The organism is Streptomyces sp. NPDC005803 (assembly GCF_040630435.1).
Lineage (GTDB): Bacteria > Actinomycetota > Actinomycetes > Streptomycetales > Streptomycetaceae > Streptomyces.
Genome location: NZ_JBEXXO010000042.1, coordinates 1 through 44,037, shown reverse-complemented (window position 1 = coordinate 44,037; position 44,037 = coordinate 1). Strand labels below are relative to the sequence as shown.

The 44,037-nt window shown below is 67.1% G+C and carries 44 protein-coding genes and 5 pseudogenes; 33 read left to right on the top strand and 16 right to left on the bottom strand.

Translation table 11 applies throughout. The features are described from left to right. Nucleotides 1-9 precede the first annotated feature (9 nt). Both ABZ454_RS36425 and ABZ454_RS36420 read left to right on the top strand, forming a co-directional pair. A pseudogene (locus ABZ454_RS36425) lies at nt 10-477 on the top strand (IS5 family transposase); the annotation flags it as partial. Nucleotides 478-1,028: 551 nt separating this feature from the next. Then, nucleotides 1,029-2,486, top strand: a complete 1,458-nt coding sequence (locus ABZ454_RS36420) for a tetratricopeptide repeat protein (RefSeq protein WP_359543786.1) — start codon at nt 1,029-1,031, stop codon at nt 2,484-2,486. On the opposite strand, the gene ABZ454_RS36415 is transcribed toward ABZ454_RS36420, so the two are convergent. Continuing rightward, nucleotides 2,398-3,327 (bottom strand): ISAs1 family transposase, encoded by a 930-nt coding sequence (locus ABZ454_RS36415; protein ID WP_359543785.1) that lies wholly within the window; start codon nt 3,325-3,327, stop codon nt 2,398-2,400. The genes ABZ454_RS36420 and ABZ454_RS36415 overlap by 89 nt on opposite strands. Before the next feature lie 118 nt (nt 3,328-3,445). Continuing rightward, nucleotides 3,446-3,766: pseudogene (locus tag ABZ454_RS36410) on the bottom strand (transposase family protein); the annotation flags it as partial. Between the two features lie 472 nt (nt 3,767-4,238). Here ABZ454_RS36410 and ABZ454_RS36405 point away from each other — a divergent pair. Then, nucleotides 4,239-5,021 (top strand): IS5 family transposase, encoded by a 783-nt coding sequence (locus ABZ454_RS36405; RefSeq protein WP_359543784.1) that lies wholly within the window; start codon nt 4,239-4,241, stop codon nt 5,019-5,021. Here ABZ454_RS36405 and ABZ454_RS36400 read toward each other — a convergent pair. Then, complete coding sequence (locus tag ABZ454_RS36400; RefSeq protein WP_359543783.1) at nt 4,987-5,508, bottom strand: hypothetical protein; 522 nt, start codon at nt 5,506-5,508, stop codon at nt 4,987-4,989. The two genes, ABZ454_RS36405 and ABZ454_RS36400, sit on opposite strands and share 35 nt — an antisense overlap. 286 nt (nt 5,509-5,794) lie before the next feature. Next, nucleotides 5,795-6,403 (bottom strand): hypothetical protein, encoded by a 609-nt coding sequence (locus ABZ454_RS36395; RefSeq protein ID WP_359543782.1) that lies wholly within the window; start codon nt 6,401-6,403, stop codon nt 5,795-5,797. Between the two features lie 1,600 nt (nt 6,404-8,003). Here ABZ454_RS36395 and ABZ454_RS36390 point away from each other — a divergent pair. The 4 genes and pseudogenes from ABZ454_RS36390 to ABZ454_RS36375 all read left to right on the top strand — a co-directional run bounded on the left by ABZ454_RS36390 (nt 8,004) and on the right by ABZ454_RS36375 (nt 10,926). Then, on the top strand, nt 8,004-8,267 hold the full coding sequence (locus ABZ454_RS36390; protein WP_359543781.1) for a helix-turn-helix transcriptional regulator: 264 nt from the start codon (nt 8,004-8,006) through the stop codon (nt 8,265-8,267). A gap of 155 nt (nt 8,268-8,422) precedes the next feature. Then, nucleotides 8,423-8,824 (top strand): annotated as a pseudogene (locus tag ABZ454_RS36385) (DUF6083 domain-containing protein); the annotation flags it as partial. A gap of 231 nt (nt 8,825-9,055) precedes the next feature. Then, on the top strand, nt 9,056-9,307 hold the full coding sequence (locus tag ABZ454_RS36380) for a hypothetical protein (RefSeq protein ID WP_359543790.1): 252 nt from the start codon (nt 9,056-9,058) through the stop codon (nt 9,305-9,307). Nucleotides 9,308-9,465: 158 nt separating this feature from the next. Further along, on the top strand, nt 9,466-10,926 hold the full coding sequence (locus ABZ454_RS36375; RefSeq protein ID WP_359543789.1) for a UvrD-helicase domain-containing protein: 1,461 nt from the start codon (nt 9,466-9,468) through the stop codon (nt 10,924-10,926). A 185-nt stretch (nt 10,927-11,111) separates the two neighbouring features. On the opposite strand, the pseudogene ABZ454_RS36370 reads toward ABZ454_RS36375, so the two are convergent. Continuing rightward, a pseudogene (locus ABZ454_RS36370) lies at nt 11,112-11,201 on the bottom strand (IS5/IS1182 family transposase); the annotation flags it as partial. 19 nt (nt 11,202-11,220) lie between these two features. Here ABZ454_RS36370 and ABZ454_RS36365 point away from each other — a divergent pair. From ABZ454_RS36365 to ABZ454_RS36350, 4 genes and pseudogenes are all read left to right on the top strand, one after another. Further along, nucleotides 11,221-11,535, top strand: a pseudogene (locus tag ABZ454_RS36365) (hypothetical protein); the annotation flags it as partial. 364 nt (nt 11,536-11,899) lie between these two features. Next, on the top strand, nt 11,900-12,364 hold the full coding sequence (locus ABZ454_RS36360; RefSeq protein WP_359543788.1) for an aldo/keto reductase: 465 nt from the start codon (nt 11,900-11,902) through the stop codon (nt 12,362-12,364). A gap of 228 nt (nt 12,365-12,592) precedes the next feature. After that, on the top strand, nt 12,593-13,063 hold the full coding sequence (locus ABZ454_RS36355) for a helix-turn-helix domain-containing protein (RefSeq protein WP_359543780.1): 471 nt from the start codon (nt 12,593-12,595) through the stop codon (nt 13,061-13,063). Nucleotides 13,064-13,759: 696 nt separating this feature from the next. Beyond that, nucleotides 13,760-14,272 (top strand): hypothetical protein, encoded by a 513-nt coding sequence (locus ABZ454_RS36350; protein ID WP_359543779.1) that lies wholly within the window; start codon nt 13,760-13,762, stop codon nt 14,270-14,272. Between the two features lie 5 nt (nt 14,273-14,277). On the opposite strand, the gene ABZ454_RS36345 is transcribed toward ABZ454_RS36350, so the two are convergent. Next, nucleotides 14,278-14,901, bottom strand: coding sequence for a TetR/AcrR family transcriptional regulator (locus tag ABZ454_RS36345; protein ID WP_359543778.1), 624 nt, complete (start codon nt 14,899-14,901; stop codon nt 14,278-14,280). A gap of 530 nt (nt 14,902-15,431) precedes the next feature. On the opposite strand from ABZ454_RS36345, the gene ABZ454_RS36340 reads away from it, so the two are divergent. The 6 genes from ABZ454_RS36340 to ABZ454_RS36315 all read left to right on the top strand — a co-directional run bounded on the left by ABZ454_RS36340 (nt 15,432) and on the right by ABZ454_RS36315 (nt 19,933). After that, complete coding sequence (locus ABZ454_RS36340; protein ID WP_359543777.1) at nt 15,432-15,836, top strand: nuclear transport factor 2 family protein; 405 nt, start codon at nt 15,432-15,434, stop codon at nt 15,834-15,836. A gap of 208 nt (nt 15,837-16,044) precedes the next feature. Next, complete coding sequence (locus tag ABZ454_RS36335) at nt 16,045-16,764, top strand: hypothetical protein (RefSeq protein WP_359543776.1); 720 nt, start codon at nt 16,045-16,047, stop codon at nt 16,762-16,764. Between the two features lie 316 nt (nt 16,765-17,080). Beyond that, a complete protein-coding gene (locus ABZ454_RS36330) occupies nt 17,081-17,323 on the top strand; it encodes a hypothetical protein (protein ID WP_359543774.1) in 243 nt (80 codons plus the stop codon). Between the two features lie 444 nt (nt 17,324-17,767). After that, a complete protein-coding gene (locus ABZ454_RS36325) occupies nt 17,768-18,316 on the top strand; it encodes a hypothetical protein (protein WP_359543773.1) in 549 nt (182 codons plus the stop codon). Nucleotides 18,317-18,568: 252 nt separating this feature from the next. Beyond that, a complete protein-coding gene (locus ABZ454_RS36320) occupies nt 18,569-18,730 on the top strand; it encodes a hypothetical protein (protein ID WP_359543772.1) in 162 nt (53 codons plus the stop codon). 354 nt (nt 18,731-19,084) lie between these two features. Next, entirely contained in the window at nt 19,085-19,933 is an 849-nt protein-coding gene (locus ABZ454_RS36315; RefSeq protein ID WP_359543771.1) for an MBL fold metallo-hydrolase, read from the top strand. A 157-nt stretch (nt 19,934-20,090) separates the two neighbouring features. Here the strand turns inward: ABZ454_RS36315 and ABZ454_RS36310 are convergent, their stop codons facing one another. From ABZ454_RS36310 to ABZ454_RS36295, 4 genes are all read right to left on the bottom strand, one after another. Continuing rightward, on the bottom strand, nt 20,091-21,350 hold the full coding sequence (locus tag ABZ454_RS36310) for an MFS transporter (protein WP_359543770.1): 1,260 nt from the start codon (nt 21,348-21,350) through the stop codon (nt 20,091-20,093). A 99-nt stretch (nt 21,351-21,449) separates the two neighbouring features. Continuing rightward, nucleotides 21,450-22,019 (bottom strand): helix-turn-helix domain-containing protein, encoded by a 570-nt coding sequence (locus ABZ454_RS36305; protein WP_359543769.1) that lies wholly within the window; start codon nt 22,017-22,019, stop codon nt 21,450-21,452. Between the two features lie 334 nt (nt 22,020-22,353). Continuing rightward, nucleotides 22,354-23,355 (bottom strand): NAD(P)-dependent alcohol dehydrogenase, encoded by a 1,002-nt coding sequence (locus ABZ454_RS36300; protein WP_359543768.1) that lies wholly within the window; start codon nt 23,353-23,355, stop codon nt 22,354-22,356. A gap of 123 nt (nt 23,356-23,478) precedes the next feature. Continuing rightward, complete coding sequence (locus ABZ454_RS36295) at nt 23,479-24,102, bottom strand: TetR/AcrR family transcriptional regulator (protein ID WP_359543767.1); 624 nt, start codon at nt 24,100-24,102, stop codon at nt 23,479-23,481. A 556-nt stretch (nt 24,103-24,658) separates the two neighbouring features. Here ABZ454_RS36295 and ABZ454_RS36290 point away from each other — a divergent pair. From ABZ454_RS36290 to ABZ454_RS36255, 8 genes are all read left to right on the top strand, one after another. Beyond that, complete coding sequence (locus ABZ454_RS36290; protein WP_359543766.1) at nt 24,659-25,699, top strand: hypothetical protein; 1,041 nt, start codon at nt 24,659-24,661, stop codon at nt 25,697-25,699. A gap of 220 nt (nt 25,700-25,919) precedes the next feature. Then, nucleotides 25,920-26,291: a helix-turn-helix domain-containing protein gene (locus ABZ454_RS36285; RefSeq protein ID WP_359543787.1), complete on the top strand. Its 372-nt coding sequence runs from the start codon at nt 25,920-25,922 to the stop codon at nt 26,289-26,291. A 990-nt stretch (nt 26,292-27,281) separates the two neighbouring features. Next, on the top strand, nt 27,282-28,103 hold the full coding sequence (locus ABZ454_RS36280) for an alpha/beta fold hydrolase (protein WP_359543765.1): 822 nt from the start codon (nt 27,282-27,284) through the stop codon (nt 28,101-28,103). Between the two features lie 125 nt (nt 28,104-28,228). Next, complete coding sequence (locus tag ABZ454_RS36275; protein ID WP_359543764.1) at nt 28,229-29,080, top strand: alpha/beta hydrolase; 852 nt, start codon at nt 28,229-28,231, stop codon at nt 29,078-29,080. Between the two features lie 129 nt (nt 29,081-29,209). Next, nucleotides 29,210-29,794 carry a TetR/AcrR family transcriptional regulator gene (locus ABZ454_RS36270; RefSeq protein WP_359543763.1) on the top strand — a complete coding sequence of 195 codons (585 nt, stop codon included), beginning with the start codon at nt 29,210-29,212 and terminating at the stop codon, nt 29,792-29,794. A gap of 33 nt (nt 29,795-29,827) precedes the next feature. After that, a complete protein-coding gene (locus ABZ454_RS36265) occupies nt 29,828-30,589 on the top strand; it encodes a GNAT family N-acetyltransferase (protein WP_359543762.1) in 762 nt (253 codons plus the stop codon). A gap of 390 nt (nt 30,590-30,979) precedes the next feature. Further along, complete coding sequence (locus ABZ454_RS36260) at nt 30,980-31,210, top strand: hypothetical protein (protein WP_359543761.1); 231 nt, start codon at nt 30,980-30,982, stop codon at nt 31,208-31,210. Between the two features lie 291 nt (nt 31,211-31,501). Next, the gene (locus ABZ454_RS36255) at nt 31,502-31,930 is read left to right on the top strand and encodes an ATP-binding protein (protein WP_359543760.1); all 429 of its coding nucleotides are present in this window, start codon (nt 31,502-31,504) and stop codon (nt 31,928-31,930) included. 44 nt (nt 31,931-31,974) lie between these two features. Here the strand turns inward: ABZ454_RS36255 and ABZ454_RS36250 are convergent, their stop codons facing one another. The 3 genes from ABZ454_RS36250 to ABZ454_RS36240 are packed head-to-tail and all read right to left on the bottom strand — an operon-like array spanning nt 31,975 to nt 33,764. Next, complete coding sequence (locus ABZ454_RS36250; protein WP_359543759.1) at nt 31,975-32,622, bottom strand: transcriptional regulator; 648 nt, start codon at nt 32,620-32,622, stop codon at nt 31,975-31,977. Continuing rightward, nucleotides 32,613-32,840 (bottom strand): helix-turn-helix transcriptional regulator, encoded by a 228-nt coding sequence (locus ABZ454_RS36245; protein ID WP_359543758.1) that lies wholly within the window; start codon nt 32,838-32,840, stop codon nt 32,613-32,615. Before ABZ454_RS36245 ends, ABZ454_RS36250 begins: the two co-directional genes overlap by 10 nt. A gap of 3 nt (nt 32,841-32,843) precedes the next feature. Further along, the gene (locus ABZ454_RS36240) at nt 32,844-33,764 is read right to left on the bottom strand and encodes an NAD(P)H-binding protein (protein WP_359543757.1); all 921 of its coding nucleotides are present in this window, start codon (nt 33,762-33,764) and stop codon (nt 32,844-32,846) included. 811 nt (nt 33,765-34,575) lie between these two features. Between ABZ454_RS36240 and ABZ454_RS36235 the strand changes: the two genes are divergently transcribed. The 4 genes from ABZ454_RS36235 (at nt 34,576) to ABZ454_RS36220 (ending at nt 38,318) form a co-directional block, all read left to right on the top strand. After that, entirely contained in the window at nt 34,576-35,301 is a 726-nt protein-coding gene (locus ABZ454_RS36235; protein ID WP_359543756.1) for a flavin reductase family protein, read from the top strand. Then, entirely contained in the window at nt 35,301-36,536 is a 1,236-nt protein-coding gene (locus ABZ454_RS36230) for an alpha/beta hydrolase (RefSeq protein ID WP_359543755.1), read from the top strand. Before ABZ454_RS36235 ends, ABZ454_RS36230 begins: the two co-directional genes overlap by 1 nt. A gap of 27 nt (nt 36,537-36,563) precedes the next feature. Next, nucleotides 36,564-37,454 carry an alpha/beta hydrolase gene (locus ABZ454_RS36225; RefSeq protein ID WP_359543754.1) on the top strand — a complete coding sequence of 297 codons (891 nt, stop codon included), beginning with the start codon at nt 36,564-36,566 and terminating at the stop codon, nt 37,452-37,454. A 75-nt stretch (nt 37,455-37,529) separates the two neighbouring features. Beyond that, the gene (locus tag ABZ454_RS36220; RefSeq protein ID WP_359543753.1) at nt 37,530-38,318 is read left to right on the top strand and encodes an enoyl-CoA hydratase/isomerase family protein; all 789 of its coding nucleotides are present in this window, start codon (nt 37,530-37,532) and stop codon (nt 38,316-38,318) included. Between the two features lie 251 nt (nt 38,319-38,569). On the opposite strand, the gene ABZ454_RS36215 is transcribed toward ABZ454_RS36220, so the two are convergent. Continuing rightward, nucleotides 38,570-39,175 carry a CGNR zinc finger domain-containing protein gene (locus tag ABZ454_RS36215; protein WP_359543752.1) on the bottom strand — a complete coding sequence of 202 codons (606 nt, stop codon included), beginning with the start codon at nt 39,173-39,175 and terminating at the stop codon, nt 38,570-38,572. Between the two features lie 129 nt (nt 39,176-39,304). Further along, entirely contained in the window at nt 39,305-39,781 is a 477-nt protein-coding gene (locus tag ABZ454_RS36210) for a helix-turn-helix domain-containing protein (RefSeq protein ID WP_359543751.1), read from the bottom strand. Between the two features lie 128 nt (nt 39,782-39,909). Here ABZ454_RS36210 and ABZ454_RS36205 point away from each other — a divergent pair, with 128 nt between their 5' ends. The 4 genes from ABZ454_RS36205 to ABZ454_RS36190 all read left to right on the top strand — a co-directional run bounded on the left by ABZ454_RS36205 (nt 39,910) and on the right by ABZ454_RS36190 (nt 43,222). Further along, on the top strand, nt 39,910-40,755 hold the full coding sequence (locus ABZ454_RS36205) for an alpha/beta hydrolase (RefSeq protein WP_359543750.1): 846 nt from the start codon (nt 39,910-39,912) through the stop codon (nt 40,753-40,755). Between the two features lie 125 nt (nt 40,756-40,880). Then, on the top strand, nt 40,881-41,183 hold the full coding sequence (locus ABZ454_RS36200) for an antibiotic biosynthesis monooxygenase (RefSeq protein ID WP_359543749.1): 303 nt from the start codon (nt 40,881-40,883) through the stop codon (nt 41,181-41,183). A gap of 415 nt (nt 41,184-41,598) precedes the next feature. Next, nucleotides 41,599-42,246, top strand: a complete 648-nt coding sequence (locus tag ABZ454_RS36195) for an HD domain-containing protein (protein WP_359543748.1) — start codon at nt 41,599-41,601, stop codon at nt 42,244-42,246. Nucleotides 42,247-42,253: 7 nt separating this feature from the next. Continuing rightward, nucleotides 42,254-43,222 (top strand): GlxA family transcriptional regulator, encoded by a 969-nt coding sequence (locus tag ABZ454_RS36190; RefSeq protein WP_359543747.1) that lies wholly within the window; start codon nt 42,254-42,256, stop codon nt 43,220-43,222. 154 nt (nt 43,223-43,376) lie between these two features. Here ABZ454_RS36190 and ABZ454_RS36185 read toward each other — a convergent pair whose 3' ends face one another. Next, nucleotides 43,377-43,850 (bottom strand): helix-turn-helix domain-containing protein, encoded by a 474-nt coding sequence (locus ABZ454_RS36185; protein ID WP_359543746.1) that lies wholly within the window; start codon nt 43,848-43,850, stop codon nt 43,377-43,379. Between the last annotated feature and the right edge of the window lie 187 nt (nt 43,851-44,037).

Genomic DNA, 44,037 nt, shown 5'->3' with positions numbered 1-44,037 from the left:
TAAAAAAGGGGCGAACTCACAGGTCCGAGCCCCGTGGACCGGGGCAAGCCGGGTTCCAAGATGCACGTCCTGTCGGACGCGAACGGACTGCCCCTTCTCGTCGGTCTCTCAGCGGCCAACACCCATGACAGCCTCGGGCTGAAGCCCATGGTCATGGGTCACCAAACGAGACACGACCCCCACCGCGGCCGCTACTTCAAGCCCCAGCGCCTCCACGCAGACAAAGCCTACGACGTACCTCACCTGCGGAAATGGCTCTGGGGCAAGCACATCGGCGTGCGCATCGCCCGCAAGGGAGTCGAGTCCAGCGAACGCTTAGGGCGCCGACGATGGGTCATCGAGCGCACCATGTCCTGGCTGACCGGATACCGCAGACTCAACCACCGCTACGAACGCCAACCCCGCAACTACCTGGCCTTTCTCGGCCTCGCCGCCGCCCTCTGCTGCTACAAACGACTCCTCCGACTCACCACATAGGACACGGTCTTATTGCAGCTGCGCCCGGTCCGGACATTTCTACGGACGCGGCCGCTGTTCTTCTCAGCCAGCCCACCGCACAGACCCGCAGACTTCTGGCCGATCTGGCCCGCGCCCACCTTCTCCTGCCATCGCCAACAGATCATGAACGGTGGGCAATGCACGACCTAATCCGCCTATTTGCTGACGAACACGGCGCGAATCATGCCGAGGAAGACCAGCGCGATACGGCAGTGACATCCCTCATGAGTCACTACTGCACCACCGCTGAGGCCGCCGACACACATCTCCAGAGCGAACCCGACCTGCCTATCTCAGAGCTCTTCCCAGACAGGGAGAGCGCCCTGAGGTGGCTGGATAGAGAACGAACAAGCCTCACTGCAACAGTTGCCGCGACGCACACGTACGATTTCCCCGCAGCAGCCAGCCTCGCCCCAACCCTGTACAGGTTCCTAGACCTCCGGCGCCACTACGCTGACATGCATACGGTCAACAGCGTCGCGTTGAGTGCCTGCCGGGAAAGCGGCGACCGACGAGGGGAAGCTAGGGCTTTGAACGCCATCGGCGTAGCCCATCGGATGTCGGGACGGCACCAGGGGGCGATCGATGCCCACACCACGAGTGCCGATATCTGCGGAGAACTCAGTGACCGGCGTGGTGAGGCCGCAGCCATGAACAACCTGGGAAGCGCCCTGCACCTAGCTGGGCGCCTCGAGGAGGCTATCGATGCCCACACCACTGCATTCAACCTCTTCAAGGAAATCGGCAACCGCGTCGGCGAAGGAGAGGCCCTAAGTAATCGCGGGGGCACCTTGGCGGACATGGAACGGGTCGCGGAGGCGATCGACGACCATAGGAACGCTGTCGATGTGTTCCACGAGATCGGCGACCGTCACAGCGAAGGCCAAGCCCTTGCCGTTCTCGGAGATGACCTGCAGGAAGTCGGGCGCCACGAAGAGGCAATCGATGCCTACACAATTGCCGCCAGACTACTCCAGGAGACCAACGATAGTATCCTTCAATCGGAGGTACGGAGAGATCTCGGCATCTCCTTGCAGAGCCTTGGGCGCTTCGAGGAGGCGATCCTGAATCACACCACCGCAGCAAACCTCTTTGAGGAAATGGGGAAACGCACACCTAAGGGTATCGAACTCGTCAATCTCGGGATCGCCTTGGAGAACATTGGGCGCCTTGAGTCGGCAATCCAGACTTACGCGACTGCTGCCAGTATCTTCGCAGATATCAAAGACCCTACCCACGAGGCCGTGGCATTGAAAAGCCTCGGGAGTTGCCTGCAAAAAGTGGGACGCCACGAAGAAGCCTTAGCAGCACTCAGTCAGTCTATCGAACTCGCTCCCGCCAGCGCCGGGAAGGTCGCCGGACGCGGCCTGTACTACTACTCCATGGGTCAGTACGATAAGGCCCTGACTGACCTCAATCACGCAATCAACCTCGCTCCCGAAGCAGCTTGGATTCTTGAGGTTCGCGGCCATCTCCATCGCCTCACAGGCCAGCACGATCACGCCATTGCCGACCTCAACCGCGCAATCAGCCTCGATCCTCAGGACCCTGGTTCTATTTTCACCAATCGTGGTGTCGTCTTCCGCGTAACAGGCCGGCACCAGGAAGCCATAGCCGATTTCAATCGCGCCCTGGAAATTGACCAAAACGACGGCTGGACTCATTACGAGAAGGCGGTTGCGCTGCGTTCCCTGGGAAATGCAGACAGTGAAGAACATCTCGCACGCGCCATTGAACTCCTCACCGCTCATTGCAATAATTCACGACCTGCCATAGAGACAATCGGCAATCTATTTCTGACTCACTGCGTTATGTCGAATTGGGCAGAAGCGGGGCGGTACCTGATTGCCTTCATCAGCGGCAGCACAACGCCTGGTGAAATTATCGAACTGCGTATCGTCATGGACACTCTGATTCAAGTTGTAGATTCCAGAGAGCGTCTGCAGAGGTTTCGCCACCAGCTCGAGACTGCACTCGAGCTCCGATAAAGAGGAGACTCTGCGGACCTGTCTGTTCAGGGCTTCGGCGTAGTCGGACCTCGTCCTTTTTGATCACGTGAGGCCGAGATAGGTGAGGGTGCGGGTTTGGTCCCGGGCTGCCCGGCGGAGGCCAGCGGCGATGTTGCGAACGCCGGTGAGACGGAGGGCTCCGATCGCGAGGTTTCTGTACGTCGCCATCGCCTGGGGTGCCCCCGGTCCGCAACTGGGAGGCGTCCTCGGCGAAGGTGACGTCTCTGACGTGGTGCAGGGCCTCGACCGTCCAGTGCCCGCGGATCAGTTGGGCCAGCCGGGCGGGCGGGGCCTGTTCCGCGACGAGGCTGGTAACCGCGTAGACGGTCTTGAGGCTGATCTTCCCCGTCGTGTGATTCACGCGGCGACGGACGATCTGGACGGCCTGACGGGCGCCGGGGAAGAGCAGGTTGTTCACTGTGCAGACCTTCAGCCTGCGGATCTCACAGCGTCCGTGCCCGGTCGTGCGGATGCGGTCCTGGAGCGGAATCTGCTTCCAGGGAAGGGATTTGAGCTGCGCGCGTAGCTTCTTCGAGTTGCGCTTCACGATCACGATGTAGTGGGCGTCCCGCCCGCGCAGGTAGGTGGCGTGGTCGGTTTGAGTGTGCAGGGCATCGCTGGTCACGACGGTGCCGGACAGGTCGGGCAGCGTATCCAGCAGAGGTCGGAACCGAGTGATCTCGTTGGTCTTCTCACCGACGTCCATCTGCGCGAGGACCAGCCCGCCGACGTGGTCGCAGGCGGCCAGGAGATGGACTCTCCGGCCCTTGGCGCGGGCGGCGCCCCGCAGCGACTTCCCGTCGACGGCCAGCGCTCGCAATCCGCCCGCGTCCTGCTGCCGGCCGGCAAGCCAGGCCCCGACCGCCCGGTCCAGGGGCGTTCGCGTCGATTCGGGCCAGGACTCTGCGGATCGTTGTTTCCGCAGGCCAGGAGCGTTTCGGAAAGAGTGGGTCGACGCGGATACCGAGCCGCTCGAGGAGTCCTTCGGGGGTATCGGCCACCCATTCACTCACCGCCAGCAGCGACCTCGCGCCGGCGAGGACCGCGCAGGCGGTCAGGGCCAGCACCGCGGCGAGCGGATGCCGTACTCCGCGGGGATCGCGCGGATCGGGGACCTGCGCGAGGCATTCCAGCAGGTCGGGGATCTCCCTGGGGGTGGCTCCCGGACGGGGGCCGAGTTGGTTCAGGGCAGGGGGTATCAGAGATGATGCGTCGGCAGGCACGGACTTCCCAGGATCACAGAGCGTAGAGAACTCCATGATCACGGGCGTCCGTGCCTGTTCTGCACCCGACCCCGCCCAATCTGGTCATCCGTCAGGAAGCGGGCGTCAGCCGACTACGCCGAAGCCCTGACCTGTCTGTACCACCACACCAAGCAGCCCTTGCTCCCTCACCCGGCTCCAAGGCAGCAGGGTGTGCCGGAGCTCTGCCTCAGCTTGATCGTTGACCTGTGCGTCCGTAAGAAGGCGTTGTCGTACCGAGAGGTTCGGTTGCGGGTCGAACTTGGGTGCCGGGTTGGGTGATCGGCTCGTGGCCGGGGAATGAAAGCAGGGCCTCCCGAACAGCTCATGGGTGTTGAAGTCCATTCGAGCGTCAGGAGGCCCTGTGCCTCAGTCTTGCGTGCCGGTGTTGGTGGAGTCCAACCCGGGTACTCCGTCGTGTGACTGTCTCGCCCATGTGTACGGCAGCGCCGCCGACCATGGTGAGCGAGCGCGTCATTACCCCTCGGACATGACGGACCGGGAGTGGGCCGAGGTCTGTGCCGCGATGCCGGTTCCTGGCTGGCTGGAGGGCCGTGGCGGGCAGCCGGAAAGCTACTGCCACCGGCAGATGGTCGACGCGATCCGCTTCCTCGTCGACAACGGCATCAAGTGGCGGGCGATGCCCGTGGACTTTCCTGCCTGGGACCGGGTTTACGCGTTCTTCCGCCGCTGGCGGGACAAGGGCCTGGTCAAAGAGTTCCACGAGCGACTGCGCAGTAAGGCCCGCGAGGCGGCCGGCCGGGATCCGGAGCCGACTGCGGGCATCATCGATGCCCAGTCGGTCAAGGCCGCCGCGTCCGTGCCCGCCTCCTCACGCGGTTTCGACGGCGGGAAGAAGATCAACGGCCGCAAGCGGCACATCGTGGTCGACACGACAGGGCTGCTGCTGACGGTCATGGTCACCGCGGCGAACGTGACCGACCGGGAAGCGGCCCAGATTCTGCTGGCCCGGCTGGCGACACGGTTCTTCCTGCTGAGACTGGTCTGGGCTGACGGCGGCTACACCGGGCCCCTGGTCGACTTCGCCGCGAAGGTGTTGCGTCTGACGCTCACGGTCGTCAAACGCAATACGGATGTTTCGGGCTTTGTGGTGCTGCCCCGCAGGTGGGTGGTGGAGCGGACGTTCGGGTGGCTGATGCGTTCGCGCCGTCTGGTCCGCGACTACGAGAGGCGGACCGAGACGGCCGAGGCGATGGTGCTGTGGTCGATGACCATGGTCATGAGCCGTCGGCTCGCGAAGCGGCGACGCTGAAGGAGCCCGGAGTGTTCTCGACGAGCCAGCCCCGCGCGGCCAGGCGCTTCGCCTTCGACCGGACCCCTTCGATCTTCGCCGGGACCAGTTCGAGGTCCAGCGCGTTGGCGAGTTGCCGGCAGATCGCCGGCCCTTCACCGGACCGCTCACGCTCGGCCAGGACGTGCATGATCCGCTGATAGTCCGGCGACAGCACCGTCATGCCAAGCCCCGCCCGCCGCACCGGAACCACCGAACGGGGCACCACCCCAGCCGCCGCCGGTTCCGGCTCGATCGGCCGGGCGTCTGCGGAACCTTCCACGTCCTTGGCCTCGGGGGACTCCGACAGCACCTGGCTCACCGTCTCCTTCGCGATCACCAGGCGATCGCGCGCGGCTTCCGCCTCCTCCAGCTCGGCAACGAGCCGGTCCAGCTCGCCCCGCAGCGACTCCACCCGCTGCCGGGCAGCGACCTCCCGATCCTCGAGCAACCCCAGCACAGACGGCATCCGGCACCTCCACCGAAGAGAAATCACGCCGCGTCATCTCTACTGCAGAAGAAGCCACTTCACACCTGACCAGCGGAAACCCGGCTATCACAGCCGGAAAGACAACAGCTTCTGAGGCCACGAAACAGCCCCGCCCATACCTGCCCGCTCCCGGCGCGGTCAACATTGCTGCCCAACCGCCCTGCCCCGCCGCAAAGCAGCACCCCATCAAGGCGACGCATTCCCTGGCAGATCACCCCTGAGAACACCGCAACCGGGCCCTCAACCTGGGACGCCCCTGTCTGACCTACTTTTCGGCAGCGGGCCCACCGGAGGCAGGCGCAGCGGTAGCCGGGGTGTAGTACACGGAGCGGCCCTGCTTGGAGCGCTCCAAGAGGCCGCGGGCAACGCCTTGTTCCAGGGCGTTGCGTACGACAGCGGCCTGTACGTTTCGCTCAGGATGCGCCTCGGTCAGTGCAGCGGATACCTCCGCGGCGGACTTCGGCTCGCTCTGGGCGGAGAGGTAACTGCCGGCCAGCGCAGCCCAGGTCTTGTCGCCCGCGCCCTTGGCCAGAGCGGACTTCTCCGCACGAGCCTTGGAGTCGGCCTTCTTCGCAGGCTTCGCCTTACGCGACACCTGCTGTCCCGTTGCGCTCTTCCCCCGGCGTGCCGCGGGCACTGACGCCTTCTTCTTCACTCCCTTGCCCTGCCCCGTGACGGGAGCACCAGCGTCAGCCAGCACGACTTGCACTTTCACCAGGACCTGCTCGCTCTCTTCGAGCTGGCGGAGCTCGGCCTGCAAGCGCGACAGCTCGGCGCGCACTCGCTCCTGCTCGCTCCGGGTGACCGCGAGGTCTTCCGTGACCTTCTGCGCGTAACCTGCGGTGACTGCAGAGGGTGCTGCAACTTCGGACATGAAGCCCTCATTTTTCCGACTATGAATGGGAGTGGGGCCCTGATGCTACTCACACACTGTTGCCACAACCTCCCCCGCGTTGTCTCCGGGAGCCATCAAACACACCTGCGTCGCTGACACCGAACGAAGGAATCGTTGCGCATCCGCGTACTTCTCAGCGAGGGAGTGCAGCAGCACCCGCCACGACGGGGTGCGGCCCTTGCCGCAAGCAGCCGACTGGAAAGCCCGGGTGCGATATCGCTGTGGCTGGGGTGCCAACGAGCGTTCAGTGAACCCAGAATTTGATCTCGGCGACATCCATCACGACGGCTCACGGTGGCGTTGGCGCGTTGGGCGAACAGGGCAGAGCCCGAAGCCGACTGGCGCAACGACTTCCCTCTGTCACGGCCCGTCACCAGCGAGTAGTTTTGGTGAGGAGAGAGACCACTGGACGTCGCCGGAGACGGCCTCGAAAGTCCATGACTGCAAGAGGTGTGTGTCGACCATCAGATCGAGTACCTGGGGCAGACGGGGCAGAGCTAGACCGCACAAGCGGCCGAGCGTGTCCCGATCGACGGCGCCGCGAGCAGAGCCGGCGGTGAGGTGCGCGCTGAGCACGAGTGCGAGCAGTCTGGGCGGCATGCCGAGCGAACGGAACTGACGCGCTCCGCAGACGCGCAGCGCCCAACCAGCTGCCCTGGCCCGGCTCTGTCGCCCCGGCGCCTGCGTGCGTACGGTGGGATCCAGTAGCCGCGCGGCAAATCCCTGCCTCCCGCTGTCCGGCCGTACGCCTTGCAGACGCAGCCAGCCTGCCCCCTCCAGCGCTAGATGCGGGGCCCCGTCCGCGTCCAGGTCCAATCGCATGCCGCGCACCAGGCCGGTGGGGATGCGTACGTCGCCACCACCGGTCGAGCGCAGAGCGCATTGCAACGCGACCAAGCGGGTACCCGCAGACGCCCCAGCGGGGAGGGCGACAGAGAGATAGCTGAGCATCTCGCGCACCCGAACCTCTTCAGCGAGCCCGCTCAACGTCCTACGGCGCGAGGTGGGGAAAACGGGCGGCGCAGTGTGCAATGCCGTGTCTGGAACGACCGCCGCGTGTTCGGTGGCCGCCGCGCACGCGGCACAGACATCGGCGAGGCGCCATAGACGACCGCCGCGCTCCCAGGCCAGGACAAGCAGGATGCGCCCCGCGCATCCGCGATGCCTCGGATGCCACCTGCAGCCACACGCGTGACACTGGCAGATGCGAAGGTGCGCGGGCAGTGCGTCGCGGCGCGCATGCTGGGCCAGGTGCGTCATCGCCTCCTGCGCCAAAGCGCGTACGGGCGCGGTGCCGGACGAAGGGCAGCTTGAGCAGACGAGAGCGGGGCCGCCGCGCTCGGGGCGTAGTTCCACCATCCAGGTGCGTTGCGCTGGCTGCGTCGTGCACTGCCTCATGGGGTGCGTCTTCCTCCGGTCTTCCTCGCCGTCATGCCAACGGATTCATGCACCCTGCGGGGGCGGGGCGAGTGAGCGCACCGTAGTGCAGACCTCTGCCTTGTGCAGGGTCGTGGCGGCCTGCGAAATAGGGCAGAAGTCTGCACTGACAGGGCAGGGGTCTGCACCTTCGGATGGTGAGGTGACGATCTTCCCGCCCGACCCGAACCTCACCGCCCTCCGGCTGGAGCTGGCACGGCTGAGGAGCGAGCACGGCTGGACCTACGACGAACTCGCCGACCGTACCGGCCTGGCCAGGCGCACACTCATCGAAATCGAGCAGGGCCGCACCATCGGATCACTCAAGACCTGGCACGCCATCGCCCACGCCTTCGACGTGCCCGTTGACCACTTCTTCGCCCGCCTCTGCGAAGGCCATCAGCCGCCAGCCGCACCCACCCCCTGACCCCTGGTCCCAGGCCCGGGAAATCACCCGATCCAGTCTCCGACGGGCACGCGTGTACGAGAATCCGTGCGGATGTTCAGCGATCTTGAGCCATTCGCAGGACTCCACGGCACGTTCCCCACGATTTCGGCGTGTCACCTGCCACCTTCACCGCCATGTGCTCCGACACGACCGCACCCGGCCGCCGATGGGACGGAACCCCCGACCGCCCCCCACGCGTACGCGCATTGCGCGTCGCCCCCGATAGCCCTACACGCCTGGTCCGCAGTGCCCAGCCCGGCCGCTGCCGCGACTGCGGCAACCGCATCGACTGGTTCCCGCACGCGGACACCAAGGGCGACGGCCGCTTCGTCAGCCTCCACCCGCAAGAACTCCCCGCCGCTGCCGCCCCCGCCGCAATCCGCTGGCACGTCAGCTCCGGCGCCGCTCACCCCGCCCACGACGGCACCCCTTGGTGCCGCATCCCACACGCAGCCCTGTGCCCCGCACGCCGCGGCCCAGCAGCCCCCACACCGCAGATCACCGCGCTGCGCCGCCACCTCGCTCTGCACACCCGCCGACTGATCGACAAAGGCTCCTTCACCACCCCGGACACCACACCCACAGCCGCGCCAAACCCCGCCGCCGAACCCTGCCGCCCGGCCCGGCCAGTCGTACACCTTCTATGCGTCCGCTACCTGGCCACGCGCCCTCTCGACGCCGTCCAGTGCGTTTCGCAGACCCGCCAACGACGGCGCTGCACCCACCCGATTCTTGACCTCAGAGCCCCGGCCGGAACCTGGACACTGATGCCGGCCACCACCCCCAGCGGCCGACAATGCGCCCTTCCGGCAGGGGTGATAGCCGTCTACGACCTCACCCATCTGCCCTACGCCGAGCAACTGCGATGGCGCCACCAGCGCTGCCTCGACCACACCGGCTCCGGCGCCGCGGACCTTGCCCTTGCCGAATGGGAGCCCTTCGACCCGCTGCTGCACCACCAGCACATCCGCCCCCGCCTGCCCACCAGCACCCGCAACCGGCTGCTCCGCGGGAGCTGAGCCATCCCGCTTGCCCCCTCCGCACCTTTTCAGGACCGGCCCCGCCCATCAACGAGCACGACCCCGCCCGCGCACGACCTCATCGCGCGCGACCCGCCCGGGCACCCCACCACGCCACCGACCCCACCACGCCCCTGATCAATGGAGACCCTCCGGTGCTGACCCTCACCGATGAACAGACCGCCGCCGCCGACCGCTTCCACGACGGCGATCACCTCGCCCTCCAAGCAGGTGCAGGCACCGGCAAGACCAGCACCCTGGCACTCCTCGCCCACAGCACCAACCGCACCGGCCGATACCTCGCCTACAACAAAGCCATCGCCCAGGACGCCACCGCCCGCTTCCCTGCCACCGTCACCTGCAAAACCGCCCACGCCCTCGCCTACGCCGCCATCGGCCACCGCTACCGCACCCGCCTGAACGCCCCCCGCCAACCCAGCTGGAAGGCCGGACACGACCTCGGCATCACCAAAACCATCCGCATCGGCGACCGAGACCTCTCACCCCGCGCCCTGTCCTACGCCACCCTGCGCACCGTCACCCGCTTCTGCCACTCCGCAGACCCAACCCTCGCCGACCACCACGTCCCACCGCTGCGCAGCCTCGAAGGCGCGCAGAGCGAACTGACCGCGGTCGTCATGCCGTTCGCCCGCAAAGCATGGTCAGACCTTCAAAACCCCGACGCCGGCGCGGTCCGCTTCGATCACGACCACTACCTCAAAATCTGGGCACTGACCGAACCTAAAATCCTCTCGGACTTCCTCCTCCTCGACGAAGCCCAGGACACCAACCCCGTCGTCGAGCAGATCTTCAACGCCCAACGCGACCACGCCCAGCTCGTCATGGTCGGAGACTCCGCCCAGGCCATCTACGGGTGGCGCGGCGCCCGCGACGTCATGACCACATTCCCCGGCACACGCCTCACCCTGTCCAAGTCCTTCCGCTTCGGCCCGCACCTCGCCACCGAAGCCAACCGCTGGCTCGCCATCGCCGACGCACCCCTGCGCCTGGCAGGCACCGATACCATCACCACCACCCTCGGCCCATCCGAACAACCCGACGCCATCCTGTGCCGCACCAACGTCGGAGCCATGCGTGAAGTCATGCAACTCCTCGAAGCAGAACACCGGGTAGCCCTGACCGGGGGAGGAGAAACCCTGCGAGCACTCGCCCGCGCCGCCGACGACCTCAGAGCGGGCCGACGCACCTCCCACCCCGAGCTCCTCCTCTTCCCCACATGGGGCGACCTGCAGGACTACGCAGGAAACGACCCTGCCGGAAGAGACCTCCAGCCGCTCGTCGACCTGGTCGACACCCACGGCACCGACGCCATTCTCAGTGCCGTCCACCACCTCGACAACGAGGACACCGCCGACGTCACCGTCTCGACCGCCCACAAAGCCAAAGGCCGTCAATGGGGGAGCGTCAGAATCGCAGACGACTTCACTCCACCCCGAGACAGCGACGAGAAGGACAGCAACGGCCGGCCCATCCCCGGCCCCATCGACGAAGCCGAAGCCCGACTCGCCTACGTAGCAGTCACCCGCGCCCGCCACCAACTCGACCTCGGCGGACTGTCATGGGTCAACAATCGCCCCGACGGAACCCCCACCGCATGACCAGCTGCCACGCACTCGGACACCGGGCCGGGCTCGTCCGGCGACAGGACGGCTCCCCGCCAGAACCGAACCGCTGGATGGAGGGAGATGGGATCGCTCGGACTGTGTACGTGGACAGCTCCAATGCGTGGAACGCACCGACCACTCACGGCTCCGCAACTCTGGTTCGTTGCTGTCAAAGCGGCGAAGACCGGTGGTACTTGCCGCCAGGTGCAGCCCGAGGTAGCGACGAAGATGACCGCAGCCAGCACAGCGCGATCGTCGCACCTCCGGTGTCGCGACGCTGGAGGTGAGCGGGGCCGGGAATGGGCCCGTGTGAAGATCGCTGACGACTTCACCCCGCCGAAGGACAGCGATCAGCACGATGACACCGGCCATGCTGTGCCCGGCCCGATCGACGACGGCGAGGCCCGCCTGGCCTACGTCGCCGTCACCCGGACCCGCCGCCGGCTCGACATCGGCGGCCTGTCCTGGATCCACGACCATCCCGGTGGATCACCTGGAACGCCCGTGCATAGCGAGCCGCGTGCCCGCCTTGCCCCTGCGGCGGAGCGAGCACCCGTTCCTTCGGTCGCATCCAGGGCAGAACCCTGCCCCGAGCCGGGATGACGAGCGCCGAACAGGCCCGTCGGCATGTTTGTATCTGTGGGATGGACGTCCCCGTCGCCATCACTGCTCCGCCTGCGGGGAGAAGGTCGAAGACGCGGATCTCACCGAGGCAATGCTTGTGCCCGGGTGGGACGTGCAAGGGCGGCTGAACCTGGTGGCCGAGGCGTGACGGCGCCGGCGCCGTTCCAGCACCTGGCCGCCCACGTGAGGCGGGCGGCTGCGACCGCGCGGCGGGCCCGGGGCAAGGGGCCGGCCCAGGCGCTAGCGAGACGCTGCGCGTGGTCGATGATCCACGTCAGACTCTGGTGGTCTATTCCGCCGAGTCCGGCAGTTCCTCGGCAGACGCCCTCCGTCTGCTTCTGGACTGGATGTCCGATTCCCCGCACGACGCGGCGAGTTCCTGAAAAGCGTCAAGCCCACGGCCCGGGAACTTGGCATCGGCTTCGCGTCCTGCTCACCGCTGGGCCAGGGATTCCTGACCGGAACCGTCACCGACCTGAAGGCCTTCGACGCGGACGATTTCCGCCGCCCCCTGCCCCGGTTTGCCGGCGATGTCTCCGGGACCAGCAAGCCCATCGTCGAGGTGGTGCGCGCGATCGCCGACCGCAAGGGCGTCACTCCGGGACAGCCGGCGCTCGCCCGGTCCTCGCCCACGAAGGAGGAGATCGTCACGCTCCCCGGCACCAAGAGGGTCGCCGCCCAGGAGGAGAACGGGGCCGCGGCGGACGTCCGGCTGACGGACTCCGAACCCGCCGAGCCCCAGGAGTCCCTGCCCGAGGTCGTGGGGGACAGGTACGAGCTCTACTGGATGGCCACCATCGACCAGTGACCCGACGCCGGAAGACTACCGGCCGGAGTTTCAAGGCGGACGCGCTCGCCAAAACCCCGGGTCAAGCCCCGTACTGAGAGGAAGCCCAGCGGGATCCGGTGACAGCGTTATATCGCGGTAGCCATGAAGAGCGCTGCGGTGTCGCTCAAGGTCTTCACGGTTCGGCCGTTTAGACAAAGAAGACGCTCGGTTTGGCCTCCAAACTGTTATGCGTGGCACTATGGACACGTGATTGCCCGGCAGGACCCCACGACCCTCAACGGGAGACCGTGCTCCGTCGCGGCCTCTCTGCAGCTGATCGGCGATCGCTGGTCCATGCTCGTGGTGCGCGAGGTCGTTTTCGGTAACCACCAGTTCAGTCAGATCGCTCGCAATACCGGAGCACCGCGGGACCGGTTGTCGGTCCGGCTTCGCGGTCTCGTGGACGCCGGTGTTCTCGAGCGCCGCCCCGTGAGCGAAGGCAGCCGCCATGAGGGGTACTACCTCACAGAGGCCGGCGAAGACCTCCGCCACGTTCTGCGAGCACTGCTCGCCTGGGGCAATAAGTGGGCGGTGACGACACCACCGATGCACCTGGTTCACCATGATCATCCGCTGGAGATGGAGAGCCACTGCTCCACGTGTGGCGAGAACGTCAAAGACGTTGATCTCATCGAGGAAATGATCGCACCAGGTTGGGACATGCGCGGGCGGTTGTAGGCAGGGCAGGCAGGACAGTCACCGGATCTGTGGCATTTCGTCAGCTGCAAGGCATGGCGAGGCCCCGGCGGCCCTGACAGCGGGCCGGGCCGAGGCCGACTGGCACGGTGGAGCCCGCGCTGTACGCTGAAATCGAGCGATCGCCCCAGCGCCAGGAGCTGAACGGTATGGACCCCGAGTTGTCCGAACCCGGTCGGCCGACCGATACGCCCTGCACCCCAGACCGTGACGATGTACTGGTGGAAGTCGCGCGGCGCACCTTGCGTTCCCTGGGGGCTTCCTCGGTGGCTGTATACCTTCCTGTGGCTGGGGATCCGATGCTGGGGGCAGCGGTTGCGGCTGTCGAACCGCTCGGCCTCGGCCTGATGGAGCGCGTTCCCATAGACGACGATGTCGTCCCGTCGGCTGAGGTCTACCGGACCGGCAAGCCCAGGGTCGCGCACCGCACTCCGTCGAGGTGCTTGGTAAGCATCCGGAGTTTGCCGCCTTCGCCCCCTACCCCCTCACCATTGCGTCAGCGCCCTTGGAGGCGGAGGGTAAACGCTTCGGCACCATCAGTGCATTTTGGCCAGGGATCTTCCGGCGGATCAGTGCCACTGACCTGAATCGACTGGTCTCTCTGCCGGCCGAGACGCTGCCGGAGAGCTGCTCGCCCCGGCGGCGGCCGGCGCGTCGATGCGAGCCGGTGACCTGCCGGTGGTCGCTTCCCTGAGCGACCCGCGCAGCATCGGCGCCGAGGACGCCATCCTCGAGGCGGAGGCAACAGCTTTCCTCTACCACACCCAGCAACTGGCCCTGCGGCTCCCCATGACGCTCAGCCTTGAGGACGTTGTCCAAGAAGTGATCCGGCGGGTCGAGGCCGGACTCAAAGCTCGGGCGATCGCTGTCACCACCACGGAGAGCGGCCGACTGGGTGTGATGGGCTCCTCGAACTGCTCACAATCGTTCCTCCGGCACTTGCAAGAATCCGTGCCCCGCATCGGCATGCCCGAAGAACGGTCCATGGCCGAGAAGCGGCAGATCTTCGTTCACCCCAAAGATCCGGAGGCACAGGAGCGAGTCGAACCGGCGGCGGCTCCTGTTACCGAAGAACATGCCTGGGTGGTAAGCCCTTTGCGTGCGGGTCCGCGCGTGTTCGGCACGCTCTCGGTCGGGTTCATGGCCGATGGTCGCCGCTTCGCGGCTGAGCAGGCTGCTCTGAGTGCGTGAGAGTGTCAGCCCTGCATGTGAGGTGAGTCGGCCCTCGGGATCAGAACCAAAGCCGATCGCGCCGTCCGCAGGAGCGTTTCCTCGCCGACGCCCGCCTTGGCCATGGAATCGATGCCCCTGATGACGCTGAGCAGCAGATACCCCAGAGCCGTGGGATCGACGTGGTCGGCTACTTCCCCTGCATCCTGGGCATCGCATATCGCGGCCGCGAGGGCGCCGGCGAGATCGCCGAACGCGCGACGAGCCGTCTGTGCCACCTTCTCGTCCTCGCCGGCACGGTCTGCGGTGACCTTGCTGAGAAAGCATCCCCGGCGGGGTGACTCGGCTGCGAACGCGTCGGCGAGTGAGACGAGGTAATGCTCGAGTCGCGCCATCGGTGACGGGAGCACCGCTTGCGGGCCCCCCTGCAACTGTTGGCGGGCCTGAGTGACGAGATCCTGGCAGTAGTCGGAGAAGACGCGCGCATAAAGGGCGTCCTTGTTGCCGAACGCCTGGTAGATGCTGCCCTTGCCCAGGCCGGTCGCTTCCATGAGGTCATAGGTGGACGTGCCGACAAATCCAGCCGTCCAGAACTGCTCACGAACGACATCGAGCACGGTGGCCTCGTCGAAGCCTCGCTTTCGTCCCATGCCCCTATGGTATGCCATTGTGGTCCATTTAGACCACAATAATTGGTGGCACCTCCGGGGCCGCCCTCGGGGGGGCCCGCACGCTCAGGTGGCCCGGCAGCTGCGCGCCCTCCGGGCTGATACAGGTGCGGGAACGCCGGGGCGGTGATCCCCGAGCCCACCGGGGACCGGCGTCAGGTGCAGCGGCACTGCAGGCGACGGCATCGCAAGCCGGACCGTTGGTGCGTGGTCCAGCGGTGCCGCCGAGCCGTTGGCTCGAGGCGGCGCCTCTGCGGGCGATCCGGGGTGTGCCACGACCGTGCATCCATCACCCCAGGTGGTTCCGGGCGGAGTCCCACCGCCAGGGCCGGCCCCGCCGGACATTTAGGCCGTGGGTCACCGACCTCCTGCCAGTGTGAAAACCCGTCTATGGAGGCCGTCTGGGACAGTCTCGCGCCGAGGCGGCGACCGACGTGACGGATTGTTGACCGGTTGGACCACTTCATGATTTATTGTGGTCCAACCGGTCAACAAAATTCTGGAGAGTGTAGATGCATCAGAGTCAGACGGCGCGGAACAAGGCCGTCGTCCTGGACTTCCTGACGACCGCGTTCAGCTCCAAGGACTTCACCGCGCTGGACCAGTACCTGCACCCGGATTACATCCAGCACAACCCGTTCATCCCGCCGGCCAAAGCCGGACTGCGCACATTCATCGCCGAGTTGCCCGACGCCACCCGCTACGAGCCGGGAGCGATCATTGCCGAGGGAGACCTGGTCATGGTCCACGGCCGGTATTCCGGCGGCCTCGACGCCCCCCTCCTCGGGGTCGACATCTTCCGCTTCGAAGATGGGCTGGTGGTGGAGCACTGGGACGTCCTGCAGGACGAGGTGGCCGCGCAGGACACCGTGGCCGGCCACCCCATGTTCACCAACCCGCAGGCCCCTCAAGCCTGAGCCGGCGACACAGCCGTGCGCATGCGGCACCGACGGAATGACTCAAAGCTGTCCCGGGCCCACCTCTCCTGCCGACGGCTCACGACGTCCATGCCGCTCCTGCGGTCCTACGGCTTCCCCGAACGCAGGCCGAACGCCCGCCGCCGGCGAATGCCGTGCGACATCGAGCCACGGCTACGCGAAAGCATCAACCAGAATGGAGACTGCTGTGACCAGACTCTTGGATCTTGTTGTCGAGGCCCATGGCGGCCTCGACAGGTGGCGAGAGGCGCGAACGATCCGCGCCCGCGGCTCTATAGGCGGACTCCTGTGGACCCTCCGCAGCCAGCAGGGAATCCTCGCCACGGTGGACATGACCGTTGACGTGCAGCGGCAGCGCGTGGTTTATGAGGGCTTCACCAGCCCCGAACTGTGTGGCGTGTTCACGCCCGACCGAGTCGCGATCGAGAGGCGGGACGGAGAGGTCGTCGCCGAGCGGACGTCCCCACGCCAAGCTTTCGTGGGCCACGGCTCGGACACCCCCTGGGACGAACTCCACGTGCTGTACTTCGCGGGCTATGCCATGTGGAACTACCTCACGGCCCCCTACCTGTTGACGCACCCCGGCGTCGTGGTGGAGGAACTGGAGCCCTGGGAGGAAGCCGGCGAGAACAGGCGAAGGCTGCGGGCGACCTTCCCCGACACCATCGCGACACACGCCCGAGAGCAGATCTTTCACTACGACGCTGCGGGCCTGCTGCGACGCCATGACTACGCCGCCGAGGTGCTCGGCGGCGCACCGGCAGCACACCTGTGCGAAAAGCACGAAACCGCATCGGGACTGGTCTTTCCGACCCATCGGTACGTTCTGCCCATGCAGGAGGATGCGCGGGTCCTGCCGGAGCCGACACTGGTCACTATCGATCTCACCGAGATCTCTGTCGGCTGACCAGGACATGAGTACACCGCGCGTCGGCGTCACCCAGGGCAGTTGTTCATCGCCGTGGAGTACGGCATGCCTGGCAACAGACTGTTCTCGGACGCGCCGACTTTCGCGGCGGCGCGGCATGCAGAGAAGGACGGCAACGGATTAAAGTCTCCTGGCAGCTCGTCGGTGTCGAGTCCATGAGCCCCGTCTTGCGTATCAGTGCTGGGGAAGCCGACTCAACCGCTTTGTCGTGTGACTGCCTCACGCACGTGTACATCAAGGCGGTTGGCCACCCCGAGCGGCAGCGCCGGTATCCGACGGACATGAGGGATGCGGAGTGCCGACGGCAGTCCGCATCCGGCCGTTGCTGCCGGTGCCGGGCTGGCTGCGCGGCCGGAGTTGCTATGGTCGACACGCCGAGAAAGCAATCTTCCATCGTCATCGGGCCCTGCTGACGGACGCGTCGAGAACGCTGTCCACCGCACATCACACCAAGTCACGAGGCTGCGGAATAGAGCGCGCTCAAGATGACGTCCGCGAGCGCCATGTCGTGGCCGACACCCTCGGCCTGCTGGCGTGATGGTCTGCCGCCTTCCCGCAGGTCATAGCTGCGTGACCAAGTACGTGCACAGCATGAGAGGACATCGCCGGTCCTGAACTGTGGGTCACGTCCGACACCTGTGCGGGTCTGCGTCAGCGCGCCGAGAGCGGATCTTTCCGGCAGTGGTTGCGGAGGGTGGCCGTCTGAGAGCTGCGAAGAGAATTGATGACCGCAACTCTCCCGCGCTTTGCTGCATCTTCGCTTCGGACGGCTCGTGCCAGTCCTGGACGGCAGTCAGGATCTGGTACCAGGGTCCGACGTCCTCGTCCCAGCGCATGGATAGGGGGAGCGGGCTGATGGCACTTCCCATGCCACGCTGTAGCTTTACAGCATGTAGGCGTGTCGTGCGGCGGCTGGCTCACTCGCATATGGGGCAGGGTGCGGACCGCCGTGGCGATTGGACGGATGGAAGGACAAGTGGACGTGTCTGATACCGCAGTTCAGACTGACGACGTTGCGTTGCAGTATGTGGCTCGTGTGGACCAGGACCTGGCGGACAACGCCGAGGAGCAGGAGCGCATCGGCCGCGAGATCGAGGCGATGCAACAGCGTCTGAACACACTAAGGCGAAATCGCACTGTGCTGATGGGCGTGCGGAGCGCCCTACTCCGCGAGAGCGAGGCGGAACCCGCTCAAACTGCGTCGTCCGCACCCACAGTGGAGGTGACAAACGTAGAGGACGCCTCGGGCCAGCCGGTGACTCAAGCTCCACGGGAGAGCACAAAATCATCCAAGCCCACTCTGGTGGACCTTGTGTGCAGTTACCTCTCCGGCCAGTCCGAACCGCGAGCGGCGGGCGAAGTAACTGAGGACATCGCCAAGAAGCACCCTGACCGCCAGGTCAAGATTACTGTCGTGCGGGCGACCCTCGAGTCACTCGTTGCGCAAGGGCGAGTCAGGAGGAACAGGCAGGGAAGGTCCGTTTTCTACAGCTCCACGACTCCGCTCAACGGCACTCCCTCGACCGGCTGAACTGCCGGCCTCCCTTTTCTCTGGCGCTTCGGACGACTTCGTACACGTGACCACGGTTGAGAGGGAGAACCCTCCCTCTCTCCGGCGCCGGGCATTCCCGAACGGTGGTGTACCGAGGACTTGCCGGTGCAGCCATCATGTCAGTTTGAAACTCGTACCGCAAGACCTCGCATTGGTGTCTTCTGAGGGCAGCCGCTCTCTGCCATCGGTGGGTGGTCGGGGTCCGGGTTGGTGCCCGAACACTTGCAGGTCGTGGACCCGGTATCGAGGCTGGTGCTGGACCGGCTGCCGGACATCGACTTCGCGGTGCCGACCGGGCTCCTCGCCCGCAGTCCTTCTCCGTGGCTGAGAGGACTTGCCGAGCCGCCTGCCCGATTCACCCCCGCCCGCGGCCTGGGCGGCGGCCGCCGTTGAGGCGACGGCATGAGTCGATGCGATCGAGGCGCACGATGCCGGTGAACGGCACGAATCAGACGCGCTGAGGCAGGCGGTTGGAGGTGCGCTGCCGGCCTCGCCGACGAGCGGGAGACGCCCGGTGCCGGAAGGCGCATCCGGTCGTGGTGCTTGACGCTCGTACCAGACCCGTCACGCCGGGCCGACGGGTGCGATCCGCCGTGGTGTCCGGGGCGAGGTGGCCCGCTTCGGTGTCGTCGCCGCTTCCAGCTAGCAATGTTATAGGTAAACAGGGTTTACTTGTAACAGGGTGGTCGGCTGGTCATGTCGGTCGCCCGGAGCCCCAGCATCCTCCTGAGAAACAAGGAGCCACTCATGCCGCAGGAACAGCTGACGTACGAGGTCTTCGTTGCACCGGGGATCCCCACCACCGTGACGGACCTGCCCCCTGACCTCAATCGACGCATGTGGTCGCCGATCTCCTCGACACTGATCCACGGCGAACGGGACGCCGTCCTCGTCGATCCGCTGATGACGATCAGTCAGGCCGATGCGCTCGTCGAGTGGGTCGCGGCCCTGGGCAAGCGGCTCACCGCCGTGTACGTCACCCACGCCCACGGCGATCACTGGTTCGGCCTGGGCAGGGTTCTCAAGGCATTCCCGGACGCCCACGCCGTGGCGCTGCCGCATGTGGTGGACCGCATGCTCGCGCAGGCGACTCCCGCATTCGTGGAGTCCTTCTGGAACGCTCGCTTCCCTGGCCAGATTCCCTTCGATCTGGTGCTGCCTGAGCCCCTGCAGGGCAACGTCATCGAACTCGAGGGGCACCGGCTGGAGGCCATCCCCCTGGGGCACACCGACACTGACGACACGACGTGTCTGCACGTGCCCGCCCTCGACCTGGTAGTGGCCGGTGACGCCGTCTACAACAACGTGCACCTCTACTTGGCGGAGTCCCCCGCGGAAGGGCGTGCTCAGTGGCTTGCCGCCCTCGACGTGATCGAGAACCTCAGCCCGCGTCTGGTGGTCGCCGGCCACAAGGACGTGCTGGCCGCAGACACCGCGTCCGCCATCGCCGAGACGCGCGCCTACATCCACACCTTCGCGCGGCTGGCGGATGAGGCGACCTCCGCCCTCGACCTCTATCGGGCCATGCTTGAGATCTACCCGGACCGGATCAACCGCGGGGCCCTGTGGGGCTCGGCCCGTTTCGCCCTGGGCTAGGACTGTCCCTGACCCGCGCCACGAGCGGCCGGAACCCCTCTCGTGTCGTTGACCAAGGACATGACAGAGGATCCTGCACCGGCCAACCGCCGGTGCAGGATCCTCCAGCCGACCGGATGAGCGCGGTGGGCGTGGTCCGGAGAGTGGTCAAAGGGGGTCAGTCGACGGCGGCTGTCCGGACGTCGTCCGGGACGCTGACGAAGGACGGCTCTGGCGTCGCGGTGGCACTGCGGCGTGAGGTGGCCGCCATGAAGACGAGGGCGACGGCGCAGGCGACACCGCTGGCGACCGCTCCCAGGACGGCGGAGCTGCGGACGCCGGAGATGTTGACGGCCACGCCGCTCAACAGCGAGCCACCTGCCACAGCCACCTGCACGACGGCGGTGAACGTGGCGTTGACCGCTTCGGCGGAGAACTTGTCCTGACCGAGGGTGTAGAGCCAGTGCTGCAATGCCACGGGAGCGTTGCCCCAGGCAAGGCCCCACAGGGCGAGCCCCACGCAGACGGCGACGGTGACGGTTCCGCCCGCGCTCAGTGCGACCAGTCCGGCGACACCTGAGACAAGGGTGGCTATGACGGTGCCGCGGATGCTGCGCCCGAGAAGGGCGCCGCCCCCGAAGTTGCCGACGATGGTCAGAAGACCGTAACCGAGCAGCAGGCCGCTGGCGGCGCCGGTGCTGAGGGACGTGACCTCGTGCAGGTAGGGAACGATGAAGGTGTAGGCACTGAACTGGGCGAAGACCACGAGCAGGACGACCGTGAGAATGACGCTCGCGGGCAGGGAACGCAGCAGCGGAGAGAAGTGCGCCATGGTGACGCGGTCCGCTGCGGGGATCTTCGGCAGCACGAGCGCCTGGACGACGACGGACAGCAGTGCGACGGCCGCGGTAGCGATGAACGTCATCTGCCAGTTGGCGTGAGTGGCGATCAGGCTGGCGCTGGGAACGCTGACGACGGATCCGACCGCGATCGCTCCGAAGACCACTGATGACGCGGTGTGGACGATGCGGGCGGGAACGAGCCGGGCCGCCGCCGACACCGAGGTGGCCCAGACTCCGCCGATGCTGATGCCGAGGATCAGTCGGGACACCAGCAATGTCGCGAAATTCGGCGCCGCGGCGGACAGGACGCAGGACACGGCGATCAGGGCGGTCAGACCGATGATCACCAGCCGCCGGTCGAGGTGCCGCACGAGGACGGTGGCCACTGGGGCGGCAACAGCACCAGAGAGCGCGGGGAGAGTGACGATCAAGCCGGCGGTGCCTTCGCTGATGCCGAGGCCGGTGCTGATCTGGGGGAGCGCGCCGACCGGCACGAACTCCGAGACGACTACGGAGAAGGCGCCGAGTGCGATGGCGACGACCGCGATCAGCGGATGTCGCGAGGTGTCGCGGGCGTGGGAGTGCGGTGAGGGCATGGCGTTTCCAGCTTTCGGTGGAGAGATCTTTTGAGACTGATCAGTGCGGAATTTTGGCATGAAGAACCCGGATTGCCGCATTCGGGGCGAAGGGTAGTCTCAGTGGAAGCGGATGAGCAGCTCGCCCGTATCGGCATCGAGTTCGAGGTCCGGCCGGCCCAGGCGGGCCTGGACGCGAAGGCCGAGCCAGGTGTTGTGGATTGTTTCGGCGGCGCTGTTGCGCTGCTCCGAGTTCACATCGGCCCACCGGGCTTCCTGGCGCAGAAGCCAGGTGATGAGGTCGCGTGAACGCGTGAAGTAACCCGTGACGGCTGCCAGCACCTCCGGGTCGTCCGGGCGCTCCATGGCGGCGTTGACCGCGTAGCAGCCGGCGGGACAGCCCGGTATCTCCACGCGTGAGCGCAGAAGGGCTTGTACCCGGGGCAGTCCAGCGTGGGGCACCGCCTCGACCGCCTCGGCGTGTGAGGCCTCCGCGCGCTCGATGTAGGTGACGAGAGTCCGCAGATACAGATCGTGCTTGCTGCCGAATGTGTCATACAGGCTGCGTTTGCCGACGCCCATCGAGGCGGTCAGGGCGTCGGTGGAGGTCCGTTCGTAGCCGTGCCACCAGAACTCGATCATCGCCTTCTCCAGGGCGACGGCCGGTTCGAAGCTCTTTGTTCGTGCCATGAGGACACCTCCCGTCCTGCAGCCTAGATAATGAGACCGATCGGTGCAAATAAAACAACGAGAAGCCCGTCACAGTGCCTGGGCACCTTCCCGTCCGCAACGTGTCCCCGGGCGGCGCATCGCGTCCTGGCTCGGAGCAGATATTCCGCCCGCAACGCGGACCGGTGTCGACCGCGGCATACCGATGCGGTTGGCGGGCCGAGGGCCGTGCCGCGCCGACCGCATCGTCCGTTGCACCGCACTGTCCGCCCCCGCCATTCGCACCGGCACGCCGCGCACGTCGGTCGGTGAGTCGAGCACGCGCGACGGCGGCCGGACTGTGCCCCGCTCGGGATCAGATTTCGACGACCACCTTGCCGAAGTGGGCACCGGACGTGAAGTAGCGCAGGGCCTCGCCGAGTTCTTCGAGAGGGAAGGTGCGGTCGATCACAGGTCGAATGTCCGACGCCTCGATGGCGCGTATCATCTCGCGCTGCTGCTGATGATTGCCGACGAGGACCCCCCGCAGCCTGAGCTGCTTCATGTCGATCTCCCCGGTCGGAACCTCGCCGGAAACTCCGGTCAGGACTCCGATCATGGAGATCTGTCCTCCGATGCGGACCGCCCGGATCGACTGGGGAAGGGTGGAAGGGCCGCCCACCTCCAGGACGAGGTCCGCGCCGCCGCCGGTCCACTGGTGGATGTGGTCTCCCCAGTCGGGCACGGTGCGGTAGTTGACCACGTAGTCCGCCCCCAGGGCGCTGGCGCGTTCCAGTTTGTGGTCGGACGAGGACGTGACGATCGCGGTGGCCCCGGCCTGCTTGGCGAACTGCAGGGCGTACATGGACACGCCGCCGGTGCCCAGCAGCACCACGGTGTCGCCTGGTTTGATCCCGCCGTCGCCCATCAGCGCGGACCACGCCGTCAGACCCGCGACGGTCAGGGTCGCGGATTCGGCGTGACTGTACCCTCGCGGCGCGCGGTCGAACTGAGCGGCCGGTGCCACCAGGACCTCACGTGCGTAACCAGGCATTCCGATACCGGGTGTGGTGCCGAAATGGTCGATGACCGGGTTGCCCGCCTGCCAGGTGGGGAAAAAGCGGGCGACGACCGAGTCGCCGGGGGAGAGTTCGGTCACCCCGTCACCGACGGCCTCGACCAGGCCGGCGCCGTCGGCCAAGGGGATGTGCCCCACCGTCGTGGAAGGGTCGGCCATGACGATGTTGTCGTGATAGTTCAAGGCGCTCGCATGGACCCGGACCCGCACCTCACCCGGTCGGGGATGACCGGGATCGGGCAGATCGACGACCTCCACCGGCTTCTCGTCGCCAGGACGCTGGACGACTGCAGCCCTCATGTCGCTTCTCCTTCGCGTGAGATGGCGTGCTGCTGCGATGTGAGCCAGACACGCTCATTAAATAGATTACATGAGGCATCTATTCACCTCGTCGAGCAGCCTGTGTCACCCCGCCGGGAAGCCTCAGTCGTCCGCTGCGCCAAGCGCCCTGTGAGCTGATGTCAGTATCCGCTCGGAGACGGCCGAACCGCTGGTCGCTCGCGCGAGAACGAGTGCTCCGACCAGGGCGCAGAGCCTAGCGTAGGCCTCGTCGGACACCTGGGTGACCGCGTTGTCAGGTCCGCCGACCGAAGGTGACTGCCCAGCCGTGCTTGGGGTGGGTTCGAGCCAGGCGGCCAGTTCCTGCACCCCGTCCACGTAGTGCCGCTTGGCCTGCGAGTGCGCAGGCTGGTGAGACATGGCCGCATTCAGTCCCGACACGGGACAGCCATGCGTCGTCTCATCTCGGTGCCCCGGAGACAGGTAGTAGTCGATCAAACCGACTCGTCCTGCACCGTAATCCCCGGGATGTGCCGCTTCGAAGCCGTCGAGCAGTGCGCGCACCTCCTTGAAAGCATGAGCAGTGGCTTCTCCCAGGAGAGCTTCTTTCGACTCGAAGTGCCGGTAGAAACCTCCGGTGGTCAGTCCTACGGCGCCAGTCAGCTCCACCAGACTGACCTGGGAGCCCCGCTCCTGGAACAGTCCGGAAGCGGCGGCGACGAGCTGTTCCCGGTGCTTCGCTGCCTGGGCTCGTGACGCCCGTCCCATCGGTTCACCTCTCTCTGTCTCCCCCCGTCAGTGAGTTCCGATCCTACGGTGCTGCCAAGTGCCACGGACGGCTTCTGATTCCCCCTCGGGCGAGCGTCGGCCGTCTCACCGCCCGGCCCGTCAGGTGACGGTAACCCGCCGCGCCGCGGTGACCCGTTCACCTCGGCGCCACCAGTCAGGCCATTGCCCTACTAACTGTGGCCTTTGCCGGACTCACTTAACTGGTTTAGTATCGAAACTACCTGGTCGTCATGACACCCATGCCCGACGATGCTGTCGGTGCCCCTACGGGTCCATGACGCGGCTCCTCAGCCTCTGCCGACTCTGTTAGGAATCAACGGCAGGCCGATCGGGCAGGCCGGGCGACACCCTCACCGCCACGCATGGTGCGAGCGGGCCATCGGCCTGTGCGCACCAGCCCCAGGAAAGTCGGAAGGACGAAGAAGTCCGCCGACACCGGGACCGTACGCGGCCTGCACCTTTTGAGGTACCCATGAACTCGGTGGCCAGTGGCCCAGCGCCCGTGGACACACCCCCGACCGACGACGTACCACCCGTGACAACAGAGCAAAGGGAGCGGGGCACCCCGGGCGGGACTCTCGCGCCCTCGGCCGATCCGGACGCACTGCGCCGCACGAGACGGGCCGAGCGCATCGGGCTGCTCTCCATCTCACTCGGCGCCGCGGGCCTTGGCGGGGCCTGGCAGTCGGCGACGGCGACAGTCTCCGCGCCCATCGGTGTCAGTGACGCGCTGTTCGCCGTCAGCGGGCTGGTGTGGTTGGTCCTGCTGGCCGAATACGTGCGCCACGGCGGAGCGCGCTGGGTGAATCTGCGTCAGGACCTCAGCCACCCAGGCCAGGGATTCGCGCTCGCCTACGTCCCCATAGTCGGCATGCTCTTCGCCGGGCACTTCTCCCGGTTCGGACTGGACGCCGCTCGCTGGGCGTACGCGGCGTTCGCCCTGACCGCCGCCGTGGTCGCCGCCCGGCTATTGGCCCACTGGCTGACCGGTACCCTCAGTTCCTCTCCTCTTCACCCGGGCTACCTGCTGCCTGTGTCGTCGGGGCCTTTCATCGCCAGCATTACAGCGAGCAGCCTGCGGCTGCCAGAGGTCGCGGAGGGGGCCTTTGCCGTGGGACTGCTGTACTGGCTCGCCTTCGGCACCGTCGTGCTCGGCAGTCTGGTGGCCAATCCCGGGCTTCCCCAGCGGGCCCGCCCGACGCTGACCGTGCTCGGTATCCCGCCGGCCACCGGTGGCCTGGCGTGGCTGGCGGCGCATCCGGGCCCCGTCGATGCCGTCGGATTCGGTTTCGCCGGACTCGTGGCGTTCACTCTGCTCATCATCGCGTGTCTGCTGCCTGATCTGCGCCAGCAGTCGTTCCATGCGGGCTTCTGGACCTTCTCGTTTCCGCTCGCCGCCACCGCCAATTTCACCCTTCGATGGATGCACGGCACCGGCGTATCCGCCTGGCGGCCGGTCACCTGGACAGTGCTCGCGGCGGTGAGCCTGACATTCGCCGTACTGGCCGTTGCCTCGATCGCCCACGCCCTTCGGACACGGCCGCGGCCGCGGCCGCGAGGCGAGCACAGGGCCTGACGGCCGCGCTCGCACTTCCCCAGCCGATCTATGGTGGAGCGGCAGAGCAAAGACCCCACAGCCGCAGCAGACGAGACGACATCTGTCCGTCAGAAGCGGTGAGTCACTGCCGGCTGAACCGGTGCGAGGAGTACCCGACGTGCGCAGGAAGACATTCGAGAACGCCGATTGTCCCGTGGCCCGCTCACTGGACCAGGTGGGGGACTGGTGGTCCTAGCTCATCGCGCGGGACGCGCTGGACGGAGTCCGCCGCTTCGGCGAGTTCCACCGGAGCCTCGGACTGGCGAAGAACGTCCTCGCCACCCGGCTGAGCACCCTCGTGGACCATGGCATCCTGCGGACGCAGGCGGCCTCGGACGGCACTTCCTACCAGGAATATGTGCTGACCGAGAAGGGGGAGTCGCTTCGCCTGGTACTGGCCGCTTTGCGCCAAAGGGGTCAGGACCACCTCTTCGCACCCGACGAACACCCGCCGCCTCTGGTGGACAGGACGACCGGCGAGCCGATCGCGCGTCTGAAACTGACCGGCGGCCAGGACGGACGGGAACTCCATCCCCGCCAGGTCGGAGTGGCACGGACGGGCCGCGACTGACGCCGACTCACACGTAGCCGCAAGGAGAGAGAACAACATGGGGCAGCAGACACCGCAACGCCTCGACCAGCCGTGTGCGCGCCTCCTTCGCCGTGTGCGCCTTCCCGGCACCGTCGCTGCCCCGCCTGCCGGTGGCTGCCCCCGACGGCAGTCCGCGGACGGACGTCCCACCGGCTTGCAGCGGCAGGGCCGACCTGCCTGACATGCCCCGCCTTTTGGGCCGTTGAGGCCGGGGCGTCCGACCTGGGACCGGGGTGTGCCGTTGACCTGATACACGCGGACCACATGCTGGTCCAGCCGCTGCTCGCGTCCTGCACAGGATGTTTGGCGCAGGCGCGGACAGGGAGCGGGGCCCGCGAGTACCGACGTATGCCGTGCGTCGCTGCGACCGAAAGTGCGCGGCGGTTTGTGCTGGCGCCTCGACGTGGTCACCGGCCTCTCCATCGACCCGTTCCCCTCCCGACGCGGCGATGAGGGCGCTTCGCGCGGGCCCCGTATCGGTCCCGCCGAAGCCGTACAGGTGTCAGTGTCAGCGGGTTGAGCACGCTGCCCGGTGCCCGGCGGGGGCTGCATGCTGCCTTCGTCCCCTCTTTCTCGCCTGCGGACCCCGACACCCAAGTCCCCCACGGCATGGGCTGCCGAGCGGGCATGCGGCGGTCCGGTCGGCGAGCGCCACCTGGCCCTGGACGCCGACGGTGACGTGGGCGAGTTTCCCGCAAGGGCGGCGGCCGCTGTCGCCGCGACGGTGGGTCCCGCGCTGTACCAGGCCCGACCGGAAATGCCGCGAAAAGGCCTTGCGGCGGGCTGTGCCACCCTCTGGCGCGCGCCCCCTCCTTCGCTGAGTCGCCCCGCGAACGCCACGATAGGAGCGAAAGCGCTACGCATGTTACCTAAGTCGCATCCAAATCGCCCTGGCGCGGCTTGACTGGCGCACGGGAAGCGACTTAGTCTCTTCTCAGTAGACAGAACGTTCTCCCTTTTGGAGTCGACATGAGGTTCAGCAATGCTCAGGACGCCCCGCCGGTCGTCCTCATCCATGGCCTGTGGGTGACTCCGCGCAGCTGGGAGCACTGGGTCGAGTACTACACGTCCCAGGGCCTCCAGGTGTCCGCCCCGGCCTGGCCGGGAGTGGAGGGAGAGGTCGAGGACCTCAGGGTGGATCCCTCGGGCATGGCCGGCATCGGCCTGCAGCAAGTGGTGGACCGTTATGACGCCGTCGTGCGAGGGATGGAACAACCGCCCATCCTCATAGGCCACTCGTTCGGCGGGACCATCGTCCAACTGCTCCTTGACCGCGGCCTCGGCTCCGCCGGTGTCGCCATCGACTCTGCGGCAGTCAAGGGCGTACTGCCACTGCCCTTCTCCACCCTGCGGTCGACCTGGCCGGTACTTCGCAACCCCGCCAACAAGCGGAAGGCCGTCGGCCTGTCGGCCAAGCAGTTCCACTACGCTTTCGCCAACACTCTCAGTGATGAGCAGTCGCTGGCAGCGTACGAGCGCTACCACGTCCCCGGACCGGCACGAGTCCTGTTCGAGGGTGCGTTCGCCAACTTCAACTCCCAGGCTCCCACGCGCATCGACTTCAGCAATGACCGACGCGCACCGCTCCTGTTCATCGCGGGAGGGGCCGACCACATCGTGCCGCCCAAGGTCAACCGGGCCAACGCACGCCTGTACGGCAAGTCCACGGCGATCACCGAGTACCAGGAATATGCCGGCCGGTCCCACCTCACGATCGGTCAGGAAGGCTGGCGCGAAGTCGCCGACTACGCGCTGACCTGGGCCGTGGACCACGCCACCGTCCTGCGTTAGGCCATGCCGCCGAACTCCCGCCTGTCCTCCGGGCGAACGACGGGATGCCGGCGACCCGACTACTCACCTCCGAGCCTCCGGCGTCGCCGGTAGCTCGCGCAATCCGCTGAAGAGAGAACCGAATCATGAAGCGTCGATCCATCGCCATCGCTGCCGGGGCCACCCTGGCGGCCCTGGCCGCCGCCACTGTGCTCACCCAGTCCGCCCAGGCCACCGACGTGGCCACCACTTCCTCGGCCGGCAAGCCCACCGTGGTCCTCGTACACGGGGCCTGGTCGGACGCCTCCAGCTGGAAGGGTGTCACCAAGCGGCTTCAGGCCGATGGCTACAAGGTGACCGCCCCGGCAGTCCCGCTGCGCGGTCTCTCCAGCGACGCCAACTACCTCGCCGACTACCTGAAGACCATCAGCGGCCCAATCGTGCTCGTGGGGCACTCCTACGGCGGCTCCGTGATCACGCAGGCGGCGACCGGCAACTCGCACGTCTCCGCACTCGTCTACGTCGCGGCCTTCGCGCCGGACAAGGGCGAGAACGCCTCGGAACTCACTGCCAAGTTCCCGGGCAGCCACATCAGCGACGATCCCAACGCTCAGATCCCGACGGCGCTCAACCCCGTCCCGTTCAATGACAACGGCACGACGAACGTCGACCTCTACATCAAGACGGACAAGTTCCGCGACGTCTTCCTCAGCAACAGCATCAGCTCCAGCGACGCCGCCGTTCTCGCCGCGGCCCAGCGCCCGGTCACCCCTCAGGCGCTCGGTGAGCCCACCGGCACCCCCGCCTGGGAGGCCATCCCCTCGTGGTACCTCGTGGCGGGCAACGATCACCTGATCCCGCCGGCCGCCGAGCGTTTCATGGCCGAGCGCGCCCACGCCCACACGAGCGAGGTCTACGCACCGCACGATGTTCTGCTGACCAACCCCACCACGGTCTCCCACGTCATCGATCAGGCCGCGCGTACCACCGCGAAGTAGCCGAAGGCACCGCCCCGGCCGCCTCTGTGGTCGCGCACTCCGCGACCCCAGAGGCGGCTTCGGCGGCACGGCGCCGCTTTCGCCTGCCCGGGCCAGCCTCGCCTCGAGAAGGGTCCATACGCTATGGCTGTGCAAGCCGAACGTGACCACCCCAAGAGCCCGCAGCGGTCCGCCGCACGAGACCGTCTCATGTCCACCGCGGCCCGGCTGTTCTACAGCGAAGGCATCCGCGCGGTCGGCGTGGACCGGGTGATCGCTGAGGCCGAGGTGACCCGCGCCACCTTCTACCGTCATTTCCCGAGCAAGGAAGACCTGGTCACCGCATACCTCCAGGCGGAGGACCAGCGTATCCGCGCCCGAGTGGAGTACGGGGTGACGCACGCCACCGGTCCCGAGGAGGCACTGGGACTGCTGATCGACGGGATCGGGGAGGAAATCTGCGCGCCGGGCTTCCGGGGCTGCCCGTTCATCAATGCCGCGGCTGAGTACTCCGACAGCAGCAGCAGCGTTCATCAGGCGGTCCTGACGCACCGTTCCTGGTTCCACGGAGCCATCGCGCAGGCACTGCGCGATGGCGGTCACCCCGATCCCGCGTACGGAGCCGACATCATGGTGGCCCTGCGCGACGGCGCCATGGTGGCCGGCTACCTGAGCGACGGTCGAACGGCGGCAGCATCCTTCGGCCGTGCCGCACGCAGTCTGATCGCGGCGTAGCACCGGACCGAACGTCACGCGAAAAAGAGGATCATGGACGGATCCATGCAGTTACGCCAGGTGTCCAGGCACCTGGCCAACGCCCGTGAGTACTGGCTCGGCTATGGTGCTCAGAAGCAGCGGAGGAAGGATTTTTTCCTTTTCCGGAGCGGTGTCGCCGACGCCCAGCTCAATGGAGTCGTCTCCTTCGGCGGCGCGCGAGTGGCCGAGGAACTGCCAGAGATCGAGCAGGCCCTTTCCGGTCTGCCCTGGCTGTGGTGGGTCGGGCCGGACAGCGACGACACGACAGCCGCCGACCTCGCTGACCACGGCTACGAGGAAATCGGCTCCATGCCCGTCATGGCCATCGCGCTCGACAGCGTCCGAAGTGTCCCGCCACCGGCCGGACTTGAGATCCGGAAGGTGAAGTGCGCGGCCGACCTGACCGATTGGGTGCACTGCTACACGGCGGCCTTCGGGATACAGGCGCCGCCCGAGGACATAGAGCGTCTGGAATCGGCCAGGTCCGAGACGTCCGACATCCTCGTTCGCTTCTCCGGCTACGTCGACGGCCGACTCGTCGGCACAGCGGCCCTGTACCACCATGAGGAGATCGCCGGCATCTACGTCGTCGGCACCCTCAAGGAGTACCGGGGGCGCGGGATAGGCGCGGCGCTGACGGCTGCCGCACTGAACGAGGGGCGGGAACGGGGGATGCGTACGGGAAGTCTGCAGGCCAGCCGTATGGGAACTCCGGTGTACGAGCGCATGGGTTTCGAAGAGGTCGCCCGATACCGACTGTTCATGAAAGGCTGACTGCGTCTCTTGCCGCGCGATGACATGACCAGGCGGCGGCTGTGAGCGACTGCTGTCAGGCGGTGGCACCCTGACTCAGGGACGGCGAGACGGCGGACGCAGGCCGGAGAGTGAAACCGGCCGTTCTTGTCAGTCTCCCCGTCGCCGAGTCAGCCTGCTTTCACAATTCCTCACTCCTCCAGATGTGGACAGAACATCATGCCGATGCTCAACGTGTACGCTCCTACCGGACTATTCGGCGACAAGAAAGCCCTGGCCAGGGAACTGGCCGACACGGTCATGCGCTAGGAGAAGGTCCCGGTCATTCCCTTCGTCACCGAAAACACAGCGGCTTACATCCATGAGCTGGAGCAGGCGGCTTTCTCCACCGCCGACGGCAGCAGCGATCATGTGCGGGTCAACGTCACCACCAACGCTGGTGCCCTGAACCGAGATCAGCAGCTGGGTCTGATCAAGGATATCTCCGCCCTCATTGCAAAGGCAGCCGGCGATGCCTCGCTTAAAGAGCGCACATGGGTGGCGCTGACAGAAGCGGTTCCGGGTGGATGGGGAATCGGCGGTCACGCCTACACCAACGAGGAAATCGTGCAGACCGTGCGCAAACTCCTCGGCAAGGTGTAGACCGCCCTGCCTGCCTCGCGCCGAAGTTGTCGAAAACATAACCACCGGATGGTTTGAAATTCAAACCGCCGCATGTTTGACTGGTGTCTCGCTCGAGAATCGGTTCGCTGGAGCCGAACTTCGGAGGCACACGGCGCGCGGCCCGCAGTGCCGGCGAGCCCGCCCCGGCCGACGCCACCGACGGCGGCCACCGCACCGAGAGCGGTGCTTCCCGGCACGGGCCGACCCCGGCCCGTGCCGCCCGCTCACGGTCGGGAGCTCGTCGTCCAGTCCCCAGGAGATGGGACGTTCATGAGTACTACGCGTGCATTGCGCAGGTCGTTCGCGCTCGCTGCCACTCCGTACGCCCTGCGGGTCATGGCGGCCACGCCCGCCGCGGTACCCGAACTGAGGGCCTTCGCCCGGCAGACAGTCACCAGGTGGAGCAGGGGCGATCGTGCGAGGGAGGATCTCGCGCTCATCGTCACGGAGCTCGTCACCAACGCCTGTGAGCACAGCGGCAGTCCCCACGTGACCGTCTACTTGTTCTGCGACGAGCGCACGGTCGGGGTGCGGGTGTCGGACATGGGCTCCTGGAGGGAACCGGGACAGGGAACTGCCGACGAGGAGGATCTGCACGGGCGCGGGCTGCGGCTTGTCGAGGCCTACGCCGAGGCCGTGCAGATCCGGCGGACGAGTACGGGAACCCAGGTCACCGCCACGGTTCTCGCTGACGCGTGACAAAGGGCCTGCCCGCGCAGGGCGGGGCCCTCGCGCGCAAGGGCTCAGTCCACGGGGGCGTGAGGTGCCCCGCCCCCGGCCGCCGTCGCATCCGTGAGCCAGCGGATCCCCTCGGCAGCAGTGCCGTCGAGAGGATGGGCGATCAGCAGTGTCTGACATGGATGGTGCGCCATGATGAGTGTGTCGACCACCGCCCGCACAGGACCCGTGCTCGGATGGTGAGCATTGATCACGGGTGACCTCCGCTGTCTCGGCCGCTGAGCGAAGTGTTGCCGGAACCCGGGGCTCTTGACGGACAGTTCGCCGATCAGGCCGACGAGGGCAGCGTCGTCGGGATCCCGTTCCGCCGCCCGGCGCAGATGGTCCACACAGAGCCGGGAGTACCCGCTCCGGTTGCTGAGCAAGCGCCACCCGGTATCGAGGAAGACGAGCCTGGCGGCATTGCGATCGGACCGCTGCAGGCGAGCGAAGTCGCCCAGCACCGCAGCCGCCGGGCGGTTCCACCGGAGCACGTCCATGCGGTGGTTCATGACCAGAGCAGGAGTGCCGGCCAGGGCGTCCAGCATCTGCGCGAGCACGGGAGCAACCGCTTGGCGATCCGCTCGACGTCGCGGAGCCGGAAGGATCCACCGGTCGTCGGCGTGATCAGGAGGATGGTGTAAATCCCGGGTCTCTTCGGCGGTCAGCCGCAAGGCCCGTGCGAGGGAGTCGAGAACGCCGGGCGGGACGTCGGCCCCTGCTCGATGCGCGTGTAGTAGCTGACGCTGATGCCGGCCGCCGTGGCGACCTCTTCGCGTCGCAGCCCTCTGACCCGACGACGGCTCGGGCCGGAGGACACCGAGGTGTCCTCCGGCCCGAGCCGGGATCTCAGGAACCGCAGGTAGCTCCCTCGAACCACCGGAGTGGTCATGCGTCAGTCCGACTCCACCGCGGGCACGAAGTGTGAGCCGCTCCGGGCGAAGGCATCCCTGTGCTCGTCGACGAAGGCCTCGACAGACAGGGGGCTGCGGTTGCCGATGACCTCGATGAGGTTGTTCGTACCCTGGAAGACGCCGTTCTGGTAGTCGACGGCCACGTTGCTCAGATGCTGGATGAGGTGGGTGGACTTCCCCAGGGAAGCCAGCCCCTCGGCGAACTCGGCCACGCTGATGGGCTCATAGTTGACCGGGATGCCCAGCGCCGTGGACACGGCCTGTGCGATGCCGTGGTGATCCATCTCGACCGGGCCGTGCAGCGGGTAGGCCTGGCGGTCGTGCGGCTCCGGATTCTCGAGCACGGCGGCGATGACGTGGGCCTGGTCGACTCCGGCAACGGGAGCGTGACGGCCCTCTCCCAGGGGGAGACGGAGGACACCCTTGCCGTCCTGGAGCCCCCACCACCAGGTGAGCCACTCGGCGAAGAACGTCGGCCGCAGATGGGTGGTCAGCAAAGTGGTGCGATCCAGGAGACGCTCGCACAGCCAGTGCTGGCGTGCGGCATTGCTGACCGCTTCCCGCCGAGCCGAGATCTGCGACATGTTGACCACCGACCGGACGCCGGCCTCGCTGGCGGCCTGCGCGAAGATGACCGTGGCGTCCACCAGGCCGGGTCCGATGGGATAACAGAGGTAGGCGCCGCTCACGCCGCGCACCGCTTCACTCACGTCATGGAAGTCGAGAAGGTCCCCAACCGCGATCTCGGCGCCGGCGGCAGCCAGCGCCCGGGAGCGGTCGTCCTCCCTGTGGACGAGGGCACGGACGCGGTGCCCTCGCTCCCGCAGCAGGCGCACGGTCTCCTTGCCCGTGGTGCCCGTCGCGCCTGTGATGAGGAAGAGGCGGTCTTCCTGTGCGGACATTGCGGTGTCCCTTCTGAGCGTCATGGCTGTCGCGACCGAAGGCGGCCGGGACAGCGCCGGACAACGAGGCGCCGGCGGTCGGGAGGCGAACGGGCGTGCGGCCGGCCCACGCTCGCCATGCGGGTCGCTCGAGGCGACAGGGTGGCCGGGAGCGCAGGGGGCTCCCGGCCTCGGGCGCCGATGAGCCGGGCGGGAGCGTCCCGGTCACCCGTTCAGTCCTCAACCGAACGGGCATCTAGCTTTGGTTTTGTATAGTCAGCACGATACACAGGCGTACCTGACTACGCAAAGGCGAGGTCGGAGAGGAGGGGGCGCGGTGATGGGTGGCGGGGGCGGTGGGCGGCCGGCTCGGGCGCCCACCGCGACCCGGCGGTGCGGCGGCGAACACGGCCTCTGGTGCGGGGAGTTCACCTGTCGTCAAGTGCCGGAACCTCGGGTGCTGTCTCCCTGCCCGAAGGGGGTCCGCCCGTCGCCGCTCGGGTGGCCGCCAGGCTGGGGATCGAAGGCGTGCCGGCGGTTCGACCCGCGTCGCCCTGGTGTCGAGCGGTCCGACGGCGGTCGGGTGGGTGATTGCACCCACGTGTCCATGCCGACAGGGAAACATGCCCGAACCTTGCGTGAAATAGCCATAGCCAATACAGTTATTTCACCCTGGGGGCGAGGAGACCGAACTCCCTCGCCCCCTGTGCTGGCTCGGCGGGGGTCAAGTGGGTCCTGCTGGACACACAGGCCGACCAGGGGCGGAGAACGCACCCCGGACGTCCGCGCGCCATCGGGGTCGCACAGGAACGTCAGCCTGAAAGGTGCACCGATGTTTGTCGATGCCGCAGATTTGGACACCAAGTCGTCTTACAAGCTGCTTATTGGGGGGATCATCCCTCGCGCGATCGCCTGGGTCAGTACGGAGTCTGTGGCCGGGGTGGGAAACCTCGCGCCGGTGTCCTTCTTCACCGCCGTCGGCCGCAAACCACCCCTCCTCTCGATCTCGATGCAGCCCAGGTCGGACGGAATCACCCTTAAGGACACCTTCGTCAACATCCGTGACACAGGTGAGTTCGTCATCAACATGGCGACACTGCCCCTCGCGGACCACCTGCACCGCTCGGCCTTCGAGTTCGAAACCGACGTCGACGAGTTCACCGCCCTGGGCCTGGAGACCGAGCCCTCACAGGCGGTGCGGCCTCGGCGGGTGAAGGACGCCCCGATCGCCTTCGAGTGCAAACTCAACCGCATCATTCCCATCGAGGGCAGCCTGGACCACGTCGTGTGGGGCGAAGTGGTGCGCTTCTACGTCCGGGACGACCTGTACCTGGAGGGCGGCAGGATCGACACGGCGGCCATTCCCGCCGTCGGCCGCCTGGCAGCGGAATACACCCTCGTCAATACCGTCTTCACCACTCCACTCGACGACGACCTGGTCGAAGCGCACGCGAGGCAGCGTATGCACCGACTCGATGAGCGGGCCGCCGACTGGTCGCCCATCGACACCGACAGCTGGTCGCCGTCCGGTTCCACGATGAGCGAAGGGTCCAAGTGATGAGCAGGACAAGCGCCCTGAGCAGGACAGAGCGCGTCGCCGAAAGCGACATCAGATTCAAGCGACGCGGAGCCGGCGACACCGCTCTCGTCTTCGTGCACGGCTTCCTGGACGACCAATACGTCTGGGACGGGATGATCGACGCCCTGGCCATGCCCGGCTTCGAGTACGTCCAGCTCGATCTGGCGGGCAGCGGTGAGCGCACCTCGTCCAGCGGGCCGTTCGACCTGAACCGCTTCGCGCACGACGTCGGTGCCGTCGTGGACGCGCTGGACAAGCCCGTCGTCCTGGTCGCCCAGAGCATGGGCACGCTCGTCGTCGAACTGGTCGCCGCGGACCACGGCGACCGCGTCCAGGGCATGGTCCTCCTCTCCCCGGTTCCCCTGGCCGGTGTCGGTCTCCCCGACGAGGTCGCCCAGCAGTTCCGATCCCTGGGCGGGCACCCCGAACAACAGCGCGCCGTACGTCTGCAGCTGTCCGCCTCCTTGCCCGAGGCAGAGCTGGACCGCCTCGTCGTGGTCGGAACACGCCTCCAGCCTGACGTGGTCCGCGACCTGGTCACCTGCTGGAACGAGGGGCACCCGCGGGGCAGCGAGGCGAGCGTCTACCGCGGGCCGGTCCTCGTCGGGCGCGGGGCCGATGACGGCTTCGTCACGGACGACATGGTCACGACCGGTGTCCTGCCGCGATTCAAGTGGGCGGAGAGCTTCGCGGTGCCGGAGGCCGGACACTGGGCACACGTGGAGGCCCCGGCCGCGGTGGCGGACCACATCAAGGCGTTCCTGACCACTCTGCCCGCGGCGGCGTCAGCCACTGCCGAGCCCTTTGAGGCGGCGGGCAGCGGATGGCGCGGCGCGTTCGCCAGCAAGACCGCGGAGGACTTCGCCGCCGCGTTCTCCGAGGACATCGCCCTCGAGGCGAGTGTGCTGGCCGTACCGATCGAGGGGCGTGACCAGGTCAAAGCCACGATGACCGAGGCGAGCCGTATCTACGAGTCTCTCGAATTCGTGCGGGAGGCCAAGGCAGGACGGCGGACCTACCTGGAATGGGAGGCGACGGCCTTCGGCGGTCTCCAGATCTTCGGCGTCACCGTTCTCACCAAGGGCGCCGACGGCCGCATCAACCACGTGGCCATTCACCACCGTCCCCTCGGAGCGGCACTGAAGTTCTCGATGGAGATGCGCGAGCGTCTCGACGGCACCGTCGACGCCAGCCACTTCCACTCCGCCGACTGACCGACCAGCAGGGAATGAGAGCACACCATGGCCACACGTGAAGACGTGGAGTTCGAAGCCGAATCCGGAGTGACCCTGCGCGGCTGGCTCTATCTGCCCGACGGGCCGGGGCCCCATCCGGCCATCACGATGGCGCACGGATTCGCCGGCGTGAAGGAACAGCGTCTGACCCTGTTCGCGGAGGTGTTCGCCGAGGCGGGTTTCGCGGTCCTTCTCCATGATCACCGCGGTTTCGGCGACAGCGACGGCACCCCACGCAACGACATCGACCCCTGGCAGCAGATCAAGGACTGGCGACGCGCCATCTCCTACCTGGAGAGCCGCCCCGAGGCCGACGCCGACCGGATCGGACTGTGGGGGACCAGCTACTCCGGCGGCCACGCCATCGTGCTCGGCGCCACGGACCGGCGGCTGCGCTGCGTCGTGGCCCAGGTACCGACGATCAGCGGATACGAGCAGGGGCTGCGCCGCGTCCCGCCAGACGCGGTGGCCGGCTTGAACGAGGTCTTTGCCGAGGACGAACGCGCACAGTTCCGGGGGGAAACCCCGCGGACCCAGGCGATCGTCAGCTCCGACCCTTCTGTCCCGGCCTCCTACCGTGCTTCCGACGCCGTCGACTTCTACCTCAGCACGGCCCCGGAGGGCTGGCAGAACGAGATCACCCTCAGGTCCAACTTCGCCGCCCGCATGTACGAGCCCGGCGCCTGGATCTCCCGGGTGTCTCCCACACCGCTGCTGCTGGTGGTGGCCAAGCACGACCCGATCACCGTCACCGACCTGATGCTTGCCGCCTACGAGCGTGCCCTTGAGCCCAAGGAGCTGCGCCTGGTCGACGGCGGCCACTTCGCGCCCTACCTGTCCGAGTTCCCGGCCGCCAGCGGCGCCGCTCGCGACTGGTTCACGTGCCACCTCGGGTGAGACGCGGCAAGCGTCATCCGATCAGCCTGTCCCCGGCTGCCGGCCGTGGGGCCCCTCCGCGTAGGAAAGAAGCACATGTCTCATCTCACGTACACGATCGACGACCGTCTGGCGACCATCGTCCTGCAGAACCCGCCCCAGAACCGGCTGGACCCGGAACTCCTTCAGGAGCTCAGCACCGCGCTCGACGCCATCTCCGCCAGTGACGCCCGCGCGGTTCTGCTGCGCGCCGACGGCCCGGACTTCAGTTTCGGCGGGGACATCATGGAGTGGCCCGACATGAACCAGCGCGAGCTGCGCGGGCTGTTCGAGCGCTACATGAACGCCTTCAACCAGTTCGAGCGCCTTCCCCTGCCGGTCGTCGCCGCCGTGCAGGGCCTGTGCTTCGGCGGCGGCTTCGAGCTGGCCCTGCGCGCCGACGTCATCTTCGCCGCCGAGGGCGCGCGCTTCGGTCACCCGGAGCAGTCACTGGGACTCGTCACCCTGCTGGGCGGTATCTACCGCGCGGCCGAGCGGGCCGGTCAGGCCCGGGCGTCGGAGTGGGCCCTGACGTCGGAACAGATCACCGCCACGGCGATGGTCCAGGCCGGCGTCGTCAACCGCGTCCTGCCGGACGCCGTTCTCGACGAGGAGGCCAAGCGGTTCGCCGAGAAGCTCGCCAGCGGCCCGACCCGGGCCTACGCGGCTCACAAGGCGCTGCTGCGCGCCTGGCGGGTGGGAGGTGTGGCCGCGGCCGATGAGGCCATGTTCGACATCGCGCTTCCCCTGTTCGAGAGCGAGGACGGCCAGGCGGGCCTGAAATCGGCGGTGAACGCGCTGAAGGCGGGAAAGCCGCGCCCGGTCCTGGACTTCCAGGGCCGGTGACCTCGCCACCGGGCCTGCGCGACACCGGTAGGCGCCGCCACGTGACCGCCTGCCCCGGCGGGGCCAGGCACCGGTCCCGGACTGGTAATGACTGCCCGCTCCAGGACCCGTCAGGGAGACTGACGCGCGGGTGGCGGTTCGAGCACCGAGGCCGACGGGCCTGCTGCCCGGCGCCCCCACGTCGTCATGACACACCGCCCGCCAGCGCGGTGGCCGGGACGGCATGTCCGGTCCCGGTACGGCCCCGGTCCTCAGACGGCCGAGTGCTCGTCCCGCTGCGCCCGCTGCCGGTTCCGGTAGGCGCGGAGGTTGGCAGGATGGCCACAGCGCCGCACGTCGTGCCAGACGGCACTGTTGTTCCGTGACCGGTCGAAGAACGTGACGCGGCATCGCTCGCTGCGGCACACCTTCAACCGCCGCCACTGATCGGTCCGTTGCGCATTGAGGATCTCGATCAGGACCAGCGAGACGACGGCGTTCCACCCGTTGCCCGCCGGTTCCGCGTGAACGGTTCCGTCGGGGGAGAGCCGAAGTGTTGCGTCGGCCTCCGGCTGAGGGACGGCTGCGTGCTCCGGCTGCGCCCCCTCGGCGGCCGGTGACAGCCGCTCGCGCAAGCCGTCGCGGAACGCCCGGAGGCGTTCCACGTCCTCGTCGCCGAGTTCCACCGGCGGCCGGGTGAGCTGCAGGCTCTGATGACCCCAGCTCTCGTTCAGCCAGGTCTGCGCGGTTCCCCGGTCCAGAAGGAGATCGGTTTCGCGGGGTTTTCCTGCCGAGAGGGTGTTGAGCAGGTCCTGGACGAAGGCCAGACCGTCTGGTGCGGTCTGGATCTCGTATCGATCGGTGGCAGGCCATGACATGAGGGCAAGTCTCCAACCGCAGCCGATTTTCTACAGAATGCAATAGACGTGAATATTACACCTATTGCCGGGTGGCTGTCCTCCCCCTCGGGCGGGCGTCGGGACAGGGCCCGGCAGTCGGCGGGAGATTCACCCTCCGGCCGGGATGAGATCCGACTGATGCACGTCGCGGTCCGCCGTGATGGTGGAGTCGGGGTCCAGGACCTCCCCGCACGCCGCGCAGTGCATCTCGGGCCGCAGGGCCTCTCCACAGCTGTGGCGGAACACGACGATGTTCTCCGGATCCGTCCGGGCGTAGTGGTCACCCCAGTCCCGGATGCTGTGCAGGATGGTGAACAGCTGCTTCCCGGCATCGGACAGTTCGTACTCGTAGCGCGGCGGGCTCGTCTCGTACTGCATCTTGGTGATGACCCCGGCGTCCTCCAGCGACCTGAGCCGGGCGGCGAGGATGTTCCGTGCGGCGCCCGTGTTGAAGACGATCTCATCGAAACGGCGGGTGCCGAAGGTGATCTCGCGGAGGGCGAGCATGGCCCACTTCTCGCCCAGCACCTGCATGGCGGCGTCGATGGAGCAAACGCGCGGGTCGGGTGTCCTGGGTCTTCTCACGCATGTCAGGGTATCCACCGATTAGTGGGTTGTCAAACGTTACTTAGCAGGCCAGGAGGTTGACTCAAGTGGCTTACGCGGCTTAACTGTACTGGATAGCAAAAAGCAACCCTCTGAAAGGTCCTCTCATGGCCTACATCTCCGATGTCGCGGAGACCCGCCACGCCGAAGGCGCCATCGCCCGCTACGCCTACCGCGACTTCGGTCAGCAGAACGCGACCCCGCCTCTGGTCCTCCTGCAGCGATTCCGCGGCACCCTCGATCACTGGGACCCGCTGTTCCTGGAGGTCCTTGCGAAGGAGCGGCGCGTCATCATCTTCGACAACGCCGGCATCAGCGAGAGCACCGGCGAGGTGCCCGCCACGATGGAAGGCATGGCGGAGGCGGCCATCGACTTCCTCACCGCTCTCGGGCTGGAGCAGGTCGATCTGCTCGGCTGGTCGGTCGGCGGCTTCGTGGCGCAGCTGGTCACCCTGAGCCGTCCCGAGCTGGTCCGCAAGCTGATCGTCGCGGGCAGCGGCCCCGGCGGCGTGCCCGGCACACCCGAGCTGGAGCAGCGCGTGGTGGAGTACATGACCGCGCCGGTGACCTCCGAGGAGGGATTCCTGCACCTCTTCTTCGGCCTCAACGACGAAGGAGTGCGTCTGGGCAAGGAGTCTCTTGCCAGGCTGGAGACCCGACTCGAGAAGTCGAAGGCTGATGTGCCGGCCGAGCAGTGGTCGAAGCAGCTTCAGGCCATCCAGCGCTGGGCCGGCGGAACCGGTGCCGCCTGGTCCCGCCTGGAGGAGCTGAAGCTCCCGGTCCTGGTGGCGAACGGCTCGCACGACGTGATGGTCGACTCCGGCAACTCGTTCGCCATGGCCCAGAAACTGCCGAACGCCCGCACCGTCTTCTACAGCGGGGCCGGTCACGCCTTCCTCTTCCAGCACCCGGAGGAGTTCGGCGAGGTCGTACACACTTTCCTCGACCGCTGAGGCGCATCACCCCTCCCGCGTGACGTTCTGAGCGCGGCCCGTGGCGACTCGTACCGGTCGCCGCGGACCGCTTCATGAACGGCCCGCACCCCTCATACCCACCACACCCGGAAGAAGGAGAGAGCATGCCTGCATACGGATTCTTCGTGGAGTTCGAAGCCCGACCGGGCAAGGAGGAGGACGTCGCACAGTTCCTGGTCGACGCCAAGGAACTCGTGGACGCGGAGCCGGGCACCCTGGCCTGGTTCGCCTTCCGGCTCGGTCCGACGTCGTTCCGCATCTTTGACGCCTTCGAGACGGAAGAGGACCGCGAGACCCACCTCCAGGGCAAGGTGCGGCAGCAGATCGAGGCTCGCGGCGACGAGCTCTTCAGCGCGCCGCCCACGATCACTCCCGTCGATCTGCTCGCCACGAAGCTCCCCGGCTGATCACAGGTCGGGCCGATGCCCGCCCGGGTCCTGGCGGTGACGACCGGCCGCCACCGCCAGGACACGTCGCCATGTGGGCACGGGGCGGGCGCAGAGGCGCGGCACTTCCACTCCAGCAGCAGGCCGGCGCCCTGAACGGATCTCCAGCTGATCTGTCCGGGCCTCGGACACCGGCCACCGGCCGGTACGGTGGCCGACCGGCGGCCCCGCAATTTTGGCCCGCTGCATACCGGTGTACGCCAGCTGCCGCCGACTGGTGCCGTGTTTGTGGGCACCGCAGCCACCGGAAATCACTTGATGTCCCGATCTGTGGGATACACGGCCATCCAGCCATGGCGGCCGCCGGTGCCGGGGGAGAAGGCTGTACGGAGTGTCGGCCGACCAGGCAACGGCAAAACGGAACGAGGCGCATGAGATGACCATCGACTCCACCATCGCAGCGGGTGTGAAGATCCCCGCAACGAAGCTGGCCCGGGAGACCACCGAGTTCGTTCGCGACACGACGAGCGAACTGATCTACCACCACTCCCGCCGTGTCTACTTCTTCGGCAGCCTGCAGGGCCAAAACCGGGACCTCAGCTTCGATCCCGAACTGCTCTACGTCGGCGCCCTGTTCCATGACATCGGTCTCGCGGAGCGGTTCCACACCAGTGGCCGGCGCTTCGAAGTGGACAGTGCCGATGCGGCGCGGCAGTTCCTGCGGGCGCACGACGTGCCCGAGGACAGCATTCGCCGGGTCTGGGCGGCGATCGCCCTGCACACCACGCCCGGTATCCCGGAGTACATGGAGCCGGAGGTCGCCCTCGTCACGGCCGGGGTGGAATACGACGTGCTCGGTATCGGCTACGACGCCGTCTCCGACGCCGACCGGGCCGAGATCGTCGCCCTGCATCCGCGGCCCGACTTCAAGCGCCAGATTCTCGACGCCTTCACCGACGGCATCAGGCCCAAGCCCGAGACCACCTTCGGCAACGTCAAGACCGACGTTCTGGAGCACTTCGTGCCCGGCTTCGTACGGGGTGACTTCGTCCGGACCATCCTCGACTCCCCCTGGAAGGAGTAGGCCGGTCGTGCCAGGAAAACAGCACACGATCACGGTTGTGGCCTTTGACGGTGTTCAGCTGCTGGACGTGACGGGCCCGGTCGAAGTCTTCACCACGGCCAATCGGTACGGCGCCGACTATGACGTGCGGATCGTTTCGCCCACTGGTTTGGGCGTACGGACGTCGTCGGGGGTGACCATCGGCGTCGACGGCATGGAGGCCGGCTCCTCCTCCGGCCCGAACACCGTGGTGGTGCCGGGCCGGAGGGCCTGGCGGTCCGCCGTCGCCGATACCGTGCTGATCGGTCTCGTGCGTCGCACGGCCGAGGGCGCGGACCGCGTGGTGTCGGTGTGTGCCGGTGCGTTCGTGCTTGCGGAGGCCGGACTCCTCACAGGACACCGGGCCGCCACCCACTGGGAGCTGGCACCGCAGCTGGCAGCCGCCTACCCCGATGTTCGTGTGGAGGACAATCCGATCTTCGTCCAGGACGGGCATGTCATTACCTCGGCAGGCGTGACAGCCGGAATCGATCTGGCCCTCCATCTGGTCGAGACGGACTACGGGGCAGACGTGGCACGCGCTGTGGCCAGAGAGCTGGTCGTATTCATGGCCAGGCCGGGAGGACAGGCCCAGTTCAGCGCCCGGCTCGTCACGCGCGAGCCGCGGCATGCGGCCGTCCGGCGGGTACTGGACCAGGTGGCGGCCGACCCTGCCGGAGAGCACACCATCGATTCCATGGCCGGTGTCGGCGGGCTGAGCCGGAGGCATCTGGCCCGGATCTTCCGTGCCGAAGTAGGCGTGACGCCGGGCCAGTACGTGGAGTCGGTCAGAATGGAAGCGGCACGCGCGCTGCTCGAAGGTGACGCGGGTTCGGTCGAGGACGTGGCGCAGCAGGCAGGTTTTGGATCGTCGGAGACGCTGCGCAGAGTGTTCCGGCACACTTTGGGCATATCGCCGACTGACTATCGGGCGCGTTTTCGCAGCACGGTGCCGTAGCCTGAAGAATTCTCGGGCGTCCGACCGGTGGGAAGAGTCCCCGACACCCGGGTGCAAGCAACTGCCGGGGGCAGCGCGCTCTGGCCGAACTGCTCAAGACCCTCGCCGGCTGGGACGCGCGAAGGTGCGTCCCAGCCTCCGAGCGGCGGTCAGGTCACCGCCCTCGTGCCTTACGCACGGTGATCTCATCGGGCTCGACGCTGTGTCCTGCCGCACAGCGCAACCGCACCGCGACAGGTTCGTCGCAGTCGGTGTGGTGCAGTGTCAGCGGCGGGCCGTCGTCCCGGGGGAGATGGCGGTCACCCCACTGCATGAGGGCGAGCAGGACCGGCTGAAGGTCGCAGCCCGCCTCGGTCAGGACGTACTCCTGCCTCGTGCGCTTGCCTGGTTCCTGGTAGGGGCGCCGCTCCAGCAAGCCGGCCTGCACCAACTCGCGGAGACGTGCCGCGGCAACGGCCTCGGTGATGCCGACGCGGCGCACGAAGTCGTCGAAGCGTGTCGTGCCGTAGTGGGCTTCGCGCATGAGCAGTACGGCGGACCGCGTGCCGATGACCTGCATGGTGCCGTCTATCGAGCAGTCACTCGCAGTCCACTGCGAACGGTCGGCCAGGGCACCTACCAGTTCCATGCGGGGACTTCCCATCTGTCCACCCCCCTCTCTTCTTCTGACTCCGATTTTACATAGCCAGATGAATCCAGGCTGGGCAGGCTGCGTATAGTCCTGACTATGGTTAAGTCAAGTCAGACGGCGGGGGTGGCGGCCTCGGCGAGAGCACGGCCGGGTGTCACGCTGCTGGTGCTCTGTGCCTCCGCGT

Bases quoted from the DNA above. Each gene is read 5' to 3' on its own strand.
- ABZ454_RS36405 (WP_359543784.1), top strand. From the start codon at position 4,239: ATGACGGACCGGGAGTGGGCCGAGGTCTGTGCCGCGATGCCGGTTCCT.
- ABZ454_RS36400 (WP_359543783.1), bottom strand. From the start codon at position 5,508: ATGCCGTCTGTGCTGGGGTTGCTCGAGGATCGGGAGGTCGCTGCCCGG.
- ABZ454_RS36395 (WP_359543782.1), bottom strand. From the start codon at position 6,403: ATGTCCGAAGTTGCAGCACCCTCTGCAGTCACCGCAGGTTACGCGCAG.
- ABZ454_RS36380 (WP_359543790.1), top strand. From the start codon at position 9,056: ATGCCGGCCACCACCCCCAGCGGCCGACAATGCGCCCTTCCGGCAGGG.
- ABZ454_RS36345 (WP_359543778.1), bottom strand. From the start codon at position 14,901: ATGGGACGAAAGCGAGGCTTCGACGAGGCCACCGTGCTCGATGTCGTT.
- ABZ454_RS36340 (WP_359543777.1), top strand. From the start codon at position 15,432: ATGCATCAGAGTCAGACGGCGCGGAACAAGGCCGTCGTCCTGGACTTC.
- ABZ454_RS36315 (WP_359543771.1), top strand. From the start codon at position 19,085: ATGCCGCAGGAACAGCTGACGTACGAGGTCTTCGTTGCACCGGGGATC.
- ABZ454_RS36310 (WP_359543770.1), bottom strand. From the start codon at position 21,350: ATGCCCTCACCGCACTCCCACGCCCGCGACACCTCGCGACATCCGCTG.
- ABZ454_RS36305 (WP_359543769.1), bottom strand. From the start codon at position 22,019: ATGGCACGAACAAAGAGCTTCGAACCGGCCGTCGCCCTGGAGAAGGCG.
- ABZ454_RS36300 (WP_359543768.1), bottom strand. From the start codon at position 23,355: ATGAGGGCTGCAGTCGTCCAGCGTCCTGGCGACGAGAAGCCGGTGGAG.
- ABZ454_RS36295 (WP_359543767.1), bottom strand. From the start codon at position 24,102: ATGGGACGGGCGTCACGAGCCCAGGCAGCGAAGCACCGGGAACAGCTC.
- ABZ454_RS36280 (WP_359543765.1), top strand. From the start codon at position 27,282: ATGAGGTTCAGCAATGCTCAGGACGCCCCGCCGGTCGTCCTCATCCAT.
- ABZ454_RS36275 (WP_359543764.1), top strand. From the start codon at position 28,229: ATGAAGCGTCGATCCATCGCCATCGCTGCCGGGGCCACCCTGGCGGCC.
- ABZ454_RS36265 (WP_359543762.1), top strand. From the start codon at position 29,828: ATGGACGGATCCATGCAGTTACGCCAGGTGTCCAGGCACCTGGCCAAC.
- ABZ454_RS36255 (WP_359543760.1), top strand. From the start codon at position 31,502: ATGAGTACTACGCGTGCATTGCGCAGGTCGTTCGCGCTCGCTGCCACT.
- ABZ454_RS36245 (WP_359543758.1), bottom strand. From the start codon at position 32,840: ATGACCACTCCGGTGGTTCGAGGGAGCTACCTGCGGTTCCTGAGATCC.
- ABZ454_RS36240 (WP_359543757.1), bottom strand. From the start codon at position 33,764: ATGTCCGCACAGGAAGACCGCCTCTTCCTCATCACAGGCGCGACGGGC.
- ABZ454_RS36235 (WP_359543756.1), top strand. From the start codon at position 34,576: ATGTTTGTCGATGCCGCAGATTTGGACACCAAGTCGTCTTACAAGCTG.
- ABZ454_RS36230 (WP_359543755.1), top strand. From the start codon at position 35,301: ATGAGCAGGACAAGCGCCCTGAGCAGGACAGAGCGCGTCGCCGAAAGC.
- ABZ454_RS36225 (WP_359543754.1), top strand. From the start codon at position 36,564: ATGGCCACACGTGAAGACGTGGAGTTCGAAGCCGAATCCGGAGTGACC.
- ABZ454_RS36220 (WP_359543753.1), top strand. From the start codon at position 37,530: ATGTCTCATCTCACGTACACGATCGACGACCGTCTGGCGACCATCGTC.
- ABZ454_RS36215 (WP_359543752.1), bottom strand. From the start codon at position 39,175: ATGTCATGGCCTGCCACCGATCGATACGAGATCCAGACCGCACCAGAC.
- ABZ454_RS36205 (WP_359543750.1), top strand. From the start codon at position 39,910: ATGGCCTACATCTCCGATGTCGCGGAGACCCGCCACGCCGAAGGCGCC.
- ABZ454_RS36200 (WP_359543749.1), top strand. From the start codon at position 40,881: ATGCCTGCATACGGATTCTTCGTGGAGTTCGAAGCCCGACCGGGCAAG.
- ABZ454_RS36195 (WP_359543748.1), top strand. From the start codon at position 41,599: ATGACCATCGACTCCACCATCGCAGCGGGTGTGAAGATCCCCGCAACG.
- ABZ454_RS36185 (WP_359543746.1), bottom strand. From the start codon at position 43,850: ATGGAACTGGTAGGTGCCCTGGCCGACCGTTCGCAGTGGACTGCGAGT.